The following is a 57,671-nucleotide window of genomic DNA, read 5'->3' as shown; positions in this document are numbered from 1 at the left end:
TAGGCCCGCCGGGCCTGCTCGACCTCGCCCAGGTGGGCCGCGGCCCACTCGGAGAGGTGCGCGAAGAGCGGTGCGAGGCTGAGGCCCAGCTCGCTGATCTCGTACTCGACCCGGGGCGGAACCTCCGGGTGGTACGTACGCACGACCAGGCCGTCGCGCTCCAGCTGCCGCAGCCGCTGCGTCAGCACCTTCGGGGTGACCCCGCCGATCCGCCGTTGCAGCTCGACGAAGCGCTGCCGGCCGTACGTGTGCAGCGTCCACAGGACCGGGGTGGTCCACCGGCTGAACACGATGTCCACGACCGGGCTGACGGGGCAGGCGAGTTCCGGGTCGGTCCCGGCGGCCGCCGTCCGCATCGCGCTCCCCGCCATACGCACTCCTCCAGGGTAGTCACTATCTTCTAGGTACCTACTATACCGACGCTGTTAGCGTCCTCACCACACCGAGACAACAGGGGAGTTGTTCATGTTCGTGGTGACCGGGGCAACCGGAAACGTCGGCCGGGAACTCGTCCGCGCCCTCGCGGCGGACGGCGAGCGGGTGACCGCCACCTCCAGGGCGGTCACGGCCGCCGACGTACCGGAGGGCGTGCGACACCTGCGCGCGGACCTCACCGACGCCGACAGCCTGCGCGAGGTCTTCGCCGGCGCCGACGCGCTGTTCCTGCAGAGCGGGGGAGCCGGCGCGCACCTGCTGGACCCGCACGGCATCCTCGACGCCGCCAAGACCGCCGGCATCGGACGCGTCGTCCTGCTCTCCTCGCAGGGAGTCGTCACCCGGCCGGAGTCGGCCTCGCACGGCCGGGTGGCGCGGGCCATCGAGGACGCCGTACGGCAGTCGGGCCTGGACTGGACGGTCCTGCGCCCCGGCGGCTTCCACTCCAACGCCCTCGCCTGGGCCGAAGCGGTGCGCACCCGGCGGACCGTCGCCGCGCCGTTCGGTGACGTGGGCCTGCCCACGATCGACCCGGCCGACATCGCCGACGTGGCCGCGGTGACCCTGCGCGGGGCGGAACACCACGGCCACGCCTACGAGTTGACCGGACCCGCCCTCACCACGCCCCGGCAGCGGGCCGAGGCGATCGGTGAGGCGGTCGGCGAACCGGTGCGCTTCGTGGGGCAGACCCGGGACGAAGCCCGCGCGCAGATGCGGCAGTTCATGCCCGAGGAGGTGGTCGACACCACGCTCGACATCCTGGGCGCCCCCACCCCCGGGGAACTCCGGGTCGGCCTCGGCGTCGAGGACGTCACCGGCCGTCCGCCGCGTACCTTCGCCGACTGGGCGCGACGTCACGCCGCGCTGTTCCGGTAGGGCCGGCGGGCACCGGACGCCGGCGCGGTGAGGGATCACGGAAGGTGACAGAGGGCCGTGGAGGGGGGACGTTCCCTCCACGGCCCCTCACACCGCCGGCGGGCCGGAGGTGAGTGGCCCGGCTCACATGGCGTACCGGACCCGCCACCGACACGATGGTTCTTGTCACCGGCAGGCTGAAGGGATCGAGCATGTTCCGCAAGGTGCTGGTCGCCAACCGCGGCGAGATCGCGATCCGGGCGTTCCGCGCGGGCTACGAACTGGGTGCCCGGACCGTTGCCGTCTTCCCGCACGAGGACCGCAACTCGCTGCACCGCCTGAAGGCCGACGAGGCGTATGAGATCGGCGAGCCGGGACATCCGGTGCGGGCCTACCTCTCCGTCGAGGAGATCGTCCGCGCCGCGCGTCGCGCGGACGCCGACGCCGTCTACCCGGGCTACGGATTCCTGTCCGAGAACCCCGAACTGGCCAGGGCCTGCGAAGAGGCCGGCATCACCTTCGTCGGACCCGGCGCCGGCATCCTGGAACTGACCGGCAACAAGGCGCGCGCCGTGGCCGCCGCCCGCGAGGCCGGTGTACCGGTGCTCGGCTCCTCGGCGCCCTCCACCGACGTCGACGAACTCGTCCGCGCCGCCGACGGCATCGGCTTTCCCGTGTTCGTCAAGGCGGTCGCCGGCGGCGGCGGGCGTGGCATGCGCCGCGTCGAGGACCCCGACCGGCTCAGGGAGGCCGTCGAGGCGGCCTCCCGGGAGGCGGCGTCCGCGTTCGGCGATCCCACGGTGTTCCTGGAGAAGGCCGTCGTCGAACCCCGCCACATCGAGGTGCAGATCCTCGCCGACGGACAGGGCGACGTCATCCACCTGTTCGAGCGGGACTGCTCGGTGCAGCGCCGCCACCAGAAAGTGATCGAACTCGCGCCCGCGCCGAACCTCGACCCGGAACTGCGCGACCGCATCTGCGCCGACGCGGTGAACTTCGCCCGGCGGATCGGCTACCGCAACGCCGGCACGGTGGAGTTCCTCCTCGACCGGGACGGCAACCACGTCTTCATCGAGATGAACCCGCGCATCCAGGTCGAGCACACGGTGACCGAGGAGGTCACCGACGTCGACCTGGTGCAGGCGCAGCTGCGCATCGCCGCCGGCGAGACGCTCGCCGACCTCGGCCTGTCCCAGGAGACCGTCACCCTGCGCGGCGCCGCGCTGCAGTGCCGCATCACCACCGAGGACCCCGCCAACGGCTTCCGCCCCGACACCGGCCGCATCAGCGCCTACCGCTCACCCGGCGGCTCCGGCATCCGCCTCGACGGCGGAACCACCCACGCCGGTACGGAGATCAGCGCCCACTTCGACTCGATGCTGGTGAAACTCACCTGCCGGGGCCGGGACTTCGGCGCCGCGGTGGGCCGGGCCCGGCGCGCGGTGGCCGAGTTCCGCATCCGCGGCGTCGCCACCAACATCCCCTTCCTCCAGGCGGTCCTGGACGATCCGGACTTCCAGGCCGGACACGTCACCACGTCCTTCATCGAGCGGCGCCCGGAACTGCTCACCGCCCGCCACTCCGCCGACCGCGGCACCAAGCTGCTCACCTACCTCGCCGACGTCACGGTGAACAAGCCGCACGGCGAACGGCCCCGGCTCATCGACCCGCTCACCAAGCTGCCGCCGCTGCCCGCCGGTGAACCGCCGGCCGGCTCGAGGCAGCGGCTCGCCGAACTCGGCCCCGACGGCTTCGCCCGCCGGCTGCGCGACGCGCCGGCCACCGGCGTCACCGACACCACCTTCCGCGACGCCCACCAGTCGCTGCTCGCCACCCGCGTCCGCACCAAGGACCTGCTCGCCGTCGCCCCCGTGGTGGCGCGCACCCTGCCCCAGCTGCTCTCCCTGGAGTGCTGGGGCGGCGCCACGTACGACGTCGCCCTGCGCTTCCTCGCCGAGGACCCCTGGGAGCGCCTGGCCGCGCTGCGGGAGGCCGTGCCCAACATCTGCCTCCAGATGCTGCTGCGCGGCCGCAACACCGTCGGCTACACCCCGTACCCGACCGAGGTGACCGACGCCTTCGTGCAGGAGGCGGCGGCGACCGGCATCGACATCTTCCGCGTCTTCGACGCGCTCAACGACGTCTCGCGGATGCGGCCCGCCATCGACGCCGTACGGGAGACCGGCACGGCCGTCGCCGAGGTGGCCCTGTGCTACACCGCCGACCTGTCCGACCCGTCCGAGCGGCTCTACACCCTCGACTACTACCTGCGCCTGGCCGAGCGGATCGTCGAGGCGGGCGCGCACATCCTGGCCGTCAAGGACATGGCCGGACTGCTGCGCGCCCCCGCCGCGGCGACCCTCGTGTCGGCCCTGCGCCGGGAGTTCGATCTGCCGGTCCACCTGCACACCCACGACACCGCCGGCGGCCAGCTCGCCACCTACCTCGCCGCGATCCAGGCCGGCGCGGACGCGGTCGACGGAGCCGTGGCCTCCATGGCGGGCACCACCTCCCAGCCCTCCCTGTCGGCGATCGTCGCCGCGACCGACCACTCCGAGCACCCCACCGGACTGGACCTGACGGCCGTCGGCGACCTGGAGCCCTACTGGGAGAGCGTCCGCAAGGTCTACGCCCCCTTCGAGGCCGGCCTCGCCTCGCCGACCGGCCGCGTCTACCACCACGAGATCCCCGGCGGGCAGCTCTCCAACCTGCGCACCCAGGCGATCGCGCTGGGCCTCGGCGACCGCTTCGAGGACATCGAGGCGATGTACGCCGCCGCCGACCGGATGCTCGGCCGCCTGGTGAAGGTCACCCCCTCGTCGAAGGTGGTCGGCGACCTGGCCCTGCACCTGGTGGGCGCGGGCGTTGCCCCGGAGGACTTCGAGGAGGAGCCCGACCGGTTCGACATCCCGGACTCCGTCATCGGCTTCCTGCGCGGCGAGCTGGGCACCCCGCCCGGCGGCTGGCCCGAGCCGTTCCGCAGCAGGGCCCTGCGGGGCCGCGCCGAACCCAAGCCCGTCCGGGAGCTGACCGCCGACGACCGCGCGGGCCTGGCGAAGGACCGCCGGCCGACCCTCAACCGGCTTCTCTTCCCCGGCCCCACCCGGGAGTTCGAGACGCACCGCCAGACCTTCGGCGACACCAGCGTCCTGGACAGCAAGGACTTCTTCTACGGGCTGCGCCCCGGCACGGAGTACAGCGTCGACCTCGACCCCGGTGTGCGGCTGCTCATCGAACTGCAGGCGGTGGGCGACGCCGACGAGCGGGGCATGCGCGCCGTGATGTCCACCTTGAACGGCCAGTTGCGGCCGATCCAGGTCCGCGACCGGGCGGCGGCCTCCGACGTCCCGGCCACCGAGAAGGCCGACCGCGCCGACCCCGGCCACGTCGCGGCCCCGTTCGCCGGTGTGGTGACCCTCGCGGTCGCCGAGGGCGACGAGGTGGCGGCCGGCGCCACGGTGGCCACGATCGAGGCGATGAAGATGGAGGCCGCGATCACCGCCCCGAGGCCCGGCACCGTCACCCGGGTGGCCATCAACCGCATTCAGCAGGTGGAGGGCGGCGACCTCATCGTGGAACTCGGCTGATTCCGGAGCCGGCCCGGCCGGCCCGGTCACTGAGAATGCCGTCATGGACCGTCTGCTGCATCATCTCGACCGTACGCTCGACGAGCTGGATCCGCCCCGCTGGGAGGATCCGGACGCCGACGCGACCCACCTGATCCGCACGGTGCACGGGCTGCGGCGCGTGCCGCTGCGCGCACTGCGCCCGGGGGACCTGCGCATGCTCGTCGGGCAACGGATCGCCCTGCCGTACGTGCTGCCGCTCGCGGTGCGTCCGCTGCTGGAGGAGCCGCTGCTGGACGCGACCTTCTACGAGGGGGACCTGCTGCTCGCGGTGGTCAGGGCACCGGCCCCGGCCTGGGCCGTGTTCCCGAACCTGGCCGTGCGGCTGCGCGACGTGATCGAGACGCTGCCGGCGGAGGCCGTCGCGGATCTGCCGCGCGGAGCGGCGGAAGACCTCACCCGTTTCGTCGAAGGACCCGCGTCACCGGCTGATCCGTGCCGGAAGCGGTCCCGCACCCCGCGGACAAGCCTGCGCCGGTGAGCTGTGGGACCGTAGATTATGCGTTGGCCAGAACAGCCCCCGAACGACTACGGACGGTAGCTATGACCGACCCTGCCGCGGCGCCCGGATCAGCGCAGCAGGAGATCGACACCTCGGTGCCGCACTCGGCCCGGATCTGGAACTACTGGCTGGGCGGGAAGGACAACTACCCCGTCGACGAGGAGGCCGGTGACGCCTACACCGCCGTCTTCCCCGGCATCGTCACCATCGCCCGCAGCAGCCGTGCCTTCCTGCGCCGCACCATCACCTACCTGGCCGGCGAGGCGGGCATCCGGCAGTTCCTGGACATCGGGACCGGACTGCCGACGGCCGACAACACCCACCAGGTCGCCCAGCGGATCGCCCCCGAGTCCCGGATCGTCTACGTCGACAACGACCCGATGGTCCTGGCCCACGCCCGCGCCCTGCTCTACTCCACCTCCCAGGGGGCGACCGCGTACGTGGACGCCGACATCCTGGCCCCGGACCGCATCCTGGAGGCCGCCGCCGAGACGCTGGACCTCAAGAGGCCCACGGCCCTCATCCTCAGCAACATCCTGGGCCACATCGCCGACTACGACCAGGCGCGTTCCGTCGTCACCCGGCTGATGGCCGCCCTGCCCTCCGGCAGCTACCTCTCCGTCAACGACGGCTCGCGCGGCATCGACCCCGGCTTCGAGCAGGCCCAGGACGCTTATAACGAGAGCGGCGCCGTCCCCTACAACCTGCGGACCATCGATCAGATCGCGGCGTACTTCGAGGGCCTGGACCTCGTCGAGCCCGGCGTCGTCTCGGTCCCGCTCTGGCGCCCGGACAGCGGCGCCCCCGCCCCGGAACCCATCGGCGAGCACGGCGGTCTCGCCCGCAAGCCCTGACGTAATTCGCTGGACATCTACCGCGCCGGCGGCGAGCGTTGGTGTGATGGAGCAGAAGGAGATCTGGGACGCGGACACCGCCCGGCGCTATGACACGCCCGGCACCGGCATGTTCGCGCCCGAGGTTCTGGACCCGGCGGTGGACCGCCTCGCCCGGCTCGCGGGAAAGGGGGCGGCACTCGAGTTCGCCATCGGCACGGGCCGGGTGGCCGTTCCGCTCGCCGAACGCGGAGTGCCTGTCACCGGCATCGAGTTGTCCCCGCCGATGGTGGAGCGACTGCGTACCAAGGCCGACGAGGCGACGATCCCCGTGATCATCGGCGACATGGCGACCACCGCCGCCCCCGGTGAGTACACCCTGGTCTACCTCGTCTTCAACACCCTCTCCAATCTGCTCACCCAGGACGAGCAGGTCGAATGCTTCCGCAACGCCGCCCGCCACCTCGTCCCCGGCGGGCGGTTCGTGATCGAACTCTGGGTCCCCGAACTGCGCAAGCTCCCACCGGGTCAGACGGCCACGGTCTGGCACTCCGAGTCCGGGTACATCGGCCTGGACACCTACGACACCCTGCGCCAGCACGTCGTGTCGCACCACTTCCATTTCGACGACAGCCGGCGGGCGGAACTGTTCCGCAGCCCGCACCGCTACATCTGGCCGGCCGAACTCGACCTCATGGCACAACTGGCCGGTTTCGAGCTGGAGTCCAGGCACGCAGACTGGGACGGCGCTGCGTTCACCGCCGAGTCGCGCTCCCACGTCTCCGTCTACCGCCTCCCGACCGCGCCGTAACCGCGCACCGGTTCCCCAACGCACCCATTACGTCGATGAATACTGCCCACCGGAAGGACTTTGAACTCATCGAGTACAAAGTCTGGACGAGTTGAGCAGAAGTCTCCTAGCGTGTCGCCGCAACCGCTGGCGTTTCGCCACTCGGCACCGGAGTCATCCGGCCCTCCGGTCGACACAGCAGGAGGAAGCATGGACGCACGGCTGTACCGGCGCGCCCGAAGATCCCTGACAGGACTGGTCGTCGGCGCGTTCGTCGCGGGCGGGCTCTGGGGAGCCCCCCTGGCGACGGCCCGGCCGGGCTCCGCGGCGCAGGCGGACGTGCCGCCCCAGGAGCCCGGGGTCACCCTGCGCGTCTTCGACGTGCAGGTCCCGCTCGAGAAGATCTGCACCCTCAAGCCCGGACAGACCCCCAACGTCGACAAGTTGATGCCGACCGTCGACTGGAGCACGACCGGTGACTTCGGCGGATTCAACGACAACTTCGTCACCCAGGTCACCGGCAACGTCCATGCGCCGGCCGACGGTTCGTACACCTTCCGGCTCTCCAGCGACGACGGCTCACGCCTGCTGATCGACGACCAGCTGGTCATCGACCACGACGGGCTGCACGGCGCCGAACCCAAGGACGGCACGGTCCAGCTCACCGAGGGCATCCACTCGTTGCGCATCGACCACTTCGAGCGCGGCGGCGACCAGGTGCTCAACCTCGCCTGGCAGCCGCCGGGCGCCGAGGGATTCTCGACGGTGCCGAACTCGGCGCTGAGCACCGACGCCGGCGTGGTCCGCGTCACCGCACCGGGCCGCAAGGAGTGCGAGGGCTTCCGGGACTCGCCGGGCGACGGCCTCCCGCTGAACTCGGTGCGCCCCGACCACACCCTCACCGACCTGCGCCCCGAGGGCTTCCAGCCGCAGGTCACCGGCATGGACTGGCTGCCCGACGGCCGGCTGGTGGTGAGCACCTGGGGCGGCACCGACAACACCGCCGGTGAGGTCTACGTCATGGATGAGGTCACCGGCACCACCGGCCCGGACAAGGTGAAGGCCACGAAGATCGCCGAGGGCCTCAAGGAACCGATGGGCCTCAAGGTCGTCGACGGCACCATCTTCGTCTCCCAGAAGCACGAACTGACGGAGCTGGGCGACAGCGACGGCGACGGCTTCATGGACGAGTCCAAGACCATCGCCACCTGGCCCTACGGCGGCAACTTCCACGAGTTCGCCTTCGGACTGCTGTACAGCAAGGGCTACTTCTACCTGAACCTGTCCGTCGCCATCAACTACGGCGGCGCCACCACGGACCCGCAGCCCGCACCGGGCCGGGGCGCGACCATCAAGGTCAACAGGAAGACCGGCAAGGTGAGTTACCTCGCCGGCGGCCTGCGCACCCCGAACGGCATCGGCTGGGGCCCCGGCGGCGGCATCTTCGCCACCGACAACCAGGGCGGCTGGCTCCCCTCGTCGAAGCTGGTCCACATCAAGCAGGACCGCTTCTTCAACCACTACACCAACCCCGCGGGCCCCTTCGACTCCGAGCCGGTGACCCAGCCGGTGCTCTGGCTCCCGCAGAACGAGATAGCCAACTCGCCCAGCAACCCGCTCTACCTGACCAAGGGCAGGTTCAAGGGGCAGATGCTGTTCGGCGACGTCACCTACGGCGGTCTCCAGCGCGCCTACCTGGAGAAGGTCAAGGGCCAGTACCAGGGCGCGGTCTTCCGCTTCACCCAGGGCCTCGAGGCCGGCGTCAACCGGATCACCATGGGCCCCGACGGCGCGATCTACGCGGGCGGTCTGGGCGCGGACGGCAACTGGGGCCAGGAGGGCAAGCTCAGGTACGGCCTCCAGAAGCTGACGCCGAACGGCGGCAACACCTTCGACATCCAGGCCATGCGGGTGAAGAAGGGCGGCTTCGAGCTGGGGTACACCCAGCCGCTCTCCGAGGAGACCGCTGACAACCTTGTCAGCCACTACGAGGCCCAGCAGTGGCGCTACACCCCGACGCGCGACTACGGCGGCCCCAAGATCGCCGAGGAGAACCTGAAGGTGACGTCGGCCGAGCTGTCGCGCGACCGCAAGAAGGTGACCCTGGGCATCGAGGGACTCAAGCCCGGCCGCGTCGTCCACCTCCGCTCCCCGCGCCCGTTCAGCTCGGCGTCCGGCGAGACCCTGTGGAGCACGGAAGCCTGGTACACGCTCAACGCCATGCCGGGCAAGCAGCCCGAACAGGGCCCGCTGTACGAGGCCGAGGAGGCGGCCCTCACCGGCGCGGCCGGCATCAACACCGACCACCGGGGCTACTCCGGCAGCGGCTTCGTCGACCGGTACGGCACCCAGGGCGCCACGACGACCTTCGACGTCGAGGTGGACCGGAGCGGGACGTACGACCTGGGGCTGCGCTACTCCAACGGCCCGGACCCGTTCCGGGGCACCAAGTCCCTCTCCCTGTACGTCAACGGCAAGAAGGTGAAGCAGACCGAGTTCCGCAGCACCGGTGACTGGGACACCTGGTCGACACAGACCGAGGCCCTGAGACTGCGGGCCGGGCACAACAGCGTCGCCTACCGGTACGACGAGGGCGACACCGGCCACGTCAACCTCGACCTCCTCAGCGTCGACCGGCACGGCAGGGCGGTCGACCTCTTCGACGGCGACGGCCTGGACCGGTGGCAGCACACCGACGGACGCCCGGTCGAGTGGCCGGTCACCGACGGCGCCATGGAGGTCTGCTGCGGGGACATCCGTACCAAGAACAGCTACGACGACTTCAAGCTGCACGTGGAGTACTGGCTGCCCCAGCTCCCCCCGGACGTGACGGGCCAGGACCGCGCCAACAGCGGCGTCTACCTCCAGGACCGCTACGAGCTCCAGATCCTGGACTCCTACGGCGACACCACACTCGACACCAATGAAGCGGGAGCGATCTATCTGAAGAAGTCCCCCGATGTGAACGCCGCCAAGGCCCCCGAGACCTGGCAGTCGTACGACATCGTCTTCCACGCGGCGCGCTACGACGCCGAAGGGAACAAGACGTCGGACGCGCGGGTCACCGTGGTGTGGAACGGCAAGAAGATCCACGACGACGTGACCATCGACAGTCCGACGGGTGGCGGGATCGCCGAGGGCCCCGCGGCCGGAGCCATCCGGCTGCAGGACCACGGCAACAAGGTCCGTTACCGCGACATCCGTATCGAGCCGCTGAGCTAGCGCGCGCGACGGCCCGGTCCGGTGTCCTGCCGTCCGTGCCGGACGGCAGGACACCGGACGCCTCGTCCGCGGAGAAACGGCGGGCGCGGATCCCGATGGCCGGTCCCTCCCGACCTGACGGAACCCGGCACACGAGGCCGGGGAGAATTCCGGCGGAGATGTCGAGAACCCCTGTCCGGCCGGCCGGGGGCCGGGACCATGCCGGTCCCGGCCCGGAAAGCGGGCAGCCGGGGCGTACGGGACCGCGCGCGGACCGGGACACCGCGCACCCTGCCCTCCATGAAGTGCGAGGCGGCGGGGAGGGAGTGGTCGGAGGGCGAGTGTCAGTGCCCGGTGGCACGCTGAGGTCAAAGGGATTCAGCGAAAGGACATCGCGGTGATCACCACTGACTTCGCCCCCGGCTCCCCCTGCATGCTCGACCTCGGGTCCCCCGACGTCCGGGCCGCCGCGGCCTTCTACGGCGCGGTCCTCGGCTGGGACTACGAGCCCATGGGAGACGGGGAGGACATGGAAGGCGGGATGTTCCGCAAGGACGGCAAGATGGTCGCCGGACTGGGCAAGCTCACCGAGGAGGGCGCCCGCCCGGCCTGGATGATCTACTACACCGTCGCCGACGCGGACGCCACGACCCAGGCGGTGGAGCGCGCCGGCGGCACCGTGCGGGTGCCACCGATGGACCTCGAACAATGGGGGCGGATGGCACAGTACAGCGACCCGCTGGGCGGCCAGTTCGCCGTCTGGCAGCCGGGGGAGAGCAAGGGCGTCGACCTGGTGGACCAGCCGGGCTCACTGTGCTGGACCGAGCTGTACACGAGCGACGCGGCCGCCGCGAAGGAGTTCTACGGCGGAGTTCTCGGCTGGCAGTACAGCGACACGCGGATGCCGGGCGGCGAGGGTACCTACACCATGATCACTCCGTCCGGCCTGCCCGAGGAGCGGATGCACGGCGGCCTCATGGAGGTCCGCAAGGAGGACCTCGCCCTGGCGGGCGGGCGGCCGTACTGGCACCCTGTCTTCGCCGTCACCGACTGCGACACAGCGGTCGCCAAGGTGAGGGAACTCGGAGGCAGCGTGCAGATGGGCCCGGAGGACGCGGAAGGCGTCGGCCGCCTGGCCGTCTGCCTCGACCCCTTCGGCGCGGACTTCGTCGTGCTCACCCCGGCCGAGAGCTGAACGCCGGGGACGCCGGGCCGGCCGTCACCGGGCCGGCCGCTGCGCGTACACCTCGATCTCGATCCTCATCCGCGGATCGGCCAGACCGCACACGAGCATGGTGGCGGCCGGCCTGACGTCGCCGAAACAGCGGCGCAGGACCGGCCAGCAGGGCTCGAAGTCATTCCGGTCGGGCAGGAGGTAGCGCACCCGCACCACATCGGCGAAGGCGCACCCCGCCTCGGCCAGCGCGGACCCGATGTTGCGCAGACACTGCTCGGCCTGCTCCACCACGTCGTCGGAGATCGTCATGGTGGTGTAGTCGAAGCCGGTCGTCCCGGACACGTGCACCTGGTCGCCGTGGACCACGGCACGGGCGTAGCCGATCTGCTCCTCGAACGTCGAGCCGCTGAGGACCGCACGTCGCTCTGTCATCCGCGGGATGCTAGGTGACCGGCAGCGCTACGTCCAATACGGCGAGAGGCACGATCTGATGTCTCCGGGCGTATGATGCGTCCCGGGCTCCCGCCGCCGTCCGCACCCACATCGCCGTCGCCCGGCGGAGGAACGACCCGGACCCGCTGGCCGCGAACCTCCCGGCCACCGCCGGCCCCGAGGTGTTCAGGCCGGGTGCAGTTCCCGCAGGGCGTCCAGTACCTCCTGGTCGGTGACCTGGTGGAAGTCCTCGTACCACTCGCCGACCGACCGCAGCCGCTGCGGCTGGTACAGGGAGACCACGTCGTCGGCCTCGTCCCGCAGCGCCGCGGCGGTCCCGTGACCGCACACCGGCACCGCCAGCGTCAGCCGCAGCGGGCCGCCGCGCCGGAGGTGCCGCAGCGCCGCGCGGGCGGTGACCCCCGTGACCAGCCCGTCGTCCACGACCACGATGCTGTGACCGCTGATGTCCGGGGCCGGACGCCCGCCCCGGTAGACACCCTCCCGCCGGTGCAGCTCGACCCGCGCCCGCGCCACCTCGGCGCCGAGCCTGTCCTCCGAGAGGTCCATGGCCCTCAGCCCCGTACGGTCGAAGACCGGGGGATCGTCACCGGCGATCGCCCCGATACTCACCCCGGGAGACCCGGGAACTCCGATCTTGCGGACCACCAGGACATCCAGGGGCACCCGCATCGCCCGGGCGATCTCCGCCCCGACCGGAACGCCACCGCGCGGCAGCGCCAGCACGGTCACGTTCGCGAGATCACCGCTGCTCGCCCACTCCAGCATCCTGACGGCCAGCTCCTGTCCGGCATGCGCCCGGCTTCGGAATCGCACGGCTCGCTCCCTTCCTCGGCCACCCGTGCCGGGTAACCGTCATCGCCCCGCCACTCACCTGCGAGCGTCACGACAAAGTGCGAGGCGGATGCCGAAGTCCGCCCGGCTGTTCCGACCCACCGGTGAGAGGCGCCCGCACCGGGCGGGCCGGGCGGCGGGAGGTGGCCGGACCGTCGGCGCCGATGCCGCTCACCGACGCCCGGTGCCCGGCACGCAGCCGCCCCGACGGCGCGCTGGTCCCGCTCACCGAACAGGACCCGAGCCGCTGGAACCGGGAGCGCGTCGCCGAGGGCGTCGCCCTCGTCACGGACGCGCCGGCCATGGTGGAGGGACCGCGGGCGGGGCTGGAGCTGCCGGAGAGGGCCGGTGACCTCGATGCCGCCCGGTCCGCCTACCGCTGCACCGCGCGCCGCCCGGCCGGCACCGCAGGCCGCGCGCGTCCGGTTTCAGCGGTCCTGGGACAGGTGCAGGAGGTCGGCGAAGGTACCGGCGGCGTGGACCAGGTCGTCGTAGGTGCCCTGTTCGGTGATCCGGCCTCGCTCCATGACGACGATGTGGTCGGCGATCCTCGTGTTCTCCAGGCGGTGTGTGACGACGATGGTGATGCGGTCGCCGGAGATCGCCTTGATCTTCTCGAAGATGCCGTGTTCGCCGCGCGGGTCCATCTGGGAGGTGGGCTCGTCCAGGATCAGCAGGGGCGGGCGGCGGTACAGGGCCCTGGAGCAGGCCAGACGCTGCCACTGGCCGCCGGAGAGTTCGGCACCGCCGAAGATCTCACGGGCCAGCAGGGTGTCCAGGCGGGCGGGCAGGTCCTCGACGGCCTCCCGCATCCCGACCGCGTCCACGGCCTCCCACACCTCCTGGTCGTCGAGGCTCCTCGGCTGGCCCAGCGTCACGTTCTCCCGCACCCGCAGCGGCCACTGGGCGAAGATCTGCGGCACCAGGCCGGTGCGGTCCCACACCGTGGCCGGATCGGCGTGGGCGAGGTCGGTGCCGTCCCAGGTGACCCGGCCCTTGTCCGCGAGGTAGATACCGGTGATCAGCCGGGTCAGGGTGCTCTTGCCGGAGCCGTTCACGCCGACGACGGCGAGGATCTCCCCCCGCCGCAGGGTCAGCGAGACACCGTCGACGGCGGGCTTGTCCTTGCCGGGGTACCGGTACGTGACCTCGTCCAGCCGGATCTCCTCCACCGGGGCCCGGACGGCCTCCGGGCCCCGCTGGGGCGCCCGCGCGGCGGCGTCGTCGAAGAACGCCTGCATGTCGCTGAGGTACAGGCTGGTGTGGAACACCGCCGCTCCGTTGACGACGACCTGGGACAGCGCCGCCAGGGTCGTCTGGACCGCGACGACGGCCGTGGCGGCGACGGCCGGCGCGATCCGCCCGGTGACGGCCAGCCAGGCGAGCATCCCCCAGGTGGCGGCCAGGAACGCCCCACTGGCGACGGAGGACACCAGCGCGATGCGCAGGGTCCGGGGAGCGGCGGCCAGGGACCGCCGGTCGACCCGCTCCGACAGGGCGCGGTACCAGTACAGGAGGTAGTCGGTCATGCCGTTGGCGCGGACCTCGTCCGCGTACTTCGGCGTGGTCGCCCACCAGCGGGTCATCCCGCGTACGTTGCGGTCCGCGACGTTCGCGTAGTGGATCTCGTAGTCGACACGCGCGGTGAGGACGGCCCCCACACCGGCCGGGGCCACGGCCAGCAGGAGCAGCGGCAGCATCAGGGGATTGAGCACGGACAGGACGCCGCCGGCCGTGATCATCCTGATCAGCGCGGCCATGAAGCGCTGAGCGTCCATGACCATGACGTGCGTGCGCATCACACCCATCTCGGCGGCTTCCTGGCGGTCGGAGAAGCCGTCCGTCGCGTACGCCTCGGCCTCCACCCGGCAGACGGCCTCGACCAGCGCCGAGTCGGTCTCCGTGGTCAGCCGGGGCGTGATCCGCCGTTCGGCGTACATGGCCAAGGCCTCCGACGCGCGGGTGACGGCGCTCGCCACCGCGACGACGACGAGCGCCGGAAGTGCCTCGCGCAGGCGGTCCGCGACCGTTCCCGCGCCGAGGAGCGGGCCCATCGCCCGGGCCGTGGCCGCCAGCAGCACCGCCGCCGACACGCCCGTGACCAGCTGACAGGTGAGGAGCAGGACCACGGCCCGACGGTCGGTCCGCCACGCCATGGCGGTGATCCGACGCAGTACGGAGGGGAGTTGGGAGCACAGGGAGCGGAAGCCGACCTGGCCGAGCGGGTTGACGGAGTAGTGGCCGGAGTAGGTGATCTCGGCGGGCGGCGGGGGCGGGACGGCGCGGGTGTTCTCGTGGGTCAACGGCATTTCTCCCTGCCTGGTCGATGGCGTGAAGACGACGGCATGAGACTCAACGAGGCAGGGAGCGATATCGAACACAGGTATTTCGGACGAAGCGGATCCCGCGCGGGGGCGTGGTGTCCGGGGGAGGGAGAAGCACCGGTCCTTGGGCGGTGGGGGTCCGTGCGCGGGCCCGAGTGGCCGAAACGCCGACCGCCGATGCCTGTGCGACGGATGGGATTCCCGTACGGCCCGTTCAGAGGCGCGGAGCCCCGGTCACCGACATCACCAGGGAGTACAGGGAGGTGGTGGCGGTGATGAACAGGCGGTTGTTCTTCGGTCCGCCGAAGGCGATGTTGGAGACGGGCTCGGGCACGCGCAGCTTCCCGATGAGGGTGCCGTCGGGGTCGTAGCAGTGCACGCCGTCGTCGAGGGCTGCGGCCCACAGGCGGCCCTCGTCGTCGAAGCGGATGTTGTCGAAGTGGACCCCGTCCTGGCCCTCGGCGAAGACCTCGCCGTCGGACAGGGTGCCGTCCTCGCGGATGCCGTACGTGTGGATCCGGGCGGCCCGCGAGTCGGAGACGTACAGCCGGCTCTCGTCGGGGGACAGGACGACCCCGTTGGGTCCCTCGAACCCGTCCGCGGCGAGGTGGATGTCCCCCGACAGCGGGTCGATCCGGTACACGTTGCACGCGCCGATCTCCGACTCGGCGCGATGGCCCTCGTAGTCGCTGGTGATGCCGAAGTCCGGGTCGGAGAACCAGATCGTGCCGTCGGAGCGTACGACGGAGTCGTTCGGGCTGTTGAGCCGCTTGCCGTCGTACCGGTCGGCGAGGACGGTCACGGTGCCGTCCGGTTCGGTGCGGGTCACCCGGCGGTTGCCCTGCTCGCAGGTGACCAGGCGGCCCTGCCGGTCGACGGTGTTGCCGTTGCTGTGCCCGGCCGGAGTGCGGAAGACGCCGACCGTGCCGGTGGCCTCGTCCCAGCGCAGGATGCGGTCGTTCGGGATGTCGCTCCAGACCAGCTGGCGCCAGGCGGGCAGATACAGCGGGCCCTCGGCCCAGCGGCAGCCGTCGTACAGGACCTCGAGCCTGCTGTCGCCGTTCGCGCAGCGTCCGGTACGGAAGCGGTCGTCCAGGATCTCGTACGGGCCGTTGGTGGGCATGGCGTCCTCTCGCAGAGAGTGATCAGGATCTGATGCAACGTAACACGCGTATCGCCGAATCAGATACGGTTATCGCATGAGACAACTGGATGACATCGACCGTCGGTTGATCGCGCTGCTCCAGCGGGACGCGACACAGCCGTACGCCGCCCTGGGCGCGGCGGTCGGCCTGTCGGCGGGCGCGGCGCACGAGCGCGTGCGCAAACTGCGTGAGCAGGGCGTCATCCGGGCCACGACCGTCGACGTCGACCCCGCGGCACTCGACCGCGGGGTCCTCGCCTTCGTGCTGGTCGACTCCACGGCGTGGATGGGGGACAGGGCCGAGGACTTCGCCGCCGTACCGGAGATCCAGGAGGCGCACGTCATCGCGGGCAGCGCCTCCGTCCTGGTGAAGGTGCGCACCGCCACCACCGAGCACCTGCAGGACGTGCTGCGCCGCCTGTACGCGATCGACGGGGTCAGCGGGACACAGGCGACGGTGGTCCTGGAGACCTTCTTCGAACGCCCGCCGGATGCCGGGGAGAACCGCGGCGGCCCGGTCGGCCGGCCGTCCTGACGGGCGCGCTGCCACGGCCGTGGCACCGGCCGGTGAGTTCGGCGTCGGGCGTCACCCGCGCCACCCGCATGCCCTCGGCGTACCCGGGGTCCCGCAGGCGCTTCCCCATCTCGTCCTCGGAGACCTCCTCGACGTGGCGGACCACCCACCGGATGTTCCCGAAGGGATCCTTGACCCGCCCTCCGCGCTGCCCGAAGGTGTTGTCCGACAGCGGTGTGACGACCTGGCCGCCGGCCGCGACAGCGCGCGAGAACGCCGTGTCCGCGTCGGCGACGAACACCCGCAGCAGGCTCGGCAGGACCGGCCGGTCCGCGCGCCGGTCGAAGGCCAGGACGACGGTGTCGCCGACCCGGGTCTCACCGTGCCCGATCACCCCGTCCTCGACCGCCACCCGCCCGAGCTCCTCACCGGCGAACGCCTGGGCGACGAAGTCGAGGAACGCCCCGGTGCCGTCGGTCACCACCCAAGGCGCGACGCTGGTGTGACCCTCGGGCGCGGCGCCGGTCCGCTCGGCCATCACGGTCTCCTTCCGTCGGTGCCGGTCGCCCACGACGGCAGGCGGCAAGCAGGACGGATCCTGACCCGGACAGCCGGGCACGCCCGTTGTCCGAGGTGGTCCGTACGCTCGTCGGCGTACCGCACCGAACCAGGGAGGACGACGATGGGTGTCACCGCGCAGGACGCGATCGAGGCGCTGCGGGAGCTGGAGCGGTGCCTGCCGGAGGTGTTCACGCTCGAACCCGGGGGCACGGACGCCGAGCTGACCGAGGCGGAGCCCCGGCTGCCGGACGACATACGGGTGCTGCTGCGCGCCGTGAGCGCCGTCCGGATCGGTGGTGACGACCACCTCCACCTCGATCCCCGGCTCAGCAGGGTCGAACGCCAGTGGATGTGGGGGCCGGGCGAGGAGACCCGGGTACTGCTCTCCCTGGCGACCGGCGACCACTTCTTCGTCGACGTGCACCCCGGAACCGGCGCGTGGGGCGCGGTGTTCTCCCAGTCCGCGGATTTCTCCCACACCTACGCCTACTGCGCCCGCTCCCTCCCGGAGTTCCTCGTCGACTACGCGCGCGAGGCCCTGGCCCTCGCGGACCGCGTCAGGACCGGTCCGGACGCGTACGACGAGGGGGAGTTCGACATCCAGTTCCCCTGCGAGTCGGTCTGGCACCGGCGGGTGACCGTCTTCGGTACCCCCGTCGCCGAACTGCGCGACACGGACGACCCCGACCTGGCCGCCGTGGCGGCCGGTCTCCCGGACGAGGCGTCCCTCGTCGATCTGCGTACCGTGGAGCCGCCGCTCCTGATGAAACTGAGGCCGACGGAGGGGAGGCCCGAGGAGTTCATGCGCTTCGGCCCCGAGCGGCAGTTCGCCGTGGCCGTCCCCGACGGCGCGCTGCTCGCGGCCGGGACCTGACCGCGAGCCCTCATGCGATCGGTCCCATGACTCGGATCAGAAGATCCTTGTCACTGAAGTCACTGAAGTCACTGAAGTCACTGAAGTCACCGGCGCCACCGGAACCGTCGGCCGTCAGGTCGTCGCCGGACTCCTCGCCCGAGGCCGGCCGGCCGGTCCTCGACACCGTGGAGGGCGGCCGGATCACCCGGCACCACCTCTACGAGAACAGCCTGTCCGTCGCCGGGGCCCGCACCCCCTGACGGGCGGGCGCGGGCCCCGGCGGCCGGCTCAGTCGAGGAATTCGGCGACCAGGGCGGCGAACTCCTCCGGAGTGGCGAGGCGGATGCCGAGCTGTTCGGCCTTCGCCCGCTTGGAACCGGCGCCCTCGCCCGTGACCACGAGGGCGGTCTTCTTGGAGACGCTGGAGGAGGAACGGCCGCCGGCCCGCTCGACGAGTTCGTTCATCTCGTTGCGGGAGAGCTTCTCCAGCTTCCCGGTCATCGCGCCGGTGACCACCACCGTCATCCCGGCCAGCGGGCCGCCCTCGGCCGGGGCGTCGTCCTCGGCGCCGGGGGGCGGCGGCGGAGTGGCCCCGGGCTCCGTCATGTTGACACCGGCGGCGGCCAGCTTGTCGATGAGCGGCGCCAGTTCGGCGAGCTCCGCGACGATCGACGGGGCCTTCTCCGCCCCGATGCCGTCGACCCGCTGCATGGCGTCGGCGTCGGCCGCGCGGATGTGGTCCATGGTGGCGAAGTAGCGGGCGATGCGCCGGGACATGGACCTCCCCGTACCCCGCACGCCCAGCGCGCACAGCACCCGCGACAGCGGCTGCCCCTTGGCCTTGGCGAGCGCGGCGAGCAGATTGTCGGTGCTGGTCTCGCCCATCCGCTCCAGGGCGAGCAACTGCTCGCGCCGCAGGGTGAACAGATCGGCGAGATCGGCCACCAGGCCCGCCTCGACGAGCTGCACCACGCGGGTGGCGCCCAGACCCTCGATGTCGAGCTGGTCGCGGCCCGCCGCGTAGGCGAGGGACGCGACCAGGTGGCAGTTGCGGCCCTGCGCGCACCGCCAGCGTTCCTCACCGGTGTCGATGTCCGAACCGCAGCGCGGGCACTGCGCGGGGAACTCGATCGGCCGCTCCTCACCCGTCCGCAGATGGGCCACCGGCGCCTCGATGCGGGGGATGACGTCGCCCGCCCGGTGGACCATGACGTGGTCGCCCAGGCGCAGGTCGCGGCGGGTGATGTCGGCCGGGTTGTGCAGGGTGGCATAGGTGATGGTGGAGCCGTCGATGACGACCGGTTCGAGGACGCCGCGCGGCGCGATGATGCCCGTACGGCCGACGTTCCACTCCACCTCCAGCAGCCGGGTGATCTTCTCCACGGCCGGCAGCTTGTAGGCGATCGCCCAGCGCGGCGCGCGGGAGCCGGACCCCGCGGCCCGCTGGTCCTCGGCGAGGTCGGCCTTGATGACGATCCCGTCGATGCCGAACGGCAGCTCGGCACGGACCGCGGCGATCTCCTTCACCCGGTCCAGGACCTCTTCGACGGTCTCGGCGACGACGTCCGGGACGGCGGTCCGGGCGCTGGTGTGGACCCCGAGACCGCCGGCCAGCGCCATCAGTTCGCTGTGCGCGAGCTCGTTCAGCTTCTCGGCGAGGTCGGGGTCGGTGTCGGGCAACGGCAGCAGACCGTAGCCGAAGAACGTCATCGGGACCGTGTAGACGCGCTCCTTCGCCCGCAGCGTGCCCGCCGCCGCGTTGCGCGGATTGGCGAACGGCTGCCCGCCGTGCGAGGTGCGCACCTCGTTGGCGTGCTCGAACTGGGCGGCCGTCATGAGGACTTCGCCGCGCACCTCCACGGTGACCGGCTCGTCCAGCTTCTCGGGCAGCCCCTCGATGGTGCCGATCGCGTGCGAGACGTCCTCCCCGGCCGTCCCGTCCCCGCGGGTGATCAGCCGGGTGAGCCGGCCGCCGCTGTACCGGGCGGCGATCGCGAGCCCGTCCAGCTTCGGACCCACACTGAAACGCGTCGCCTCACGTCCGGTACGGCGGGACAGGGAGGCCGTCCAGGCGGTGAACTCCTCCGCGGAGAACACGTTGTCCAGGCTGAGCATGGGCACCGTGTGCGGCACGTCGCCCTCCACCGCCCCGCCGGCGACCTTCCCGGTGGGGGAGTCGGGGAGTATCCCGTCGGGATGCTCCGCCTCCCAGTCGGCGATCCCTCGTACCAGCCGGTCGTAGGTGTCGTCGTCCAGCGCCGAGGTACCGCCCTCGTAGTAGGCGGCGGCCGCGCGTACGGCGTCCTCGACCGCCTGCGCGTAGGCGGCGGCATCCACGATCACTGCTGCAGGTGTTGTCATGCGTCGCATCTTGCCTCCCCCCACTGACAACGGGGTCCGACGGGCATCACACCCGGCCCGTTTGCCTAAAGGTATTAGGCAGATGCATAATCGATTTAGCCGATGGAGAGGATAGCTATGGCAGCACGCGTAGGACTGACGGCGGAACGCCTGACCAGAGCGGGGGCGGAGCTCGCCGACGAGGTCGGCTTCGACCGGGTGACCGTCTCCGAGCTCGCCCGGCGCTTCGACGTCAAGGTGGCGAGCCTGTACTCCCACGTGAGGAACTCCCAGGACCTCAGGACACGGATCGCGCTGCTCGCCCTGGAGGAACTCGCCGACCGTGCCGCCGACGCCCTGGCCGGACGGGCGGGCAAGGACGCCCTGACCGCCCTGGCGAACGTCTACCGCGACTACGCGCGGGAGCACCCCGGACGCTATGCGGCGGCCCAGTTCCGGCTCGATCCGGAAACGGCCGCCGGCAGCGCGGGGGTCCGGCACGCGCAGATGACCCGGGCCCTCCTGCGCGGTTACGACCTGGCGGAACCGGACCAGACCCACGCGGTCCGCCTGCTGGGCAGCGTCTTCCACGGCTACGTCAGCATCGAGATGGGCGGAGGGTTCAGCCACAGCGCCCCCGACACTCAGGAGACCTGGTCACGCGTCCTCGACGTGCTCGACGCCCTCCTGCGCAACTGGCCCGCGCCCACCACCACTCCCGGCCCCTGAACCGCCCCGACCCACGGACGGAAACCATGTCCCCCGCTGTGCACACCACCCCCCTCACCGCGGACCTCGTACGCGGCGCCCTCGACCTGGAGCCCACGGCGAACGGGGTCCTGCCCCACCGCCTGCCCGCCTGGGCCCGCGCCCGGAACACCGACGGACAGCTCGCCATGGCCGAGTCCCAGCCCTCCGGCGTACGCCTGGTCTTCCGCACCCGGGCGACCGCGGTCGAACTCGACACCCTGCCCACCAAGCAGGTCTACATCGGTGCCCCGCCCCGCCCGGACGGCCGGTACGACCTGCTCGTCGACGGAAGCCCGGCCGGCCGGGCGACCGCGGCCGGCGGCAACACCCTGACCATCGACATGAGCACCGGAGCGGTCGAACACGGCACCGGCCCGGCCGTCACCCTCCGCTTCACCGGCCTGCCCGAGCGCGACAAGACCGTCGAGATCTGGCTTCCGCACAACGAGACCACCGAACTCGTCGCCCTGCGCACCGACGCCCCCGTCGAGCCCGCGCCCGCCTCCGGCCGCAGGACCTGGCTGCACCACGGCAGCTCCATCAGCCACGGCTCCGACGCCGCGAGCCCCACCACGACCTGGCCCGCGCTCGCCGCGGCGCGGGGCGGCGTGGAACTGGTCAACCTGGGCTTCGGCGGCAGTGCCCTGCTCGACCCGTTCGTCGCCCGGACCATGCGCGACACACCCGCAGACCTGATCAGCGTCAAGATCGGCATCAACCTGGTCAACGCCGACCTGATGCGGCTGCGCGCCTTCACCCCGGCCGTCCACGGCTTCCTCGACACCCTCCGCGAGGGCCACCCCACCGCGCCGCTGCTGGTGGTCTCGCCGATCCTGTGCCCCCTCCACGAGGACACACCCGGCCCCACCGCCTACGACTTCAGCCACCTCGCCGAGGGCAGGCTCCTGTTCACCGCCACGGGCGATCCCGGAGAGCGGGCCGCGGGCAAGCTGACGCTCAACGTCATCCGCGACGAGCTGAAGCGCATCGTGACGCAACGCGCGGCCGAGGATCCGAACCTGCACTACCTCGACGGCCGTGACCTCTACGGCGAGGCGGACCACGCCGAACTGCCGCTGCCCGACCGGCTCCACCCCGACGCGGCCGCGCACCGCCGCATCGGCGCACGCTTCGCCGCCCACGCCTTCGCGGCCGAGGGCGGCCCGTTCACGCGGGCCGGGGAGTGACCTACTCGAAGAACTTGAGACTCCAGCCGGTGTCGGTGTTCGGCCCGGGGACGTTGGCGCGGCTGTAGGTGGTGTTCCCCCACCAGCAGAACGTGCCCGTGTACCAGTAGCGGTTCTCCCAGCTGTACGGCGTGCCCTTCGGCACCGCGTGGAACATCAGCGGGAACCTCGGCCCGGCGGGCGGGCTGGTGCCGATGTCACCGCGCAGCAGCACGAAGCTGTGGTGGCCGGGTCCGTCGACATGCAGCGTCGGGTCCCAGCCGGCCATCATCGTGGCCCGGTGGGAGCCGAACAGACAGCCGTTGGACTTGTACCAGTCCCACACGTACGTCGGGTCGCCGCCGGCCCGCAGCCGCAGGTCGGCCAGGCAGTACTGGTCGCTCCAGCTGCCGTTGGCGGAGTAGGTGATGTGCAGCTGCCCGTTGGGGTCCATGATCGGTTCGGGGCCCTCGTTGATGAACGGGTTGCCGACCACCCGCTCCCAGCTCTCCCGGGGCTGCGAGATGATGTGCCGCGCGCCGGTCGGCGTGGTCGGACCGCTCATCCGGGCGATGTACAGGTTCTGCTCGACGTTGCTGTCCCCGGCCCAGCCGGACCAGACGAACCAGCGCTGTCCGTTGAACGTGAACAGGGTCCCGTCGATGGCCCACTTGTCGTCCGGCAGGGCCAGTTTCGTCTCGGCGGAGTAGCCGCTGTCGGTGGCGGCCGAGCTGATCACGTACATCCGGTGGGCCGCTCCGCGCCCGGCCGTGAAGTAGATGTAGTAGCGGCCGCCGTCCATCACGATCTCCGGCGCCCAGACCTCGCCGAGACCGCGCGTGTCCGACCAGACCCGCCGCGGGGCCGCCGAGTCCAGGGCCGCCGTCGAGGAGGCCTGCCGTACGGCGATGCCCCCTCCGGTCGACTGCGCCGAGATGTACGTGCCGCCGACCCGCAGCACGCTCGGATCCGCGGCGCGCAGACCGGTCCGGTCCGCCTGGGCGGGTCCGGCGGACGTCAGGGTCAGCGCGGCGGCGAGCACACCGGACAGGACGAAGCCGAGGGCTCCGGCCAGACGGCGGGAGAGTCTCTTCGGCCCGTGGGGAAGCCTGGCCATCGTGTCCCGTCACCTCCACGCCGAGGTTTACATCGATGAAATCCGTTCCCACAGGATGGTGATCGACGGGAGACATGTCAATAGAGCCGTGGGGGTCCGGTCGCCACCGGGTGAGCCGTCATCGCGCCGTGAAGATCCGCACAGCTGATGGGGCATCAGCTGTGCGCGAAGCCTGGACAGTCGTCGGATGGCGTGTTGTCATTCCGCTGCACAACGAATTTCCAACGTTGGAATGAATGCCGGCCGAGCCGATGGCCACCCCTGTTTCGTCCTGGCCCCATGCCCTCTGCGCGAGGAAAGGTTCGATGACAAGACAACTCACCCGCCCGAGATCCAGATCATGGGCGTTGCTGACCGTGACCGCTCTGGCCCTGTCCACGGGCGCGCTGGCTCCCGCCGCGTCGGCCGCCGTGCCGACCGCCGGAGTGTCCGCCGGCGCGACCGCCGCCGACGCCGATGTCGTGGTGCACGGCCTGAAGGGCGAGTACTTCAGCATGTCGGCGCCGGGCGCCCGGGACTTCGCCGAACTCGGCGGCACCCTGCTGGAGCCGCAGATCAACTTCTCCGGACTGACCGGCACCTTCGAGGAGCTGACCGGGCGGACGGAGCACACCACCGCCCGCTGGACCGGGCAGATCGAGGCGCCGGAGACCGGTGATTACACCTTCCACGCCATCGGCGACAACGGATTCCGGCTCTTCATCGACGACGAACCCGTCATCGACCACTGGGTGGGTGACTGGGACAAGGAACAGACCAGCGCGGCGATCAAACTGACCGCGGGCGAGAAGCACGACTTCCGTATGGAGATGTTCCAGGACGTCGGCGGCGCCAACATGTTCCTGCGCTGGTCGACGCCCACGATGCCCAAGCAGCTCGTGCCGACGACGGCGTTCACCCCGCCCGCCGGCTTCGAGGTCTTCCCCGTGGAGCCGACCGTCACCGAGGACGGCCGGAAGCTGCGCGCCCGGTTCGAGGACCCGGTGGGCGACCTCGCCGAGGTGGCCGGCCACCTCAAGATCGAGGCCGACACGACCGCCATGCCGGTCAAGTCGGTGACGGCCGCCCCCGGCGACCCCGGCTCCCTCCTGATCACGCTCTCCGAGCCGATCCAGAAGAACCAGCAGGTCCGGTTCACCTACGACGGCGAGGGCGGCCTCACGGCCGGCGGCAAGGCCGTTCCCCGTATCGTCCGTTACGCCGTGAACACCTCCACCCACCGCATCACCACGCCGTGGGGCGACAAGGTCGACAAGAACCACCCGCTGCCGGAGTACCCCCGCCCGCAGCAGGTCCGCTCGAAGTGGAAGAACCTCAACGGACCCTGGCAGTTCAGCGGTGCCGAGGCCGGTGAGCAGCCGGTCTTCGGCAAGGACCTGGACGAGAAGATCATCGTGCCGTTCCCGGTCGAGTCGCAGCTCTCCGGGCTCGAGCGGCACGAGGACCACATGTTCTACCGCAAGCTCGTGGACGTGCCGAAGAGCTGGAAGGTCGGCAAGAGCGGCAAGGACAACCGGCTCAAGCTCAACTTCGGCGCCGTCGACTACCAGGCCACCGTCTACGTCAACGGCACGAAGGTCGCCGAACACACCGGCGGCTACAACGCCTTCAGCGCCGACATCACCGACGCGATCAAGGGCCGGGGCAAGCAGGAGATCGTCGTCGCGGTCACCGACACCGGCGGCGCCAACCAGCCGATGGGCAAGCAGTCCACCAACCCCGGCGGCATCTTCTACACCCAGTCGTCCGGCATCTGGCAGACCGTCTGGATGGAGCCCGTCGCCGACGCCGCGATCGACAACGTCGTCACCACGCCCGACATCGACACCGGCACCCTCGCCGTGACCGTCGAGTCCGAGGACGCCTCCCGGCACGCCCGTGTCGAGGCCGTCGCACGCGACGCCCGCGGCAAGGTCGTCGGCCGGGTCAGCGGACCGGCCAACAGCAAGCTGAACCTGCGCGTGGCCAAGCAGCACCTGTGGAGCCCGGACGACCCCTACCTCTACGACCTCGACGTCAGGCTGAAGGACGGCCGGTCCACCGACAAGGTCGGCAGCTACTTCGGTATGCGCGAGATCGGCATCAAGGAGGTCGGCGGCTTCCAGAAGCTGGTCCTCAACGGCAAGCCGATCTTCTCCCTGGCCACCCTCGACCAGGGCTTCTGGCCCGACGGCCTCTACACCGCGCCCAGCGACGACGCGCTCGCCTTCGACCTGGAAGCGCACAAGAAGCTCGGCTTCAACGCCGTCCGCAAGCACATCAAGGTGGAGTCACCGCGCTGGTTCTACCACGCGGACAAGCTCGGCCTGCTCGTCTGGCAGGACTTCGTCTCCGGGAACCTCACCGATGAGACCGGACAGAAGGCCTTCGTCGACCAGGGCCGCGAGATGATGCGCCAGCACCACAACTCGCCCTCCGTCATCGGCTGGATCGTCTTCAACGAGGGCTGGGGCGAGTGGAACCGCGAGGAGACCGGCCGCATCGCCGAGTCGGTGAAGGCCGCCGACCCGTCCCGCGTCGTCAACACCCACAGCGGCGTCAACTGCTGCAACTCCAAGGGTGACTCGGGCACCGGCGACATCATCGACCACCACGACTACAACAACGACGACGCGCCCTTCCCGGACCACCGGGCGGCCATGGACGGCGAGCACGGCGGCTTCACGCTGCGCACCCCGGGCCACATGTGGCCGGGCACGCCGACCGTGATCTACAGCGGTGTCACCGACAAGGCGGCACTGACCCGCAAGTACGTCGAGAACACCGAGAAGTTCTACCTCGACCAGGCCGGCGCCGAACTCTCCGGATCGGTGTACACCCAGATCACCGACCTGGAGAACGAACTCAACGGTCTGTACACCTACGACCGCCGCGAGACCAAGGTCGACCCGGCCCCGATCCGCGAGATCAACCGCAAGGTCATCGCGGCCGGCGCCGCGGCCGGCGACCGCGAGCCCCTCAAGGGCGGCGGCTCCTGGTCCCTCGACGAGGGCACCGGCACCACCGCGAAGGACGACGGCCCCAACAACAAGCCGCTCACCCTGAGCGAGGGCACCGGCTGGACGGACGGAGTCAGCGGCAGCGCCCTGACGTTCGACGGCCAGGGACAGTTCGCCCAGACCGAAGGCCCCGTGGTCGACACCACCGGCAGCTACACGGTCTCCGCCTGGGTCACCCTCGACTCCCTGCCCGGCAACTACGCCACCGCCGTCAGCCAGGACGGACGCCGCCAGGCCAGCCCGTTCTACCTGCAGTACGGCCAGGGCGCGTTCGCCTTCAGCACCCCCGACGGACAGCGCGCACGACTGGCGACCACGCCGGAGACCGGCCGCTGGTACCACCTCGTCGGCGTACGTGACGACGCGACCGATCAGATCAAGCTCTACGTCGACGGCAAGCCGGTGGCGACCTCCACCGCCGGCCCCGCCTACGTCGCCACCGGACCCCTCGCCGTGGGCCGCGCCCAGTACAACGGTGAGAACACCGACTTCTGGGACGGCGCGGTGGACGAGGTCCACGCCTACGACAAGGCACTCACCGCCGAGGAGGTGAGCGCGCTCTACGACGGGGAGAAGAAGTAGCCCTGTCGACGGCGGGGTGGTGCGGGCTCCTATGGGCGCCCGCACCACCCCGTTCTTCATGGGGTCAGGGGGCCCAGGGGGCCTCCACCGCCCAGGTGGTGTCCTCGGTGAACAGGGCGGGGTTGTCCCAGGCGTGGGTTCCACCCGGGGTGGCCAGCCACAGTCCGGCGTTGTAATGGCGCAGATACTGCTCGGGGAAGTTGTAGGCCGACAGCCTCACCCCGCCGTTCGCGCCCCGGACGGGGCAGAAGGTGGCGTCGGCGCGGAACAGGTCGCCGCTGCCGCCCTCCTTGTACACGCGGTACTCCCGGTGGCGCAGATACTCGCCCGGGTAGTTCCGCGACTCGAACGAGTAGCAGCCGCTGTTAGCCAGACCGGGCACGATCCGCCAGGTGGCGTCGTTCTTCAGCAGCGCTTCACTGCCGCCGGTGACGACCGCGGTGAACGCGGCGCCGTCCTGGTGCCGCACATAGCGGTCGGTGTAGCCGGGGGTCGTCACCCGCAGCGACCTGTACTGGCCGGTGGGCAGGGTGACGGGCGCGGCCGACGAGCGTGAGGCGTCGATCAGGGCCCGGTTGGCGGCCCTGACCCTGGCCTCGTCGACCTTGACCACCTGACGGTCGTAGGTGAGCAGGCCGTTGGCCTCGTTCTCGACATCGGTGATCTCCGTGTAGACCGAGGCGGACAGCCCCCGGGGCATACGGACCTCACGGATGCCGTCCAGCAGACCGACGAACCGGTTGTTCAGGTGCGCGAGGTCCGGCTGGTCCTCGTAACTGAAGCCGCCGCCGGGGTACCACTCGTGGCCGGCCACCTTGAAGCCCAGCCCGCCGAACTCACCGAGGACCGCGGCGCGGGTCGCGCTGGGCACCGTGGTGCCGGGGCCGACGTACACATGGTGGTCGACCACATCACCGTTGCCGCCGTCCACCGCCCCGCAGCAGTTGACCCCGCTCATGTTGTTCACCAGCCGGGACGGGTCGTACGCCTTGACCTCGTCGGCGATACGGGCCTGGTCGTACTGGCCCCAGCCCTCGTTCTGGTTGACCCACATCACCAGGGACGGGGAGCTGCGGTGCTGGTCGATGATCCGGTCGTACTCGGCCTCCCACTGGGTACGTGCCGCCGAGTCGGGGGTGCGGGTGTCCATGGCCGGCATGTCCTGCCACACCAGCAGTCCGAGCCGGTCGGCCCAGTAGAACCAGCGCTGCGGCTCGACCTTGATGTGCTTGCGCACCATGTTGAAGCCGAGGTCCTTGTGCTTCTGCAGGTCGTGGCGGAGGGCGGCGTCGGTCGGCGCGGTGTAGATGCCGTCCGGCCAGTAGCCCTGGTCCAGGGTGCCCGTCTGGAAGACGAACTCGCCGTTCAGCACCGGGCGCAGCAGCCCGCCGACGCGGGCGAGACCGATGGAGCGCATCCCGGTGTAGCTGCCCACGGAGTCGACCGCCGTGCCGCCGGAGAGCAGCTCCGCCTTCACGTCGTAGAGGAACGGGTCGTCCGGCGTCCACCGGTGTGCGTTCGGGACCGGGACGGTGAACTCACCGCCGACCGGTCCGGTGGCGGTGCCGACCGCGCTACCGCCGCTGGAGACGGTGACCCGGGCCTGGTGGCCGCCGGTCCCGGTGCCTCGCACGGTGACCTCGAGACGGTTGCCGGTGAGGTCCGGCACCATGTCGAGGCGGGTGATGTGGGCTGCCGCCGTGGGTTCCAGCCACACCGTCTGCCAGATGCCGGACGCGGCGGTGTAGAAGATGCCACCACCCGGATGGGGTGTCACGTCGTTGATCCGCTGTTTGCCGACCGCCTGACCGCCGGTCTGTGTGGGGTCCCACACGGAGACGACGACGGTGTTCGTGCCGCCGTTCAGCAGGTCGGTGATGTCGTAGGAGAAGGAGTCGTAGCCGCCGCTGTGGGTGGCACCGGCCTGCCGGTCGTTGACCCACACGGTGGTACGCCAGTCACTGGCCCCGAAGTTGAGCTGGACGCGGCGCCCGTTCCAGTTCGAGGGGACGGTGAAGGTGCGCTTGTACCAGAGCTTGTCGTTCTGGGTGATCCTGCGCTGGATGCCCGAGAGCGCGGACTCGGCGACGAACGGCACCCGGATCCGCTCGGTGAACGAGGCGGGCCGGCCGGCGTCCGCCGCAGTGACGGCGAAGTCCCAGATGCCGTTGAGATTGGCCCAGTCGGGGCGGGTGAGCTGTGGACGGGGGTACTCGGGCAGCGGGTCGTCGACCGGGACCTGGCCGGTCCAGGGGGTGGTCATCGGCGCGGGCTTCGGAGTCCACGCCTGAGGCGCCTGGGGTGCCGCCGCCGCGGCGCCGGAGACGGCGAGGACCGTTCCGGCGAGGAGGGCCAGCACCGCGAGCACGGTGGCGACCCGGCCTGCTTGCCGTCCCGACCGGGGGAGGGCAAGCGGTGGTGCGGGTGTTCGACGCATCGTCACTCCTTGGGAAGTGGGGGTGGGAGACGTGCGCGTGCGGAAACGGCCGGTCGCGCGATGGAGCGTGACCGGCCGCCTGGTGCCCGGACGCGGCGGCGGGCGTCACAGGTGTGGCCCGCCGCCGCGTCCGGAGTTCTACAGGAGTTGCCGTCTGCGGCCGAGCCACGTCTGGGCGATGACGACGACGGCCAGGAACGCGCCGCTGACGACCTGCTGGTAGGAGGAGTCCAGGGAACCGACCTGGTTGATGACGTTCTGGATCACCCTCAGCAGCAGCACACCGACCAGCGAGCCGCTGACATAGCCGAGCCCGCCGGTGAGCAGGGTGCCGCCGATGACGACGGCGGCGATGGCGTCCAGCTCCATGCCGTTGCCGAGAATGGTCACGCCGGAGGCGAGCCAGGCCGCGTTGAGCGCACCGGCCAGCCCCGCCAGCACCCCGGACAGCGTGTAGACGAGGATCTTCGTACGGGCCACCGGAGCGCCCATCAGCGCCGCCGCGTCCTCGTTGCCGCCGACCGCGTACACATGCTGGCCGAAGCGCGTACGGCGCAGGACGACGGCGCCGGCGACGAACAGCGCCAGCGTGACCCACACGGGGTTGCCGACACCGAGGGTCGTGCCCTGACCGAGTTCGGCCAGGAACGAACCCTTGCCGATCAGATACGTCTCGGCGCCCTCGTCGGTGAGCGCCAGCATCAGACCGCGCGCGCCGAGCATGGCCGCCAGGGTGACGATGAACGGCGCCAGCCGGGAGCGGGCCACGAGCAGCCCGTTGACGACGCCGATCGCCCCGCACACCACCAGCGGCAGCAGCAGCGCCACCAGAGTGCCGTGCCGCGAACCCCAGGCCGCCAGGACCCCGCCCAGCGCGAACAGCGAGCCGACCGACAGGTCGATGCCCCCGGTGATGATCACGAAGGTCATGCCGAGCGCGACGATCGCCAGGAACGCCGAACTCGTCGCCATGTTGCCGACGTTGTCCCCGGTGGCGAAGGAGTCGAAGCTGAACGACGCCACCAGGGAGACGACCACCAGTACCGCCAGCGCGCCGTGCTGCTGGACCAGCGCGCTCACCCGATCGGAGCGCGCGGGACCCACGGGCCCGCCGGCCGCCGCCGGCTTCCCGGCGTCCGCCGGGGTCACCGGGGCGTCCGTCTTCGTGGCGGTCATCGCTTCCCCCGTCCCCGTGCCGCGTAGACCGCGGCGACGATCACTATGGCCTGCGCGATCTGGGTCCAGGAGGGCGGCAGATCGTGCTTGATGAGGGTGGCGGTGAGCAGCTGGATGAGGACGGCTCCCGCCACGGTGCCGGCGATGTTCACCCGGCCGCCGGTCAGCGGTGTCCCGCCGACCACGACGGCGGTGATGGCGGACAGTTCCATCAGGTTGCCCAGCGACGTCGGGTCGCTGGCCTGGAGCCGCGCGGTGGCGAGGACGCCCGCCACGGCGGCGAGCAGCGCGCAGACGACGTACACCAGGATCAGCACCCGGCGCACCGGCAGTCCGGCGAGCTCCGCGGCCGGACGGCTGTCGCCGATGGCGAGGAGCTGCCGCCCGAAGGTGGTGCGGCGGACGACGAACGCCACCAGCAGCGCCAGCACGGTGGCGATCAGGATCAGATACGGGACGCCCAGCACGTCGCCCGACCCCAGGGAGGCCAGCGAGGGATTGCGCAGGTCCTCCAGCTGCGGCAGCAGCACCAGGGCGACGCCCCGGCCGCCGACCATCAGCGCCAGCGTCGCCACGATCGGCTGCACCCCGACGAACGCCACCAGCGCTCCGTTGGCCAGCCCCACGACGGCGGCGAACACCGCCACCACGAGGAGGGCCGGTACCAGACCGTAGCCGAGGTAGAGGGCCGTCACGGAGGCCGCCAGGGCCATCACGGCACCGACCGACAGGTCGACGCCCTCGGTGCCGATGACCAGGGCCATGCCGAGCGCCACGATGATGACGGGGGCGACCTGCACGGCCTGGGTGCGGAAGTTCTCCGCGGACAGGAAGTGCGGGGTGACGGCGATGTTGACGACCAGCAGCAGCGCCACGCCGGCGTAGACGCCGTACGTCTGCAGCCACTGCAGGACGCGGGCCTTGTCCAGCGGGACGGTCTTGAGGGTGGCTTCAGCCATCGGTGGCCGCCCCCTCGACCGCGTCCTTCTCCGGGGCGTGCCCGGCGATGGTCCGCATCAGCTTGTCCTCGGTGACGTCGTCGCCGGTCAGTTCGCCGACGACCGCACCGTCCTTCAGTACGACCACGCGGTCGGACCCTTCGATCAGTTCCTCCAGATCGGAGGAGATGAGCAGGACGCCCAGGCCGTCCGCGGCCAGTTCGTCCACGAGTTTCTGCACCTCGGCCTTGGCGCCGACGTCGATGCCCCGGGTGGGCTCGTCCAGGAGCAGCACCTTGGGGTTCATCGCCAGCCAGCGGGCGAGCAGCACCTTCTGCTGGTTGCCGCCGGACAGTTCGCCGACCTTCTGCTGCGGCGAGGACGCCTTGATCCGCAGCCGCTCGATGAACGTGTCCACGATGCTGTCGACGCGCGCCTCGGAGACCAGGCCGAAGCGGGAGAGGCGGGGCAGCACGGCCAGCGAGATGTTCTCGCGCACCGACAGACCGGGCACGATGCCCTCGCTCTTGCGGTCCTCCGGCAGCAGGCTGATGCCCGCCCGGATGGCGGCCGGGGTGGAGCCGCCGCGCAGCGGGACCCCGGCCACCGTCACCCGGCCCGAACTCGTGCCGAGCGCACCGGAGATGGCCTTCGCGGTCTCGGTGCGTCCGGAGCCGAGCAGCCCGCCGAGACCGACGACCTCGCCGGGACGGATGCTCACCGATACTTCGTTCAGCTTGTGCGGGACCGTCAGCTCGACGGCCTCCAGCACCGGCCGGCTGTCGGTGGCGTGGTGGTCGCCGGTGAACTTCGTCAGGCCCTCCGCGCGGACCTCGCCCAGCTCCCGGCCCAGCATGGTGGAGACCAGGGAGAGCCGGTCGAGGTCGGCGAGGCGGCCGTGGTGCACGCGACGGCCGTCGCGCAGCACGGTGACCGTGTCGCACACGGCGTACAGCTCGTCCAGGCGGTGGCTGACGTAGACGACGGCGATCCCCTCGTCGCGCAGCCGGCGGATCACCGAGAACAGCGTCTCGACCTCCCGCGGCTCCAGCGAGGAGGTCGGCTCGTCCATGATGACGATCCGGGCCTCGCTCGCCACGGCGCGCGCCAGGGCGACCATCTGCTGCGCGCCGACACCGAGGGTGCGCAGCGGCCGGCGGACGTCCACCCGGACGCCGTAGGCGCGCAGCGCCTCCTCGGCCTCCCGGTTCATGCGGGCGGAGTCCAGCAGGCCGAAACGGTTCCGCGGCTCGCGGCCCAGGAAGAGGTTGCGGGCCACGCTCAGCAGCGGGATGAGATTGACCTCTTGGTAGATGGTCGAGATCCCGGCCTTCTGGGCCTCCAGCGGCGTGCCGAAGGAGACCTCACGGCCCTGGAAAACGATGTCACCGGCGTCGGGCCGGTAGACCCCGGTGAGGAGTTTGATGAGGGTCGACTTGCCGGCGCCGTTCTCGCCGATCAGGGCGTGGACCTCACCGGGATGCAGGGTCAGGTCCACGTCGTCCAGGGCCCGGACGCCGGGGAAGGACTTGCTCAGTCCGCGGACGGCGAGGACTTCGGCGGGGGGAGCCACCTGTGCCTCCAGGAAGAAAGGGGTGACGGACGGACAGGGGGCCCGGAGACCGGGCCCCGCGACGGGATCAGTAGGCCTTGCCGAGGTCCTGCTTCGCGTTGTCCGCGGTGTAGGCGCTGTCCTGGATCACGATGTCCTGGGCGACTTCCTTGCCCTGGGTGAAGGTGTCCAGCGTCTGGAACGCCAGCGGGCCGAACCTCGGGTTGGACTCGACGACGCCGCTGATCCAGCCGTCGACGACGCCCTGGACGGCGTTGCGCGTACCGTCGACCGTGATGATCTTGACGTCGCCGGCCTTCTTGCCCGCGCCCTTCAGCGCGGCGACCGCGCCGAGGCCCATCTCGTCGTTCTCCGCGTAGATGCCCTTGATGCCGGGCTTGGACTGGATGAGCTGCTCGGTGACCTGCTGGCCCTTCTCACGGGTGAAGTCACCGGTCTGCTCGAACACGACCTTCAGGCCGGGGGCCTTCTCGGCGACGCGCTCCTTGAAGCCCTTGGTGCGCTCGGTGGTGACGTTGTTCCCGGCCGAGCCCAGCAGGATGGCGACCTCGCCCTTGCCGCCGGTGGCCTCGATCATCTGGTCGGCGGCACGCCGGCCCTGCTCGACGAAGTCCGAGGCGATGAAGGAGACGTAGTCCTTGCACGCCGTGGCGTTGATCTTACGGTCGATGGTGACGATCGGGACCTTCTTCACGGCGGCGGCCTGCAGCACCGGGTCCCAGCCGTCGGAGTTGAGCGGCGCGATCACCAGCAGGTCGACACCCTTGGCGAGCAGCGTCTGGACGTCGCTGATCTGCTTGGAGAACTGCGACTGGGCGTTGGCGGTCAGCAGCTTGACGCCTCTCTTGTCCGCCTCGTCCTTGATGGACTGCGTCTCCGCGATACGGAACGGGTTGGCCTCCTTCTCCGACTGGGAGAAGCCGACGGTGGCGCCCTTCAGGTCGAGCTTCTCGCCGCCGTAGGCGTCGATGGTGCACGTCTCGCTGCCCGGCTTCGGCGTGACGACCTTCTGCTCGGCGCCGGCGGCGGCCGCCGGGGACTTCTTGTCGCCCGACGCGTCGTCCTCCGACTTGGCGCAGGAGGTGACGGTCAGGGCCACGGCGGCGGCCAAGGCCACGACCACGGGACGGGCGAGAAGGTGAGAACGGTGAGTGGTGCGCTGCATGGTGACCCCGATCCGGGTGACGCTGAAAAGGGAACTGGGGAGCCGAAAGGCCCGCGGATGTGTAGCTGCTCCCCTTGTGCATAGCGGCGTCCGGTGCGCCGCAAGGAGGTTTTACATCGTTGGAAGGATGCTGTAAACCCCTTGCGCACAAGGTGCGAAGCGAACGCGGGGGGCGTGAGCGGCACCGCAAGCGCATTCTGCGGAGAACGGAGTGCGCGCGCGGCCGGCCGTCGTGAAGTGGCCCCGGTGGGCGGCGGATTCACCGGACCCGCGGCACTTGTCCCGTCCGCGTTCCCTGGAGGCGCCTTCCGGGAACCGGGTGCGAGGGCGGACGTATTCCTTGCGCCGGTCCCCGCCGGGCGAGCGGGGGACCGCACCGGCCGGACGCCTGTCCCGGACAGGGCTGTGACCGGCCTTGTCCGGGGCGGCCGGCTGTCATCGCCGGTGAGGCCTCGGGCTCACCGGACCGGCCGCGCGCTGTCGCCGGACGGACCGCGCGACAGCCGGCCGGGAGGACGGAAAGCGTCTCCGGGCACAGCGGGAGCGAGGAGGGCGACGTCCTTGTTCCCGCTGTGCCCGGAGGTGCTTCGCGGTGCCACGGGCGGACGGGCGCGCCGGCCGGCCACGGCCGCGGCGCGGATTCCCGCGCGGCCGTGGACCGCGGTGTCAGGAGCTCGCCGGCCGGCCCACCGTGCTCTCGCGTTCCACGAGCTGATAGTCCGCCCAGATCCGCCGAGGTTCCGGCGCCCGGTCGTTGAGGCGGGCGAGTACCGACTCCACCGCCAGCCGGCCGATGGCGGCCTTGTCCGGTGACACGGACGTGAGCGTCACCGCCCCGAAGCGTCCCTCGATCACGTCGTCGAAGCCGACGACGGCGATGTCCTCCGGTACTCGCAGCCCCCGTTCGTGCAGCACCCGCATCGCCCCGATCGCCATCGGGTCGTTGTAGGCGAACACCGCGTCGGGCCGCCGTCCGCTGTCGAGGATGTGGCTCATGGCCAGTGCCCCGTCGGCGTGTCCCCAGCCGTCGGTGGCGGCGACGAGCCCCTCGTCGGACGACAGCCCCGCGGCGGTCAGTTCCTCGCGCCAGCCCCGCACGCGCAGTTGCGCGGGCTCGCTGCGTCCGCGCCGGGCCCCGATGAACGCCACCTCCCGGCGCCCGAGACCGATCAGGTGCCGGACGGCGGCGCGGGCCGCGGCCACGTTGTCGATGGCGATGTGGTCGTACGGCAGGTCGTAGTCCCGCTCGCCGAGCAGCACCAGCGGCACGTCCTCGGTGCGGTCGCGGAGGTCCTCGGTCTCCAGCTCGATGGGACTCAGGATGAGTCCGTCGATGACCCGGGCCCGGAAGCCCTGGCTCACCAGCAGCTCCTGCTCGCGCATGCCCCCGGTGTGATCGAGCAGCACGATGTAGTCGTGCTCGGACGCGGCGTCGATGACGGAGGCGGCCAGTTCGGCGAAGTAGGGGTTCCCGAGTTCGGGCAGGGCGAGCGCGATGATGCCCGTACGCCCCTTCCGCAGATGCCTGGCGGCGAGGTTGGGCCGGTAACCGAGCGCGTCGATGGACCGCTGGACACGCTCGCGCATGGCCGGGGTGACGTGCTGGTAGTTGTTCACCACGTTGGAGACGGTCTTGATGGAGACCCCCGCGTGCGCGGCGACGTCCTTGAGGCTGACCCGCACGGCAATCCCTTCGTGAGCGGCCCGCCCCGGTCGGTCGGTGCGGATGCGCGCCGTCACCACGAGCCGTGCGCCGAGCCGCTGGGCTCAAGTTTTACAACGTTATACATGCCGTTCCGTGACACTGACAAGGCGCGAACGGGGGCGTGTCGGGAACGGCCCGCGGACCGCACGGGCCCGGACGTCCCCCGGACGCGGGCCCTGGGGGCGCGAGGGGAGCGGATCTCCCGGCGGCACGCCGTCGGCGGGCCGTCCTGGCGGGAGAGCCGCTCCGGTCGGTGTCCCGCCGCCGGATGCGCCGACGGCATCCGCCCACCGGAGCGGCCCCGTGGCCATGGGCGGGCGGGCCGCCGTCCGGAACGGCCCGGCCCCTCACCCTCCCGAACTCTCCCGCACGATCAGCCGGTGCCCCGCCGTCTCGTCGACCGCCGGCCCGCCCGGCCCGTCCGCGTCGATACGGTCCAGCAGCAGCTCCACCGCCCGCCGCGCGATGCCCCGCTTGTCCGGGGCGACGGTGGTGACGGTGGGGATGCTGAACCGGGTGGCCTCGATGTCGTCGAACCCGACCACGTCCAGGTCCTTCGGCACCGTCCAGCCGTCCTCGTGCAGGGCCCGTATCGCCCCCAGCGCCAAGTGGTCGTTGAGGCAGAGCATCGCGTCCGGCCGCTTTGGCAGCCGCATGAGGGCGCGGGCGGCGGCGGCTCCGTCGGCCCAGCGGAACGCGGGGACGGGAAGGATCAGTTCGTCGCGCGGTTCGACCCCGGCCGCGGCCAGGGCCTCCTGGTGGCCGACCGTACGCAGCCGGCTGGTGTTCCGCGATCCGTGCGGGTCACCGCCGATCACCGCGATGCGCCGGCGCCCCCGCGACAGCAGGTGCTCGGTCGCCTCGCGCGCCGCCGTCACGTTGTCGATCGCGACATGGTCGGCGCTGCCGGGCAGGTTGCACTCACCCAGCAGCACCAGCGGCAGCCGGGTGTCACGATCGGCCAGGTCGCGGGGGAGCAGGGCGAGCGGCGAGAGGATGACGCCGTCGGTGAACTGGGCGTCGAACCCGCGCACCGCGGCCAGCTCCTTCTCGTGCCGTCCGCCGGTCTCGACCAGCAGCGTGGTGCTGCCCCGGCGTTCGGTCTCCGCCATGACGTGCCGGGCCACTTCGGCGAAATAGGCGACGTCCAGGTCCGGCACGGCCAGCGCGATCATGCCCGTACGGCCCCGGCGGAGCTGCCGTCCGGCGATGTTGACCCGGTAGCCGAGCGCGTCGATGGCCTCCCGCACCGCGGTCCGGGTCTGCTCGGAGACGTGCTCGTAGTCGTTGAGGACGTTCGACACGGTCTTCGCCGAGACGCCGGCGTACTGTGCGACGTCCTTGATCCTGGGCCTGCCCATGCTTCCCTTCTCGTCCCTCCCGCTGACGGGGGGATCGTAACGGCAGCTCCGCCGGACGGGGCCGCGGGCGGCGTGGACCGTTCCGTCGAAAACTTTCCGCCGCCGCCATTTACATCGATGTAATCGTATGGTCGCATGACCCCGTACGCAGCGCACCTGCACTGATGAGGAGCAGCATGAGCACGCCCCTGTCCTCGGACGTCCCGCGTCCGGAGTACCCCCGGCCCCAGTTCGTCCGCGAGGCCTGGCTGAACCTCAACGGCCGCTGGCAGTTCGAGACGGACCGCGGGGACAGCGGACTGGAGCGCGGACTGCGCGACCGCGACCTCGCGGGCGAGATCCTCGTGCCCTTCTGTCCCGAGTCCGAGCTGTCGGGCATCGGCGACACGGACTTTCTGGAGGCCGTCTGGTACCGGCGCACGGTCACGATCCCGGCCGAGTGGTCCGGCAGCGACGTACTGCTGCACTTCGGGGCGGTGGACCACGACGCCACCGTCTGGGTCAACGGCACCGAGGTGGCCCGCCACCGCGGCGGCTTCACCCCCTTCACCGCGGAACTGCGCGGGGCGGCCGCGCCCGGTGAGGAGGCCGTGATCGTGGTCCGCGCCCGCGACACCCGGCACGGCCCGCAGGCCCGCGGCAAGCAGGCCACCTGGTACGCCAACACCCACTGCCACTACACCCGGACCACCGGGATCTGGCAGACCGTGTGGCTCGAACCGGTGCCGGCCACGGCCCGCCTCAAGCGCCCGCGGATCACCCCCGACCTGGGCTCGGGCTCCTTCCACATCGACCTCCCGGTCACCGGCAACCTGCCGGGCCACCGGGTGCGGGCGGTCCTCACGGACGAGCACGGCGAGGTCGTGTCCGCCTCCGCCCGCGCCGACCTCGACCTGTGCCCCCGGCTGGTGCTGACCGTGCCCGAGGACCGGCTGCGCACCTGGTCCCCGGCCGACCCGCACCTGTACGGCCTGCGCTTCGAGTTCCTCGACGCGGAGGGCGGAATCGTCGACGAGGCGACGTCGTACGCCGGACTGCGCTCGGTCGCCCTCCACGGCAAGCGGGTCCTGATCAACAGCGAGCCGGTGTTCCAGCGGCTGGTGCTCGACCAGGGCTACTACCCGGACGGCCTGATGACCGCGCCCACCGACGCCGACCTCGTACGCGACATCGAACTCGGGCTGCGGGCGGGCTTCAACGGGGCCCGGCTGCACCAGAAGGTGTTCGAGGAGCGCTACCTCTACCACGCCGACCGCCTCGGCTACCTGGTGTGGGGCGAGTTCGGCGACTGGGGCTGCGAGACCGGCGTACGCGACGACAACCAGCGCCCCGACGCCAGTTACGTCGCCCAGTGGCTGGAGGCCCTGGAGCGCGACCACTCCCACCCGTCGATCATCGGCTGGTGCCCGCTCAACGAGACGTACCAGCACCTGCACGACCGGATCACCCAGCTCGACGACGTCACCCGGGCGATGTTCCTGGCCACCAAGCAGGCCGACCCCAGCCGCCCGGTGATCGACGCCTCCGGCTACGCCCACCGCGTGCCCGAGACCGACGTCTACGACGCGCACTGCTACGAGCAGGACCCGCGCGCCTTCGCCGGGACCATGGCCGGACTCGCCGAGGACCGCCCGTACGTCAACACCGCACCCGACGGCCGCGACTGGTCCGTCCCCTACCGCGGACAGCCCTACTTCTGCAGCGAGTTCGGCGGCATCTGGTGGGACGCGGCCGTCGCCGCGACCGCCGCCGGCGACGAGCGCGGGACCTCCTGGGGATACGGCGAACGGCCGCGCACCACCGAGGAGTTCCTGGCCCGCTTCACCGGCCTGGTGGACGTCCTGCTCGACGACCCGGACATGTTCGGCTACTGCTACACGCAGCTCACCGACGTCTTCCAGGAACGCAACGGCGTCTACGGATTCGACCGCGCCGAGAAGTTCGACACCGCCGAACTGCGCCGCGTCCAGCAGCGCGCGGCCGCCTTCGAATCCGCCGGCTGAGACGATCCGCTCCCGGCCCGGCGGACGACCGGAACCGGGACCCCGTCCGCACGGCATGTCGTCCGCGGCGTCCGCCGGTGATGTACATCGATGTAGAGAAAGGTAGTGCCATGGTCGACCTGCCTGGCCCACGGGCCGCCTCCGCCCCGCCGGACGGCAGCCGCGCCGCGCCGTCCCGACGGGGCCTGCTCCGGGCCTCGTTGGCCTCCGCCGCCGTACTCCTCGGCGGCGGGGCGCTCGCCGGCTGCGGATCCGCGTCCGCCGCGTCGGACCCGCGCACCGTGCGGATGTGGGACCTGTTCAGCGGCGCCGACGGCGCCCTGCTCGACGAACTCATCGGCACCGCACGGTCCGAGATGCCCGGCACCCGCGTCGAGCGGACCGTGCTGGAATGGGGCACGCCCTACTACACCAAGCTCGCCATGGCCTCGGCCGGCGGGCGCGGCCCGGACGTCGCCGTCTCCCACATGTCGCGCCTGGCCGGATACGCGCCGCTCGGACTGCTCGACCCCTGGGACACCGACCTGCTCGCCGAATTCGGCGTCCGCGAACAGGACTTCGCCGAGGCGGTCTGGGGCCGCACCCAGTTCGAGAACCGGACCTTCGCCATCCCGCTGGACACCCACCCGTTCATCGTCTTCTACCACCCGGAACCCGTCCGCGAGGCCGGACTGCTGACCGGCGACGGAAGCCTCGACCAGGACGCCTTCTCCACCCCCGAGCGGTTCCTCGAAGCCGGCCGGGAACTGGCCAAGGCCTCCGGCAAGCAGGGCATCGCCTTCGGCTACGTCAACGACACGGCACAGGGCTGGCGGCTGTTCTACGGGCTCTACCGGCAGACCGGCAACGACTTCGACCTGCCCATCGGCGGGGAGGTCACGGCGAACACCGACGCGATGACCGAGGTCATCGCCTTCATGCAGAAACTGGTCGACGGCCGCGCCAACCCGCGCCGCCTCGACTACCCGGCCGCCCTCGCCAACTTCACCAACGGCCAGAGCGCCATGATCCTCTCCGGCGAATGGGAACTCGGCACCTTCCGGGCCGCCGACCCGAAGCTCGGGGCCGCGCCCTTCCCCACCGTGTTCGGCACCCCGGCGGTCTACGCCGACTCCCACTCCTTCGTGCTGCCGCACCGGCCCGATCCCGACGAGGCACACCGCAGGCGCACCCACCAGGCGGTGGCCGCGATCCTCAAGACCGGCCAGACCTGGGCGAAGGCCGGTCACATCCCCGCCTACCAGCCGGTGACCCGCACCCGGGAGTACGCGCGGCTGGAGCCGCAGGCGCGGTACGCGCAGGCGGCCGACCACGTGGTGCTCGACCCGGCCGTCTGGTTCGCCGGAGCCGGCTCCGACTTCCAGAACTCCATGTCGCAGGTGCTCCAGCAGGCACTGCTCGACGGCCTGGCGCCCGACCGCGCGGCCCGCGCCATGGTCGAGCGGATCAACACCGCCCTCTCCAAGCCCAGCCCGGCCTGAGCCGCCGCGAAGGAGGCAGCAGATGTCCACCGAACTCGCTTCCCGCGGCCGTCCGAAGGCCGCCCGCCCTGCCCGGGGACCCGGTGCGACACCGCGCCGCGCCTTCTCCCCGGGGCTCCTCTTCGCCCTGCCGTTCCTCGTCCTGTTCGTCCTCTTCATGCTCTGGCCGCTGGTCCAGGGCGCCTGGATGAGCCTCACCGACACCTCGCTCGCCGCCCAGGACCCGTCGTTCATCGGACTGGACAACTACACGGAGGCGCTCGGCGACGCCGAGATGTGGCGCTCGCTGTGGCACACCGTGTGGTTCACCGTCGTCTCCACCGTGCCCCTGGTGGTCGTCGCCCTCGGCATGGCCCTGCTGGTGTACACCGGGCTGCCCGGACAGTGGGTGTGGCGGCTCGCGTTCTTCGCCCCCTACCTGCTGCCGGTCGGTGTGATCGGCCTGCTGTGGGGCTGGCTGTACCAGCCGGACCTCGGCCTCTACAACCACCTGCTGCAAGCGGTCGGACTGGACGGGTTCGCCTGGCTCAGCGACGAGTCCGTCGCCCTGTACGCCATCGTGATCGCCACCCTGTGGTGGACCGTCGGCTTCAACTTCCTGCTGTTCCTGGCCGCGCTGCAAGCCGTGCCCGACCACCTCTACGAGGCCGCCGCCCTGGACGGCGCCGGCGCCTGGCGGCGGCTGTGGCACGTGACGCTCCCGCAGCTGCGGCGCATCATCGGCGTCGTCACGGTGCTGCAGATCCTCGCCTCGCTGAAGGTCTTCGACCAGGTGTACCTGCTCACCAAGGGCGGACCCGACGGCTCCACCCGCCCCGTCGTCGAGTACCTCTACGACATGGGCTTCACCGGCTACCGCCTCGGCTACGCCTCCGCCATCGCCTACGTCTTCTTCACCCTCATCGTCCTCGCCTCCGCCGTGCAGTTCGTCGCCCTTCGCCGCAGGGAGAAGTGACATGACCTCCATCGACGTCCCGACACGGCCCGCGCGCCGTTCGGTCTCCCCGCTCCCCGCCGCCCGCCGCGCCCACCGCGACCGGCCGGTCCCGGGGCGCGGACCCCACCTCACCCTCGGCCCGGGCCGGCTCGCCCGCGCGCTGGCCCTGGCGGCCCTCGCGGTCATGGCGCTGATCTGGCTGCTGCCGATGGCCTGGGCGGTGCTCACGGCGTTCAAGTCCGAGCAGGACGCCAGTGATCCGCTGCACTGGATCTGGCCGCGGGGCGGCTTCACCCTGGACGGCTTCCGCACCGTGATCGAGCGCGGCGACCTGCCCCTGTGGATGCTGAACAGCTTCTTCATCGCGGCGGCCGTCACCGTCATCACCGTGGCCGTGTCCGCGATGGCCGGCTACGCCTTCTCCCGCACGCTGTTCCGCGGCCGGCGGTGGCTGTTCACCGTCACCATGGCGTCGATCCTGGTGCCGCCGCAGCTCCTGATCGTGCCGTGGTTCCAGCAGATGCTCACCCTGGACCTGGTGGACACCTACGCGGCGGTGATCCTGCCGCAGACGGTCGCGCCGGTGATGGTCTTCATCCTGAAGAAGCACTTCGACTCCCTCCCGCGCGAGCTGGAGGAGGCGGCCCGCATCGACGGCGCCGGCCACGCCCGGATCTTCTGGTCCGTGATGCTGCCGCTGTCCCGCCCGATGCTCGCCGCGGTGTCGATCTTCGTGTTCATCGGCGCGTGGAACAACTTCATGTGGCCGTTCGTGTCCACCTCCGACCCGGCACTGATGACCCTGCCGGTCGGCATCACCGCGGTGAAGGACGCGTACGGCGTGAACTACGCCCAGACCATGGCGTCCTCGGTACTGGCCGCGCTGCCCCTCGTGCTGGTGTTCGTCTTCTTCCAGCGGCACATCGTGAAGTCGGTGGCGACGACCGGTCTCGGCGGTCAGTGACCCCGGTGGCGTGCCACCGGGGGACCGGGGCCGGGTGAGGCGTTAGCGTCGGGACATGGCCGGTGATCGTCACGGATGGCGGGTGTGTCTGCTCGGCGGCGCGGTGTTCGCGGTGTGCATGACCGGCACCACGCTGCCCACCCCGCTCTACCCCCTGTACCAGCAGAAGTTCGGCTTCTCCGAGCTGACGGTCACCGTCGTCTACGCCGCGTACGCCTTCGCGGTCATCGGAGTGCTGCTGCTGGCCGGCGACGCCTCGGACGCCGTGGGCAGACGTCCGGTGCTGCTGTGGGGGCTGGGCTGCGCGGCCGCGAGCGCCGTCTGCTTCCTGTGCGCCACCGCGCTGGGCTGGCTGTACGCCGGACGGCTGCTGTCGGGGTTCTCCGCCGGACTGTTCACCGGGGCCGCCACGGCGTACGTCATGGAGTCGGCGCCGCCCGGCGGAACCTCACGGGCCACGTTCGTCGCCACCGCCGTCAACATGGGCGGCCTCGGCTGCGGTCCGCTGCTCGCCGGAGTCCTCGCCGAGTACGCGCCCTGGCCGCTGTACCTGCCGTTCGCCGTGCACCTCGCCCTGGTTGCCTGTTCGGCCGCCGTCCTGCTGCGGCTCCCGGAGACCGTGGCGGAGCGCCGCCCGCTGAGCACCGTACGGCCGCGGCGGCCCGGCGTGCCGCCCCGGGTGCGGCCGGTGTTCGGCCCGGCGGCGACCGCCTCGTTCGTGGGATTCGCCCTGCTCGGCGTGTTCACCTCCGTCAGCCCGGCCTTCCTCGCGCGGTACCTGGACGTGACCGACCACGCCGTGAGCGGCCTGGTCGTGGCGCTGGCCTTCTTCACCTCGACCGGCGGACAACTGGCCGCCGGCCGGGTCGGCACGGTCCGGTCACTGCCGCTGGGGTGCGCCGGACTCCTCGCCGGGCTGGCGCTGCTCGCGGGCGCGTTGCACTGGGACCTGCTGACGCTGGTGGTGCTGAGCGCGATCGTCGGAGGGTTCGGCCAGGGGCTCGCGTTCCGCGGAGCGCTGTCCGCGGTGAGCGGGGCCTCCCCGCCGGACCGGCGCGCGGCGGTGATCTCGACGCTGTTCGTGGTGGCGTACCTGGGCATCTCGGTGCCGGTCATCGGAGTGGGGCTGCTGACGGGACCGATGGGCCTGGAGGGCGCGGGCCTGGTGTTCATCGCCTGTATGGGAGTCCTCGTCGTGGCCGCGGCCGGCTATCTGCTGCGGCGGCCGGTGCCGGCGGGGACATGACCGCCGGCCGCACGGCCCACCACGAGCAGGGTGCCGGCGCCGGTTCGTCCTCGATGCCGGCGCGAGCCGTCGTACCGGTGCCGGGCTACGACTTCACGAATTCCAGGATGTCGCGGTTGACGACGTCCGGGTGCGTCGCCAGCATGCCGTGGGGGTACCCCTCGTAGGCCTTCAGGGTGCCGTACCTCAGCAGTTCGACCGTCAGCGGCGCGGAGTCCTCGTACGGCACGACCTGGTCGTCGGTGCCGTGCGCGACGAGGACCGGGACGTCGATCTTCTTGAGATCCTCGGTGAAGTCGGTCTCGGAGAACGCCTTGATGCACTCGTAGTGCGCGTTGGCCGCCCCCATCATGCCCTGTCGCCACCAGTTGTCGATCAGCCCCTGGGAGACCTCCGCGCCGGGGCGGTTGAAGCCGTAGAACGGACCCGACGGCACGTCGATGTAGAACTGCGCGCGGTTGGCGGCCAGCGCCGCGCGGAGCCCGTCGAAGACCTCGATGGGCGTTCCGCCGGGATTGCTCTCGGACTTGACCATGACCGGGGGAACCGCGCCGACCAGCACCGCCTTCCCGACCCGGCCCGGCTCCGCCCGCGCGACGTACCGTGCGACCTCACCGCCGCCCGTCGAGTGCCCGACGTGGACGGCGCCGCGCAGATCGAGGGCGCCGGCCAGCGCCGCCACGTCCGCGGCGTAGGTGTCCATCTCGTGGCCGGACGAGGTCTGACTCGAGCGCCCGTGACCGCGCCGGTCGTGGGCGATCACGCGGAAGCCGTGGGAGAGGAAGAACAGCATCTGGTTGTCCCAGTCGTCGGCGCTGAGCGGCCAGCCGTGGTGGAAGACGATCGGCTGTCCGTCGCGCGGACCCCAGTCCTTGTAGAAGATGGTCGTGCCGTCGGCGGTGGTGACCGTGCCCATGGATGATCCCTCCGAAGGAACCGGATCGACGGCATTCACCCTACGCGCCGGCCCGGCGCGCCTCATCTCCGGAATGCCTGCTGAGAGGCGTTTGGATGCGTTCTATGGTGGTTCGATGGTGTCTGTTCCCAGATGGGTCCTGTTCTCGTCGGGGTGCGCTCCCGTCCTGCTGATCGCGGGCTGGGTGATCGCGGCGTCGCTGGAGGGAGCCGCCTATGACCCCGTCCGGCAGACGATCAGTGTGCTGGCGGCCTACGGGGCCGCGGGATCCTGGGTGATGACCGGGGCGCTGCTCGCCCTGGGCGCCTGTCATCTGTTCACCGCGTGGGGACTGCGTGTGGCGGCGACCGCCGGGCGCGTGGCGCTGGCCGGCGGGGGAGTGGCGGCGCTGGTGGTGGCGGTGTTACCGGTGCCGAGCAGCGGGGGATCGCTGCGGCACGGCTCGGTGGCCGCCGTCGGTTTCGCGCTGCTGGCCCTGTGGCCGCCGCTGGCCGCCGTCGGAGGCCGTGCCGCTCCCTGGGCGCTGCGGCCGGCGGTCTCGGCCGCGGTGACCGCCCTGATGGTCGCCGGCGCGGCCTGGTTCCTCGTGGAGGCGCACCGTCACGGCGCGGCGGGCGTCGCGGAGCGGGTGGTGACGGCCCTTCAGTCCCTCTGGCCCTTCGTGGTCGTCACCTCCTGCCTCCGTCATGCCGGCGGCGTCGGGCCGCCCGCGGGCCGGGCGGGCTGACGGGGGCCGGTGAGGTGCGGGCCGGGCGGCCTGCGCCGCGGCCGCCGTACGCGGTCCGTCGGACCCGGCCGCCCCCGCGGCGCGCCGGGAACATCACCGGCGTCGAGGCGTCCCAGGTCTTGGACGGTTCAGGGGGGAGGGCCGGTGGTTTCCGCGTGAGGACATGCGCGGTATCCGCCCCGGCGGGCGTGGCCGCCCTCGACCGCATGTGTTCCGCGCCCGGCCGGCGCGCGACCGGTCTCAGCGGCCGGTCGTGCCCGTGGGGAACTCCTCGCTGCCGAGCACGCGCAGCAGCTCCAGCCGCTCGCGGGCCTCCGCGTCCGCCGGAGTGAGCACCAGCAGCTGCTGCCCCTGGTCGGGAGTGACCAGGGTCTCGCAGTCCATCAGCACCCGGCCCACTCGCGGGTGCAGGAACGTCTTGCGGTCGGCGCGCCGCACCGCCACCTCGTGCTCCGCCCAGAGCCGCCGGAAGCGCGCGCTGGCGGCCGACAACCGCTCGACGAGCCCGGTGACCGTGGGGTCGCCGGCCCGGCGTCCGGCGGCCGCGCGCAGATCGGCCACGAGCTGACGGCCGTAGTACTCCTCCTCCTCGGCGGGGCCGACGGCGCGGGCGGCCGGCTCGGTGAACCAGCGGTACACGAGGTAGCGGCGGTCGCCCGGGAAGCCGGTGAGGTCGCTCATCAGGAGCACCGACGCCCGGTTCTGCGCCAGCACCTCCCCCAGGTCGGACAGCACCAGCGCCGGAGTGTCGCCGAGCAGGTCCAGCAGGCGCATCAGACCCGCCCGGGCCAGCCGGGCCACCCCGTCGGCGGGCGGGGGCCGGTGACCGGCCAGATGGAACAGGTGGTCGCGCTCGTCGTCGGACAGCCGCAGCGCCCTGGCCAGCGCCACGAGCAGCTGCGTCGACGGCTGACTGCTCCGGCCCTGTTCGAGCCGTACGACGTAGTCCACCGACATGCCCGCCAGCATCGCGACCTCCTCCCGGCGCAGCCCGGCGGTGCGGCGGCGCGGGCCGTCGGTGATGCCGACGTCGGCCGGACGGATCGCCTCACGGCGGCGGCGCAGGAAGTCGGCGAGTTCCTCACGTTGCATGACCTCATGGTCCCTCCCGGCACACCCCCCGATCCAGGGAGCGGCTCTCCCACGATGAACGCTCCGCTCCCGGCGGGCCCGGCACCGGCGCAAGGTGGACGACGAAAGCGACCACGAAGGAGAACACCATGCAGACACGCACGCTGGGCAGCGACGGTCCGATCGTCTCCGCGCTGGGCCTCGGCGCGATGAGCATGTCGGGTGCCTACGGCGCGGCCGACCGCACCGAGAGCATCGCCACCGTGCACGCCGCGCTGGACGCCGGCGTCACGCTGATCGACACGGGCGACTTCTACGCCATGGGCCACAACGAACTGCTGCTCGCCGAGGCGCTGCGCGGCCGCGACCGGGACAGCTACCGGCTGAGCGTCAAGTTCGGCATGCTGAGCGGGCCGACCCCCGCCCCGGGCGGGTTCGACGGCCGTCCCGAGGCGGTGAGGAACTTCGTCGCCTACTCGCTGACCCGGCTGGGCACCGACCACATCGACATCTACCGTCCCGCGCGGCTGGACCCGGCGGTGCCGATCGAGGAGACGGTGGGCGCGATCAAGGAGCTGATCGACGCCGGGTACGTACGCCATCTCGGCCTCTCGGAGGTCGACGCGGCGACGATCCGCCGGGCGCACGCCGTGCACCCGGTCACCGACCTGCAGATCGAGTACTCGCTGATCTCCCGCGCGGTCGAGGCGGAGGTCCTGCCCACGCTGCGGGAGCTCGGCATCGGTCTGACCGCGTACGGCGTCCTCGGGCGCGGCCTCATCTCCGGGCACTGGACCGCCGGCCGCGGCGCCGGCACCGGTGACCACCGGGCGTTCAGCCCCCGGTTCTCCGGCGGCAACGTGGAACACAACCTCGCCCTCGTGGAGGCCCTGCGCCGGGTCGCCGACGCGAAGGGGTGCACCGTCGCCCAGCTGGTCATCGCCTGGGTCGCCGCCCAGGGCGAGGACATCGTGCCGCTGGTCGGCCCCCGCACCCGCGAGCGGCTGACCGAGGCGCTGCCCGCGCTGGACCTCGTCCTCACCGCGGACGACCTCGCGGAGATCGAGAAGGCGGTACCGCCGGGCGCGGCCCGCGGCGACCGCTACCCGGCGGCGTTCATGTCCTCCCTCGGCGTGGGCAACTGAGCCCGGTTCCCCGGCGGGACCGGCCGGCGTCAGCAGCCGTCGCGGTACGGCGTGCCGGGAGCGATGCGCTCCCAGTACGCCCGGGTCGGCGGCGGCACCCGCTCACAGACGTGTGCCGCCACCCGGCGCGGGTCCAGGTCCCAGGTGCGCCAGGTGCCGTCACGGCTGACCGTGTGCAGGGTGTCGTCACCGTCGAACACGGCGTCCGCGACCCGGCCGGTGTGCCCGCGCAGTGTCGCCTTCGGCGCCCGGCGGGGGATGTCCCACAGCCGCGCGGTACCGTCCCGGCTGCTGGTGACGAGGGTGTCACCGCCGCGGTCGAAGCGCAGGGACACGATCGGACCGGTGTGCCCGGACAGGACGACGGGTGCGGGCCTGCTGCCGGGGCGCCGCAGCACGTCCAGCCGGTACAGGCGCACGGTGCAGTCCCGCCCGGCGGTCGCCAGCAGCGTGCCGTCCGGACTGAACGCGGCTGTGAAGACGGTGTCGTCGTGCTCGTCCAGGGTGCGCAGCCGCCGGCGGTCGCTCGTGCGCCACAGCTGCACCGTCTCGTCCTGGCCCCCGGTGGCCAGCAGCGAACCGTCCGGGCTGAGGGCCACACCGAAGACGGGATAGTCGGTGTGGTGCCGCATGGGCTCGCCGATCTGCCGCCGGCCGGCCACGTCCCACAGCCGCGCGGTCCCGTCGTCCGAGCCGCTCACCAGCCGCGTGCCGTCCCGGCTGAGCGCGAGCGTCTTCACGGGCGCCGACTGGACGGGGAACTCACCGGCCGGCCGACGGCCGTCGGGATCCCACAGCCTGATCCTGCCGCCGTCACCCGACGTCACCAGCAGGGACCCCGCACGGCCGTACAGCACACTGCGCACATCGCCGTCGTGGGCGCGGAAGCTGCGCACCGCGCGACGCCGGGCGGCGTCCCACACCGTGACCCGGCCGTCGGCGGCGCCGGTGACCACCCGCCCGCCGTACCGGTCCACGGCCAGCAGCGGCGCCACGGGACGGTGGTGCGACGGACCGCGGGCGGGATCCCACAGCCGTACGACGGCGTCGTCCCCGGCGGTGGCGAGCAGACCGCCGGCGCCGAAGGCCACCGCCCCGACGGGGCCGCTGTGGCCGCGGAGCACGGACAGCGCGGACGGTCCGGCGGTCTGCCACAGCCGTACGGTGTTGTCCCGGCCGCCGGTGGCGATGGTGCTGCCGTCGCGGCTGAAGGTGACGGACAGCACCGTGTCCGTGTGACCGGTGAGCCGGCCCCGGTCGGCATGCGTGCGGGAGTCCCGGACACGGACGCCGTCCGCCCCGGCGACGGCCAGCAGCGAGCCGTCCGGGCTGGACGCGAGGCCCTCGACCTCCCCCGCGTCCTCCAGGGCCGAGCCCTTCCCGCGGCCGGTCGCGACGTCCCAGAACGTGACGGTCCCGTCCGCCCCTGCCACCGCCAGAGTGCCGTCCCCGGGACGGAAGGCCAGCGCCCGCACGGCCCCTCCCACCCGGAGCACCGGGCCGGGACGCCGCCGGTCGCGCACCCGCCACAACCGTACGGTGCCGTCGTCCTCCCCCGAGGCGAGCAGCGAGCCGTCCGGACCGAACGCCACCGCGTGCACCGGTGCCGTCGCCGCCAGGGTGCCGGCGGAACGGGCTCCGGACCTCGCCGCCCTCGCCCGACGGCTGGACATCGCCCTGGAGCGCGAGACGCATAGCCATGACGCCGGCGCGCTCGAGACCGTCTTCGCCACGGCGCTCCTGCTCGAGTTCCCCGCGGGCACCCACGCGATGCGCCTGCTCAACCTCGGGCACCCCCCTCCCTACCTGGTCCGCGGCACCGACACGGGCACGGTGGGCGGCACGGAGCCGGGGCTGCCCCTCGGTCTGGGGCACCTGTGCCGCGGCTTCCCCGCCGTCGCCGAGGTGGCCTTCGAGCGGGACTCGGTTCTGATCATGGTCACGGACGGTGTCACCGAGGCCCGCAACCGCACCGGCGACTTCTACGACCCCCAGCGGCACCTGCCGCGCCTGGCTCCCTTCTCCGCCGCGCACGCCGCGGCCGGTGCGGTGCTGGCCGACGTGAAGCGGTGGACGGACGGGCCCCAGGCGGACGACCGGGCGATCCTCGCGGTCCGGCGCGACGCGTCCGGCCCACCACGGGAATGAGGCCGTCCATGCCGTTGGACACCCCTGGAAATATACCCCCTGGGGGTATATGTTGCTCCTGGTGGGCCGGACACCGGCCCCCAGGACGCCGAACGGGGATGAAGACCATGGACCACAGCACGCGTCACACCGCCGCCGGGCACGGCCACGCCTCCTGGGCGATGGCGGTGAAGGCGACGCTCCACTGCCTGACCGGGTGCGCCATCGGCGAGATCCTCGGCATGGTCATCGGCACGGCCCTGCTGTGGGGCAACGTACCGACCATGATCCTCGCGATCGCCCTCGCCTTCGTCTTCGGCTACTCCCTCACCCTCTTCGCGGTGGTGCGCGCGGGCCTGTCCCCGCGGGCCGCGATCAAGGTGGCGCTGGCCGCAGACACGGTCTCCATCGCGGTGATGGAACTGGTCGACAACGCGATCGTCGCCCTGACACCGGGCGCGATGGACGCACACCTGTCGGACGGGCTGTTCTGGTCGGCGCTGCTCGGCGGCTTCGCCGTGGCGTTCGCGGTTACCACACCGGTCAACAAGTGGATGATCGGCCGCGGCAGGGGCCACGCCGTCGTCCACGCCCACCACTGACCGCGGAACGCACCAGAAGGCGTTCGGATCCTGCCGGGGGCCGGCACCGCTCTCTCGCCCGGCCTCGTCCGAGCGGGTGGTACCCCACCCCGGACCCCGCTCGGTCAGGCCACGAGGCACCGCTCACCGGAGCCGACCCGGTCCGAACGGCATTCCCTAGCGCTCGCGGTCCAGGACGCGGCGGGCCGCCTCGGCCTCCGCCGCCGGCGGGGACAGCTCGTCGAGGGAGTCGAGCCCGGTGTCGGCCTCCAGCTCCCGTTCCCAGTCCGCCGCCAGCCGTTCCTGCTCCTCGCGAGGTCTGCCGCTGACGGCCTCCCGGTGGTGAGGGTCCAGGGCCGCGAGGAATCGTCCGACCGGGTCCGTGGGCATGCCGTGCTCCTTGTCGCTCGGAAGGGGCCGCGCTACCGACCCAGGATGGCCAGCCGGCCCCGGGACGGCCGCCCGACACGGCCTGCGACCACCCTGATGGCCCCGCGCCGCCGCGGTGCCCGTCCGGGGGCGAGGACCCGGGGACCCGTTGTCAGAGCCCTGCTCTACAGTTCCCGTCACTTGATCATTGCGGGTGCGGGAGGCACGCATGGGGTGGGTGTCGGCAGGCGGCTACGAGGTCGCCCTCGACGGCGGCAAGGTGGTGTGCCGCAACGCGGCCGGACGGCGGCTGAAGTCCGTACCGCCCAAGATCGCCGACGATCCGGCGGTGGTGGGGCTGCGCCGGCTCACCGAGTGGCTGGAGCGGCACGAACGGCAGTGCCTGGCCGATGTGGAGCGGTGGATGGTGCGCTCGCTGCCGGTGCCGTTCGAGGTGCTGGCGCGGGTGTGGCCGGACCCCGCCTGGCAGGCCGCCCTCCGCGACCTGGTGGTCACGGGCACGGACGGCGCGGTGGCCGGATTCCTGCGGGACGCCGACCCCGAGCGCGGCCTCGGCCTGGTCGACCTCGACGGCGACACCGTCCGCCTCACCCCCGGCCTGGTCCGCCTGCCGCACCCGGTGCTCCTCGACGACCTGGAGGAGCTGCGGGAGTTCGCCGTCGAGCTCGGCGTCGAACAACGCGCCCAGCAGCTCTTCCGCGAGGTGTGGCACCGGCCCGCGGCACTCGACGCCGAGGCCGCCTCCGTCGACGACCACGCGGGCGGCGTCTTCAAGGAGCTGCGGTTCCTGCACGGCCGGGCGACCCAGCTCGGCTACCGCGTGCGCGGCGGCCACGCCGTGTGCTCCGTGGTGGAGGACGGCCACACCGTCGAGGCCCGGGTGTGGGTCGGCGACTACGACGGCTACGAGGAGACGGAGACCGGCCCCCTGGTCTTCAGCGACCCGGCCGGCCGGGTGCTGAAACTCGGCCGGGTCGGGCCGGTGGCCTGGTCGGAGGGCATGCGCATGGCGGCCGCACTGTACGCCGGACGCGACATCGAGGACGAGGAGCGTGCGGCGTGACGACGTACGACGGATTCACCTACGACGAGACCACCTCCGCCGCGCTGCTCGACGCCGGCGCCGTACTGCCCCCGGGCACCACGGACCGGGAGGACGCCGACGTCCTCACCGTCCGCACGTACACGCACACCGCGCTGGACGAGCGGAAGGTCGTGCGGCTGGTGCCGGGCACGCTGGGCGAGGCGGAGGACCTCGCCCTGGACTTCCTCGGACTGGCCCGCGAGCCGGAGACCCGCGAGGTCGGGCAGGTGCGCCGGGAGACCCTCGGCTTCCCCGCGTGGGCGCTGGTCAACGACCCGGCGAACGGACACCACGCGCTGGCCCTGGTCAAGGACGTCGAGCGGCTCGCCCGCCAGGCGAAGTCCCGACCCGGTAACGCCAAGGAGGGCTTCGAGGCGCTCGGCGAGCGGCTCGGCCGTGCCGTACCGCACTTCCTGCCCACCTTCTACGAGCAGGCCGCCCGCGTCTTCCTCCAGCACGAGAACACCACCTACGCGGCGGCGTTCTTCGGCAAGGCCCGCGAGGCGGAGCGGGTGCACGCGCTGACCGTGGACGAGGAGCGGCAGCGCGCCGTGTTCCTGGAGTTCGCCTTCGCCGGGGCGCTGACGGTCAAGGCCCTCAAGGAGCATGTGAAGGCCCTTGCCGCCCGGCTCACCCCGGCCGAGGCCTGGGCGCAGTTCCGGCAGCTCACCGTGGAACGCTGCGCGGCCGGCATGCCGCCCTACGCGTCGCTGCCCCAGGACGCCCGCGCCCTGATCAAGGCCGCCGGCCTGGACCGGGTCACCGAGGAGTGCGCCCTGGTCGCGGACCTGCTCGCGTCACCCGCGGCGGTCCGCGCCCCCGCGTCCTTCTGGAACACCTACCGGGCGACCCTCGTCGTTCTCGCCGAACAGCAGCCCTCGGTACGCGGCCGACTGCTGGAGATCATGCCGGCCGGTCTCGGCCGCTCCACCGAGGACGACGAGTTCTGGCTGGCGCTGCTCTCCGAGACCGGCGCCGACCGGCTGCTGACGGGGGAGACGCAGACGCCGGACGGGACCGACGCGGCGGACTGGCTCAGCCGCTGGTCCCTGCACCGCAAGCACGGCGGCACCGTCAGCGACCGCTCGCCGGCCACCCTCGCCCTCGTGGAGCGCATGGCCCCGCGCCTGCGCGAACGGGGCCGCCCCGTCGACCTGTTCACCGGCCGCTGGCACGCCGGCACCGACCTCGACCTGCTGGACCTGTGCCTGGCGCTGGACGTGCCGCTGGCCCCGCCCGGGGACGACACCGGCGTCCACATCGCCCTCGACCGGTGGCTGCGCGACACCCGGCCCGGGCGACGCGACCTGACAGCCGTCGCGGCGGACCGCTTCGGCCGCCGCACGCTCTATCACGCCGTCGGCAACCAGCAGGGCCGGCACACCGGCCAGGAGACGCTGGAGGGAATCGCCGCCCACCCCGTGCTCGCCGAGGTGCTCCGCGAGTGGCTGGACGACGCCGCCCGCGAGCTGGAGGGTGCGTCCGGTCTGGAGGCCGCCCGCACCGCACTGAAGCGGCTGAGCCCGTTCCGCGCGATCGCCGCACGGATCAGTCCGGACGCCGTCGCCCGCGCCGCCGCACTCGACGTGGCACCGCTGCTCGGCACCACCCTGCGCGCCGGCATCCCGGACGAACTGGGCTGGCCCGCCCTCGACGAGGCGCTGCGCCGGCTCGACGCCGAGACCCGCCGCGACAGCGAGGACACCCTCGCCGTCCACGAGGCCTGGCCCGCCCTGATCCTCTCCCGCGGGCACAAGGCGATCGTCGTGGGACCGCGGGACATCCTGCTCGAACACGACCTGCGGCTGCCCGTCGAACTGGACCGCTGGCAGCGCCCGTCGTTCCGCTGCACCGACGGCGAACTGCTGGTGATGTGGCGGCAGGACAACAAGCAGTACGGCTACTGGTCGGCCCGCCCGGCCGAGGTGTTCCCGCTCGACGGCGAGAAGCTCCCGCACTGGTACAGCGGCGGCAACACCGGCGAGACCTCGATCCCCCTGCCGGACGGCGGACGCGCCACCGGCGGACGCGCCCTGCACGCCGGCGACACGGTCCTGCCACCCGCGCGCCGCGTCCTCGGCGACGGCACCTCCTACTGGCGCCAGGGACGGCAGGGGACGCGGCAGGTATGGCTCGAGTACGACCCGGCCACCGGCACGCACGGACGTGCCTCGCTGCCCGCGTTCCTGAACTCCGGCGTCCGCGACGGCGCCACCCTGCTCCAGCAGCACTGCTCGGTGCTGCCCCTGCAGCCCGGCCTCGAGGACAGCCCGTTCGGCACGGACGGCACGGTCCTCGGCCGCTGGGTGCGCACCGAGGGCGACGGCGACGAGGCCCGCACCACCGTCGGCACCCCGGACGGCCGGACCGTCACCCTGCCGGCGGCACACCGAGGGACACCGGTCGGCGCGCTGCGGCTGCCCGGCGGCGTCGAGCCCCTGGTCGTCACCCACTACCGTCACATCGCCCTCTACGCGAACGACGGCACCACCGGCCTGCGGGAACTGGGCCAGGTGACACCGCTGGAGCGCGGCGGCGAGTTCGCCGCCGGCACGCGGCTCGTACCGCCCATCGACTTCTGGCACGCGCTGCGGCCGCGCGACGAGAACGCCTCGGCGCTTCTGCGGGCGCTGAGCGACGAACAGGCGGAGGAACTGCTGCGCGCCGGGGCACAGGCGATGGCCGAGCGGCAGGCGAAGATCGTGGCGACGGGGGCACAGACCGGTTCACCGCAGGTCACCAGGGGGCGGAGGCCCGCGGTGACCACCACCGGCAAGCCCGCCGTCCCGACCGCCGACCAGGTGGTGCGGGAGGCCGTGTCCCGCGCCCTGCCCGCCCTCACCGAGCCGCACCTGCTCACCGGCGTCGCCGCCCTCGTGCACGCGGTGCTGCGCCTGGCGGCGTCCGTCGCCACCTTCGTCACGTCCCCGGCCGAGCGGCCCAGGACGGAACGCGGGCGCACCGAGGGCATGTTCGCCGACTACAGCCCCGAGGACGGTGACGAGCAGACGCTGCGCGAGGCGACCTCCGGCCTCGCCGACCTGCGCGGCTGGTGGGGCGGCGGACAGAACTGGAGCACCCTGCGGCAGATCCGTGCCGTGAACCACGTCCTGTCCGGCAAGCCCGCCGACGGCAGGCCCCTGCCCGCGTCGTCCCGGTCCACCGGGGCCGCCGACGGGTGGCGCAGCGACGAGTTCACCGTCCCCGGCATCGGCGCGGTGTGGCCGTCCGTACTGGACGCGCTGCGCCCGCTCGCCTACCGCGCCGCCGCACCCACCCTGACGGAACCGCACCGCCGGGCCCTGCTCCTGCTGTTCGAGGCCATCACGGAAGGGCCCCTGGCCGCACCCGGGGGCGCGCTGCGCGAGGTGGTGCTGAGCGAGCCGCACGACAAGCAGGAGCGCGTCGGCCAGGTGCTGCGCCGGGAAGGCCGCACCGTCGTCGTCCTCGGCTGCCGGAACGTCGACCACCGCACCGGACGGGTCAACTGGCTCGCCCTGGACCACGACCCGGCCGGCGCCTTCGGTGCCGTCGCGCACTTCACCCTGGAACGGGAGACCGCGCACCCGCCGGTGTTCCCGGCCGACACGCTCGCCGCGGTCACCGCGCTCGTCCGGGACAAGGGCGCGGCGCCCTGGCAGCCGGAGGCCCCCGCCGCCCTGACCGCGGCCACCCGCGGCGGCCTGGGCCCCGTCCAGGCGGCCCTGCTGCTCGCCGGGCGGCCGTCGCAGCTCACCGACGAGGTGATCGCCGCCACCGGGCTGAAGCCGCGCCAGAAGCAGTTCGGCGACGCGCTGCTGGGCTCGCTGGAGCCCGGCGACCGCCTGGCGCTCATCGGCGCGCTCCTCCCCGGGAACCCCGCCGACCTGTGGACCGCCGGACCGGACACGGACGCGGCGGGCCGCGTGTGGGCCGAACACCTCGACGGGGTCGTCCGCCTGCCCGAGGACCTCGCCGCGGAACTCTCCCCGGCCGGTGTGCCCGCCGACTCCGTCGAGGAACTGCTCAACCCGCACCGCACCCCCTGGCTCAGCCGCACCACCGTGCAGCGCCCCGACAAGGACGGCAACCTCGTGGCGGAGGACCCCGGGGCCGTCCCCGGCCGGTACCACCTGACGCGCGCCGTGGCCGTCCTGGCCGGGCTCGCCTACTCCCTGCCGTACGGGCACCCCCTGCGCGCCGCCCTGCCCGCGGGACTCACCGCGCTGCGCCGCCGCGTCGCGGACCCCGGGCTGCTGCTCGACCTCGACCTGGAGTGGACCGAGAAGGGCACGTCGACCGCGGCCGAACTGCGCAAGGCGTACGGACTGCCCGCCACCGGCGGCGCCGACGCACACGGACTGACACCCGTCGGCGAGGCACTGGTGCTGCGCCCCTGGTACGGCGACCAGGAGGCCGTCCTGGTCCGCACCAGCGCCCTCGGCTCGGTGGACAACCCCCTGTTCGGACTGATCGAGGGAATCGTCGGCCCCGGACGGCGCGACGGCATGCACGCGCTGCGGACCGTCCTGGGCGACGAACTCGCCCGCGCCCTCGCGGCCGGAACGGACCCCGAGGGACCCACCGGCTACGCCCAGGACCCGACCCTGAGCGTGCCCGCCCTGGTCACCGAGGTCGCCGGAACCCACGGGCTGAGCGAGGACGCGGCGGCGCTCTACCTGCAACTGCTGGCCCTGCCCGACCCGACGGACCGCAACCGCGCCCGCTGGACCGGCTGGAAACCCGCCCGCGCCAAGAAGGCCCGCACCGAACTGGCCGCCACCGGCCTGGTCGTGGAGGCGAAGCGGGCCCGCGCCGGACGCACCCTCTTCCTGCCGTGCGGCTGGCTCGACCTGAAGTCCCCCGCCCTGCCGGTGGAGGTCTGGAAGCAGGGCCTCTACCCGGTCCACGACCGTACCCACGCGGTACCGCTGATACCGGTGCCCGAGCTGTTCACCCGCGCCTGGGACCGTGTCCGCGCCGGCGACGCACCCGCCTACGAGGAACTCACCACCCGCGCCACCCGCAAGGGCCGCCGCCGATGACCACCGTCCACCCGCACACGGAAGAACCCGCGCCGATGACCACCACCCCGTCCCCCTCCCCGGCCCGCCAGATCGTCCCGCCCGAGGACCGGTACGCCACCGAACTCGCCTTCCTCGCCGCCCACGACGACGGGCCGCGCCCGCCCGCCTGGCGGCTCAGCCCGCGCGCGGTCGTCACGTTCGTCATGGGCAGCGGCGGCCGGGCCCTGAAGCTCCCCGACGGCGCCGGGGCACCCGACGGAGTCCCGCACCGCATGGTGATCGAGGACAAGTTCGTCGGCGACCGGGCCCTGGTCGAACGGTGCGTGGTGACCCTCGCCGGCGAGCGCGGTCTGCTGCTCGTCGGCGAACCCGGCACCGCCAAGTCGATGCTGTCGGAGCTGCTCTCCGCCGCCGTGTGCGGCACCAGCGGCCTGGTCGTGCAGGGCACCGCCGGCACCACCGAGGACCAGCTCAAGTACGGCTGGAACTACGCGCTGCTGCTGGCCCAGGGCCCCACCCGGCAGGCGCTCGTGCCGTCCCCCGTCCTGACCGCCATGTCCCGGGGCGCGATCGCCCGCG

General features: G+C 72.0%; 43 protein-coding genes and 2 pseudogenes (2 of these 45 running past the window's edge). 26 read left to right on the top strand and 19 right to left on the bottom strand.

Features of this window, described 5'->3' with window-relative positions:
- A protein-coding gene (locus IH50_RS0122355; protein ID WP_030865083.1) for a winged helix-turn-helix transcriptional regulator crosses the window boundary here: on the bottom strand, nucleotides 1–371 show its 5' portion. It extends 22 nt beyond the left edge of the window; the window shows 371 of its 393 coding nt (coding positions 1–371); it begins with the start codon at nucleotides 369–371; its stop codon lies off the left edge, out of view.
- Between the two features lie 94 nt (nucleotides 372–465).
- Between IH50_RS0122355 and IH50_RS0122350 the strand changes: the two genes are divergently transcribed.
- The 7 genes from IH50_RS0122350 to IH50_RS0122320 all read left to right on the top strand — a co-directional run bounded on the left by IH50_RS0122350 (nucleotide 466) and on the right by IH50_RS0122320 (nucleotide 11,437).
- Nucleotides 466–1,311, top strand: a complete 846-nt coding sequence (locus tag IH50_RS0122350; protein ID WP_030865080.1) for an SDR family oxidoreductase — start codon at nucleotides 466–468, stop codon at nucleotides 1,309–1,311.
- A gap of 191 nt (nucleotides 1,312–1,502) precedes the next feature.
- The gene (locus tag IH50_RS0122345) at nucleotides 1,503–4,877 is read left to right on the top strand and encodes a pyruvate carboxylase (protein WP_030865077.1); all 3,375 of its coding nucleotides are present in this window, start codon (nucleotides 1,503–1,505) and stop codon (nucleotides 4,875–4,877) included.
- A gap of 43 nt (nucleotides 4,878–4,920) precedes the next feature.
- Nucleotides 4,921–5,397: a contact-dependent growth inhibition system immunity protein gene (locus tag IH50_RS0122340; protein WP_030865074.1), complete on the top strand. Its 477-nt coding sequence runs from the start codon at nucleotides 4,921–4,923 to the stop codon at nucleotides 5,395–5,397.
- 62 nt (nucleotides 5,398–5,459) lie between these two features.
- On the top strand, nucleotides 5,460–6,272 hold the full coding sequence (locus IH50_RS0122335) for an SAM-dependent methyltransferase (protein WP_030865071.1): 813 nt from the start codon (nucleotides 5,460–5,462) through the stop codon (nucleotides 6,270–6,272).
- 46 nt (nucleotides 6,273–6,318) lie between these two features.
- Nucleotides 6,319–7,062, top strand: coding sequence for a class I SAM-dependent methyltransferase (locus IH50_RS0122330; RefSeq protein WP_030865067.1), 744 nt, complete (start codon nucleotides 6,319–6,321; stop codon nucleotides 7,060–7,062).
- Between the two features lie 189 nt (nucleotides 7,063–7,251).
- Nucleotides 7,252–10,263: a family 16 glycoside hydrolase gene (locus IH50_RS0122325; protein ID WP_030865064.1), complete on the top strand. Its 3,012-nt coding sequence runs from the start codon at nucleotides 7,252–7,254 to the stop codon at nucleotides 10,261–10,263.
- Nucleotides 10,264–10,639: 376 nt separating this feature from the next.
- Nucleotides 10,640–11,437, top strand: coding sequence for a VOC family protein (locus IH50_RS0122320; protein WP_030865063.1), 798 nt, complete (start codon nucleotides 10,640–10,642; stop codon nucleotides 11,435–11,437).
- Nucleotides 11,438–11,461: 24 nt separating this feature from the next.
- Here IH50_RS0122320 and IH50_RS0122315 read toward each other — a convergent pair whose 3' ends face one another.
- Together IH50_RS0122315 and IH50_RS0122310 are read right to left on the bottom strand one after the other, a co-directional pair.
- Nucleotides 11,462–11,851: a RidA family protein gene (locus tag IH50_RS0122315; RefSeq protein ID WP_030865061.1), complete on the bottom strand. Its 390-nt coding sequence runs from the start codon at nucleotides 11,849–11,851 to the stop codon at nucleotides 11,462–11,464.
- A 186-nt stretch (nucleotides 11,852–12,037) separates the two neighbouring features.
- The gene (locus tag IH50_RS0122310) at nucleotides 12,038–12,688 is read right to left on the bottom strand and encodes a phosphoribosyltransferase (protein ID WP_030865058.1); all 651 of its coding nucleotides are present in this window, start codon (nucleotides 12,686–12,688) and stop codon (nucleotides 12,038–12,040) included.
- 77 nt (nucleotides 12,689–12,765) lie between these two features.
- Here IH50_RS0122310 and IH50_RS43330 point away from each other — a divergent pair.
- Nucleotides 12,766–12,990, top strand: a pseudogene (locus tag IH50_RS43330) (DUF6596 domain-containing protein); the annotation flags it as partial.
- A 144-nt stretch (nucleotides 12,991–13,134) separates the two neighbouring features.
- On the opposite strand, the gene IH50_RS0122305 reads toward IH50_RS43330, so the two are convergent.
- Both IH50_RS0122305 and IH50_RS0122300 read right to left on the bottom strand, forming a co-directional pair.
- On the bottom strand, nucleotides 13,135–15,015 hold the full coding sequence (locus IH50_RS0122305) for an ATP-binding cassette domain-containing protein (protein ID WP_030865055.1): 1,881 nt from the start codon (nucleotides 15,013–15,015) through the stop codon (nucleotides 13,135–13,137).
- A gap of 229 nt (nucleotides 15,016–15,244) precedes the next feature.
- Nucleotides 15,245–16,153 (bottom strand): SMP-30/gluconolactonase/LRE family protein, encoded by a 909-nt coding sequence (locus IH50_RS0122300; RefSeq protein WP_030865053.1) that lies wholly within the window; start codon nucleotides 16,151–16,153, stop codon nucleotides 15,245–15,247.
- Between the two features lie 85 nt (nucleotides 16,154–16,238).
- Between IH50_RS0122300 and IH50_RS0122295 the strand changes: the two genes are divergently transcribed.
- Complete coding sequence (locus tag IH50_RS0122295) at nucleotides 16,239–16,709, top strand: Lrp/AsnC family transcriptional regulator (RefSeq protein ID WP_030865048.1); 471 nt, start codon at nucleotides 16,239–16,241, stop codon at nucleotides 16,707–16,709.
- Here the strand turns inward: IH50_RS0122295 and IH50_RS0122290 are convergent.
- Nucleotides 16,612–17,226, bottom strand: a complete 615-nt coding sequence (locus IH50_RS0122290; protein ID WP_420709096.1) for a VOC family protein — start codon at nucleotides 17,224–17,226, stop codon at nucleotides 16,612–16,614. The two genes, IH50_RS0122295 and IH50_RS0122290, sit on opposite strands and share 98 nt — an antisense overlap.
- A 144-nt stretch (nucleotides 17,227–17,370) precedes the next feature.
- Here IH50_RS0122290 and IH50_RS0122285 point away from each other — a divergent pair, with 144 nt between their 5' ends.
- Both IH50_RS0122285 and IH50_RS41080 read left to right on the top strand, forming a co-directional pair.
- Nucleotides 17,371–18,123 carry a hypothetical protein gene (locus tag IH50_RS0122285; protein WP_030865044.1) on the top strand — a complete coding sequence of 251 codons (753 nt, stop codon included), beginning with the start codon at nucleotides 17,371–17,373 and terminating at the stop codon, nucleotides 18,121–18,123.
- Nucleotides 18,124–18,287: 164 nt separating this feature from the next.
- Nucleotides 18,288–18,365: pseudogene (locus IH50_RS41080) on the top strand (ketosteroid isomerase); the annotation flags it as partial.
- Nucleotides 18,366–18,393: 28 nt separating this feature from the next.
- On the opposite strand, the gene ligA reads toward IH50_RS41080, so the two are convergent.
- Entirely contained in the window at nucleotides 18,394–20,475 is a 2,082-nt protein-coding gene (gene ligA / locus IH50_RS0122275; protein ID WP_030865038.1) for an NAD-dependent DNA ligase LigA, read from the bottom strand.
- A 108-nt stretch (nucleotides 20,476–20,583) separates the two neighbouring features.
- Between ligA and IH50_RS0122270 the strand changes: the two genes are divergently transcribed.
- On the top strand, nucleotides 20,584–21,174 hold the full coding sequence (locus IH50_RS0122270; protein ID WP_030865036.1) for a TetR/AcrR family transcriptional regulator: 591 nt from the start codon (nucleotides 20,584–20,586) through the stop codon (nucleotides 21,172–21,174).
- Nucleotides 21,175–21,200: 26 nt separating this feature from the next.
- Nucleotides 21,201–22,382, top strand: a complete 1,182-nt coding sequence (locus IH50_RS0122265; protein ID WP_030865033.1) for a GDSL-type esterase/lipase family protein — start codon at nucleotides 21,201–21,203, stop codon at nucleotides 22,380–22,382.
- A gap of 1 nt (nucleotide 22,383) precedes the next feature.
- Here IH50_RS0122265 and IH50_RS0122260 read toward each other — a convergent pair whose 3' ends face one another.
- The gene (locus IH50_RS0122260; protein ID WP_030865031.1) at nucleotides 22,384–23,478 is read right to left on the bottom strand and encodes a glycoside hydrolase family 43 protein; all 1,095 of its coding nucleotides are present in this window, start codon (nucleotides 23,476–23,478) and stop codon (nucleotides 22,384–22,386) included.
- A gap of 305 nt (nucleotides 23,479–23,783) precedes the next feature.
- Between IH50_RS0122260 and IH50_RS0122255 the strand changes: the two genes are divergently transcribed.
- A complete protein-coding gene (locus IH50_RS0122255) occupies nucleotides 23,784–27,059 on the top strand; it encodes a glycoside hydrolase family 2 (RefSeq protein WP_030865029.1) in 3,276 nt (1,091 codons plus the stop codon).
- Nucleotides 27,060–27,123: 64 nt separating this feature from the next.
- Here IH50_RS0122255 and IH50_RS0122250 read toward each other — a convergent pair whose 3' ends face one another.
- The 7 genes from IH50_RS0122250 to IH50_RS0122220 form a co-directional block, all read right to left on the bottom strand.
- The gene (locus tag IH50_RS0122250; RefSeq protein WP_030865026.1) at nucleotides 27,124–29,496 is read right to left on the bottom strand and encodes a glycoside hydrolase family 2; all 2,373 of its coding nucleotides are present in this window, start codon (nucleotides 29,494–29,496) and stop codon (nucleotides 27,124–27,126) included.
- A 138-nt stretch (nucleotides 29,497–29,634) separates the two neighbouring features.
- A complete protein-coding gene (locus IH50_RS0122245; RefSeq protein ID WP_030865024.1) occupies nucleotides 29,635–30,672 on the bottom strand; it encodes an ABC transporter permease in 1,038 nt (345 codons plus the stop codon).
- Entirely contained in the window at nucleotides 30,669–31,631 is a 963-nt protein-coding gene (locus IH50_RS0122240) for an ABC transporter permease (protein ID WP_030865019.1), read from the bottom strand. Before IH50_RS0122240 ends, IH50_RS0122245 begins: the two co-directional genes overlap by 4 nt.
- Nucleotides 31,624–33,183 (bottom strand): sugar ABC transporter ATP-binding protein, encoded by a 1,560-nt coding sequence (locus IH50_RS0122235; protein WP_030865017.1) that lies wholly within the window; start codon nucleotides 33,181–33,183, stop codon nucleotides 31,624–31,626. The genes IH50_RS0122240 and IH50_RS0122235 overlap by 8 nt, the downstream gene beginning before the upstream one ends.
- 67 nt (nucleotides 33,184–33,250) lie before the next feature.
- Nucleotides 33,251–34,348, bottom strand: coding sequence for an ABC transporter substrate-binding protein (locus tag IH50_RS0122230; protein ID WP_030865013.1), 1,098 nt, complete (start codon nucleotides 34,346–34,348; stop codon nucleotides 33,251–33,253).
- A 666-nt stretch (nucleotides 34,349–35,014) separates the two neighbouring features.
- Nucleotides 35,015–36,031 (bottom strand): LacI family DNA-binding transcriptional regulator, encoded by a 1,017-nt coding sequence (locus IH50_RS0122225; protein ID WP_030865010.1) that lies wholly within the window; start codon nucleotides 36,029–36,031, stop codon nucleotides 35,015–35,017.
- 369 nt (nucleotides 36,032–36,400) lie between these two features.
- Nucleotides 36,401–37,414 carry a LacI family DNA-binding transcriptional regulator gene (locus IH50_RS0122220; protein WP_030865009.1) on the bottom strand — a complete coding sequence of 338 codons (1,014 nt, stop codon included), beginning with the start codon at nucleotides 37,412–37,414 and terminating at the stop codon, nucleotides 36,401–36,403.
- 176 nt (nucleotides 37,415–37,590) lie between these two features.
- Between IH50_RS0122220 and IH50_RS0122215 the strand changes: the two genes are divergently transcribed.
- The 5 genes from IH50_RS0122215 (at nucleotide 37,591) to IH50_RS0122195 (ending at nucleotide 44,045) form a co-directional block, all read left to right on the top strand.
- On the top strand, nucleotides 37,591–39,417 hold the full coding sequence (locus tag IH50_RS0122215) for a glycoside hydrolase family 2 protein (protein ID WP_030865006.1): 1,827 nt from the start codon (nucleotides 37,591–37,593) through the stop codon (nucleotides 39,415–39,417).
- Nucleotides 39,418–39,527: 110 nt separating this feature from the next.
- The gene (locus tag IH50_RS0122210; protein ID WP_030865003.1) at nucleotides 39,528–40,898 is read left to right on the top strand and encodes an extracellular solute-binding protein; all 1,371 of its coding nucleotides are present in this window, start codon (nucleotides 39,528–39,530) and stop codon (nucleotides 40,896–40,898) included.
- 22 nt (nucleotides 40,899–40,920) lie between these two features.
- Nucleotides 40,921–41,853 carry a carbohydrate ABC transporter permease gene (locus IH50_RS0122205; RefSeq protein WP_030865000.1) on the top strand — a complete coding sequence of 311 codons (933 nt, stop codon included), beginning with the start codon at nucleotides 40,921–40,923 and terminating at the stop codon, nucleotides 41,851–41,853.
- A gap of 1 nt (nucleotide 41,854) precedes the next feature.
- Nucleotides 41,855–42,799 carry a carbohydrate ABC transporter permease gene (locus IH50_RS0122200; protein WP_030864999.1) on the top strand — a complete coding sequence of 315 codons (945 nt, stop codon included), beginning with the start codon at nucleotides 41,855–41,857 and terminating at the stop codon, nucleotides 42,797–42,799.
- A gap of 55 nt (nucleotides 42,800–42,854) precedes the next feature.
- Nucleotides 42,855–44,045 carry an MFS transporter gene (locus tag IH50_RS0122195; protein ID WP_030864996.1) on the top strand — a complete coding sequence of 397 codons (1,191 nt, stop codon included), beginning with the start codon at nucleotides 42,855–42,857 and terminating at the stop codon, nucleotides 44,043–44,045.
- Nucleotides 44,046–44,130: 85 nt separating this feature from the next.
- Here IH50_RS0122195 and IH50_RS0122190 read toward each other — a convergent pair whose 3' ends face one another.
- A complete protein-coding gene (locus IH50_RS0122190) occupies nucleotides 44,131–44,961 on the bottom strand; it encodes an alpha/beta fold hydrolase (RefSeq protein WP_030864991.1) in 831 nt (276 codons plus the stop codon).
- Between the two features lie 115 nt (nucleotides 44,962–45,076).
- On the opposite strand from IH50_RS0122190, the gene IH50_RS0122185 reads away from it, so the two are divergent.
- On the top strand, nucleotides 45,077–45,688 hold the full coding sequence (locus tag IH50_RS0122185) for a DUF998 domain-containing protein (RefSeq protein ID WP_030864988.1): 612 nt from the start codon (nucleotides 45,077–45,079) through the stop codon (nucleotides 45,686–45,688).
- A gap of 240 nt (nucleotides 45,689–45,928) precedes the next feature.
- On the opposite strand, the gene IH50_RS0122180 is transcribed toward IH50_RS0122185, so the two are convergent.
- Nucleotides 45,929–46,780, bottom strand: a complete 852-nt coding sequence (locus IH50_RS0122180) for a helix-turn-helix transcriptional regulator (protein ID WP_030864985.1) — start codon at nucleotides 46,778–46,780, stop codon at nucleotides 45,929–45,931.
- A 128-nt stretch (nucleotides 46,781–46,908) separates the two neighbouring features.
- On the opposite strand from IH50_RS0122180, the gene IH50_RS0122175 reads away from it, so the two are divergent.
- Nucleotides 46,909–47,904, top strand: a complete 996-nt coding sequence (locus IH50_RS0122175; protein ID WP_030864983.1) for an aldo/keto reductase — start codon at nucleotides 46,909–46,911, stop codon at nucleotides 47,902–47,904.
- Between the two features lie 29 nt (nucleotides 47,905–47,933).
- Here the strand turns inward: IH50_RS0122175 and IH50_RS0122170 are convergent, their stop codons facing one another.
- On the bottom strand, nucleotides 47,934–49,496 hold the full coding sequence (locus IH50_RS0122170) for a WD40 repeat domain-containing protein (protein WP_158801289.1): 1,563 nt from the start codon (nucleotides 49,494–49,496) through the stop codon (nucleotides 47,934–47,936).
- Here IH50_RS0122170 and IH50_RS0122165 point away from each other — a divergent pair.
- Together IH50_RS0122165 and IH50_RS0122160 are read left to right on the top strand one after the other, a co-directional pair.
- Nucleotides 49,444–50,052, top strand: a complete 609-nt coding sequence (locus tag IH50_RS0122165) for a PP2C family protein-serine/threonine phosphatase (RefSeq protein ID WP_051767408.1) — start codon at nucleotides 49,444–49,446, stop codon at nucleotides 50,050–50,052. The two genes, IH50_RS0122170 and IH50_RS0122165, sit on opposite strands and share 53 nt — an antisense overlap.
- Before the next feature lie 107 nt (nucleotides 50,053–50,159).
- On the top strand, nucleotides 50,160–50,633 hold the full coding sequence (locus tag IH50_RS0122160; RefSeq protein WP_030864975.1) for a DUF4396 domain-containing protein: 474 nt from the start codon (nucleotides 50,160–50,162) through the stop codon (nucleotides 50,631–50,633).
- 156 nt (nucleotides 50,634–50,789) lie between these two features.
- On the opposite strand, the gene IH50_RS0122155 is transcribed toward IH50_RS0122160, so the two are convergent.
- A complete protein-coding gene (locus IH50_RS0122155) occupies nucleotides 50,790–51,002 on the bottom strand; it encodes a hypothetical protein (protein WP_030864973.1) in 213 nt (70 codons plus the stop codon).
- 208 nt (nucleotides 51,003–51,210) lie between these two features.
- Here IH50_RS0122155 and IH50_RS0122150 point away from each other — a divergent pair, with 208 nt between their 5' ends.
- The 3 genes in view from IH50_RS0122150 to IH50_RS0122140 are tightly spaced (at most 35 nt apart) and all read left to right on the top strand, a layout consistent with a single transcriptional unit that may run on beyond the window.
- Nucleotides 51,211–52,065 carry a DUF4132 domain-containing protein gene (locus tag IH50_RS0122150; RefSeq protein ID WP_030864970.1) on the top strand — a complete coding sequence of 285 codons (855 nt, stop codon included), beginning with the start codon at nucleotides 51,211–51,213 and terminating at the stop codon, nucleotides 52,063–52,065.
- Nucleotides 52,062–57,110, top strand: coding sequence for a hypothetical protein (locus IH50_RS0122145; protein WP_030864969.1), 5,049 nt, complete (start codon nucleotides 52,062–52,064; stop codon nucleotides 57,108–57,110). Before IH50_RS0122150 ends, IH50_RS0122145 begins: the two co-directional genes overlap by 4 nt.
- 35 nt (nucleotides 57,111–57,145) lie before the next feature.
- On the top strand, nucleotides 57,146–57,671 hold the start of the coding sequence (locus IH50_RS0122140) for an ATP-binding protein (RefSeq protein ID WP_030864965.1). 644 nt of this gene lie beyond the right edge of the window; the window shows 526 of its 1,170 coding nt (coding positions 1–526); its start codon is at nucleotides 57,146–57,148; its stop codon lies beyond the right edge, outside the window.

Source organism: Streptomyces sp. NRRL S-37 (assembly GCF_000721605.1).
Lineage (GTDB): Bacteria > Actinomycetota > Actinomycetes > Streptomycetales > Streptomycetaceae > Streptomyces.
The sequence above is the reverse complement of the archived record's forward strand: the minus strand, read 5'-3'. Positions and strand labels throughout refer to the sequence as shown.

Coding starts and splice junctions, on each gene's coding strand:
- IH50_RS0122305 (WP_030865055.1), bottom strand. CDS start 15,015: ATGCCGTTGACCCACGAGAACACCCGCGCCGTCCCGCCCCCGCCGCCC.
- IH50_RS0122260 (WP_030865031.1), bottom strand. CDS start 23,478: ATGGCCAGGCTTCCCCACGGGCCGAAGAGACTCTCCCGCCGTCTGGCC.
- IH50_RS0122230 (WP_030865013.1), bottom strand. CDS start 34,348: ATGCAGCGCACCACTCACCGTTCTCACCTTCTCGCCCGTCCCGTGGTC.
- IH50_RS0122335 (WP_030865071.1), top strand. CDS start 5,460: ATGACCGACCCTGCCGCGGCGCCCGGATCAGCGCAGCAGGAGATCGAC.
- IH50_RS0122300 (WP_030865053.1), bottom strand. CDS start 16,153: ATGCCCACCAACGGCCCGTACGAGATCCTGGACGACCGCTTCCGTACC.
- IH50_RS0122195 (WP_030864996.1), top strand. CDS start 42,855: ATGGCCGGTGATCGTCACGGATGGCGGGTGTGTCTGCTCGGCGGCGCG.
- IH50_RS0122330 (WP_030865067.1), top strand. CDS start 6,319: ATGGAGCAGAAGGAGATCTGGGACGCGGACACCGCCCGGCGCTATGAC.
- IH50_RS0122265 (WP_030865033.1), top strand. CDS start 21,201: ATGTCCCCCGCTGTGCACACCACCCCCCTCACCGCGGACCTCGTACGC.
- IH50_RS0122350 (WP_030865080.1), top strand. CDS start 466: ATGTTCGTGGTGACCGGGGCAACCGGAAACGTCGGCCGGGAACTCGTC.
- IH50_RS0122180 (WP_030864985.1), bottom strand. CDS start 46,780: ATGCAACGTGAGGAACTCGCCGACTTCCTGCGCCGCCGCCGTGAGGCG.
- IH50_RS0122160 (WP_030864975.1), top strand. CDS start 50,160: ATGGACCACAGCACGCGTCACACCGCCGCCGGGCACGGCCACGCCTCC.
- IH50_RS0122190 (WP_030864991.1), bottom strand. CDS start 44,961: ATGGGCACGGTCACCACCGCCGACGGCACGACCATCTTCTACAAGGAC.
- IH50_RS0122150 (WP_030864970.1), top strand. CDS start 51,211: ATGGGGTGGGTGTCGGCAGGCGGCTACGAGGTCGCCCTCGACGGCGGC.
- ligA (WP_030865038.1), bottom strand. CDS start 20,475: ATGCGACGCATGACAACACCTGCAGCAGTGATCGTGGATGCCGCCGCC.
- IH50_RS0122185 (WP_030864988.1), top strand. CDS start 45,077: ATGGTGTCTGTTCCCAGATGGGTCCTGTTCTCGTCGGGGTGCGCTCCC.
- IH50_RS0122245 (WP_030865024.1), bottom strand. CDS start 30,672: ATGACCGCCACGAAGACGGACGCCCCGGTGACCCCGGCGGACGCCGGG.
- IH50_RS0122325 (WP_030865064.1), top strand. CDS start 7,252: ATGGACGCACGGCTGTACCGGCGCGCCCGAAGATCCCTGACAGGACTG.
- IH50_RS0122215 (WP_030865006.1), top strand. CDS start 37,591: ATGAGCACGCCCCTGTCCTCGGACGTCCCGCGTCCGGAGTACCCCCGG.
- IH50_RS0122285 (WP_030865044.1), top strand. CDS start 17,371: ATGGGTGTCACCGCGCAGGACGCGATCGAGGCGCTGCGGGAGCTGGAG.
- IH50_RS0122315 (WP_030865061.1), bottom strand. CDS start 11,851: ATGACAGAGCGACGTGCGGTCCTCAGCGGCTCGACGTTCGAGGAGCAG.
- IH50_RS0122250 (WP_030865026.1), bottom strand. CDS start 29,496: ATGCGTCGAACACCCGCACCACCGCTTGCCCTCCCCCGGTCGGGACGG.
- IH50_RS0122240 (WP_030865019.1), bottom strand. CDS start 31,631: ATGGCTGAAGCCACCCTCAAGACCGTCCCGCTGGACAAGGCCCGCGTC.
- IH50_RS0122205 (WP_030865000.1), top strand. CDS start 40,921: ATGTCCACCGAACTCGCTTCCCGCGGCCGTCCGAAGGCCGCCCGCCCT.
- IH50_RS0122175 (WP_030864983.1), top strand. CDS start 46,909: ATGCAGACACGCACGCTGGGCAGCGACGGTCCGATCGTCTCCGCGCTG.
- IH50_RS0122210 (WP_030865003.1), top strand. CDS start 39,528: ATGGTCGACCTGCCTGGCCCACGGGCCGCCTCCGCCCCGCCGGACGGC.
- IH50_RS0122155 (WP_030864973.1), bottom strand. CDS start 51,002: ATGCCCACGGACCCGGTCGGACGATTCCTCGCGGCCCTGGACCCTCAC.
- IH50_RS0122290 (WP_420709096.1), bottom strand. CDS start 17,226: ATGGCCGAGCGGACCGGCGCCGCGCCCGAGGGTCACACCAGCGTCGCG.
- IH50_RS0122220 (WP_030865009.1), bottom strand. CDS start 37,414: ATGGGCAGGCCCAGGATCAAGGACGTCGCACAGTACGCCGGCGTCTCG.
- IH50_RS0122340 (WP_030865074.1), top strand. CDS start 4,921: ATGGACCGTCTGCTGCATCATCTCGACCGTACGCTCGACGAGCTGGAT.
- IH50_RS0122270 (WP_030865036.1), top strand. CDS start 20,584: ATGGCAGCACGCGTAGGACTGACGGCGGAACGCCTGACCAGAGCGGGG.
- IH50_RS0122200 (WP_030864999.1), top strand. CDS start 41,855: ATGACCTCCATCGACGTCCCGACACGGCCCGCGCGCCGTTCGGTCTCC.
- IH50_RS0122345 (WP_030865077.1), top strand. CDS start 1,503: ATGTTCCGCAAGGTGCTGGTCGCCAACCGCGGCGAGATCGCGATCCGG.
- IH50_RS0122255 (WP_030865029.1), top strand. CDS start 23,784: ATGACAAGACAACTCACCCGCCCGAGATCCAGATCATGGGCGTTGCTG.